Consider the following 57,671-nt stretch of genomic DNA (forward strand, 5'->3'; position numbering starts at 1 on the left):
GCGGTAATTCATTTGGAGTAAATACAGTAAAGGGATCATTAAAGTAAGGGCCAATAATGTTCCTCTAATCCGGTGTAAGGAACGCTCAATCATTAATCCTGGTTCAATGCCAGAGCTTATCACTAATACAGTTAATAAGATCCACCATTTATGGGGTATGGTTGTTAAGATATAGCTAAGTAGCCCTAACGTATAGATTAGTATCAAATGGATAAAGCGGGCATACCCTAATTCCTTGCGGAGAAAATCTATCTTTTGCATAACGTATTCCAATGACGCATCGCTGATAGAAGGTAATCTTGCACAAGATACTGCAAACGAGTAGATGGATTTATAATGATTTCTGATAAATCAATAGGGTTTTGCTTGTCCATATGTAATCGAAAATAATGCAGATGTTGTTTAATAGAACTCCAAAAAATTGGATTCAATTCCTGGTAATAGATATTGTTTAAGGCAAACTGAAGGTTGCGAATGTTGGAGAATATTCTTAAAGCTAACGAAAGGTATTTTTTGGGTAATAATGGTTGGAAGGAGCGAATAATATCAACATGACTTACTTCCTCATTGAAAGAGGGCAAAGGGACATTTGCAATAGTAGCGGCAATATCAGCTTCTATGCATTGAATATAATATTGTAGGGCTCGACGCCAAACTTCTAATGCTTTATTAGGAAAAAAATTAAGGCAAATAAAAAGACCAAGCATCGATAAGAGTGCTGAGCTTAAAAAACCAATACTTATTTGTAAACTAGCCATGGGGCTAATAGAAAGAGTGAGTGCTCCTGTACTAATAATTAGCATGGTAGCATTTTTAATTTTAGGAAATTTTGCCCAAATAATGTAAAACAAGGCGATAAAAAAAATAATGGCGTAAACAAGAAATAGCAATCTAAAAGGATAAATTAAATAAAATGAAATGCCGGTTATAATAACCATGGCAAAAATAAATAACAGGTTGCGGTTTTTCTCTTTCTTACTTGATAGAAACGGCATTTCATACCAGGAAACTACAATAAGCGGCGCAACAAACATTAGAAAACTTTCCGGCTTAAAAAACCAATAGATGAATGTTAGTACCGTTGCAGCAAACAGGGATTTTTGTAGAACTACTCGCTGGATAGCATAAGGGTCGACGCGATTTAACCAATGTCTAAGATCTGATATAAACATAAGCGCTGGCACCTACTCTTAGGGGAAATCGCGGATCGGGATCTGTAACTCGAATAATAACTGGTAATCTCTGGGGTAATAAAATCCATTGGTTTTCATTAGAAACATTTTGTAGTTGTGTTCTAGGGTCAATTTGTTGTCTATTTGCGGACCAAAAATTTGAATCAACGACCCCATGAAATATCTTTCGCCCTAAGTATGTTCTTGGAAAGATTAAAACTTTGGAGCCTACTCTTACATCGCGAAGGTCCGTTTCATTAAAATTCGCCTGGATGTATACTTCGTCCGTAGATACAAGAGAAAATAAGGGGGCATTAATATTTACTGGTGTACCTAAGGCCAAGAATAAATTCTGCACCACTCCTTTAGTTTCGGCAGTGACATCCGTTAATTGGAGGTTCACGTTCGCTAGATTAAGTTTCGCTAGAAGTGATTTAATATTACTTTTTTGTGCCATGATTTGATGCTTATCAATTTCTAACTGTTTTAATGAAGCTTCCCATTTATCTTTAGCACTGAGGGTTTCTTGCCGTGAGTTTTGTAGGGTTATAAGAGAGACGGATTTAATACGATAACCCTTTTGATATTTTTCATCATCCTGAGCTAATCTCTCATAAATCCTTCGTTGATGCTCACTAAGCTTTTGATGTTTTTCATAAGTCATTTCCCATACTTTAAGTTGCGCTTTTGCTGCTCCCAAATCTGCGCTCAAGCGAGCAACGGTATACTGGTATGGTTTTTTAAAAACAGTAAGTAATTTTTGTCCTCTCACAACCTCTTGGCCATTTTTTACGTAAATATTAGTAATGTATCCTTGAACCTGTGCTGCTACGGGTTGCACATTGCTTACAACAAATGCGTTATCAGTGAATGGAAACAAATAAGAAAATATATAGGCTAATAGGGTAAGAAAACCTACCAAGATAACGATATTAGGAAATGTAAAATATTTTTTGAAGGCTTTAGTTTTTACTCTAAATAAATATAATTTTTTTTTATACTTTTCTCTGAATTCCTGCGTCAACATAAGTAACCCCCTGCCAGATCTTGATAGAGTAGCACTAGAGATATAGCAAGTTGTAACTTTGCTTGGTTAGTCGATAATGCAAGATTATCAAGTAGGATCTTGTTTTCCAACCATTCTTTATAGGAGATTAACCCAGTCTTTAATAACCCTTCTTGTAACTTTAATTTATGCTGATAATCTTTTTCAGCTTTTAGCGTTTCTTGATAGAAAGCCTGGGAATGATGATTGGCAGATAAGTCATTATCAATGTCTCTGAAGATGCGTCGTAGAGTTTTAACGAGATTACTGACTTGGGCATTATAGGCTCCACGTGCAGCAGATAGTTTACCCCATGTATTCGGAGCAACTGTCCAAGTTAAATACGCATCAGTCATTTCGGCAAGTTTGCTTTCTGGCACATGAGCTTCTCCAAAATACTGATCAAGTTGTAGTAGGGGGAAAAGATTGGTAAGTGCTAAGGCTTTCCCGGCATTTGCACGTTGAACCGCTAAAGCCGCCATTTTAAAATCGGGCCTATTTCTTAATACGGTGACGGGCAGGCTACCGGGTTTAAAATGGTCAAAATTAAATTGCTCAAAATTATAATGGGTAATGATAGGTCCAGGATTTTGGTTGATTAAGTAGCGTAGCGCATTTTGACTAGCGGTAATATTGTGTTTGACCGTTTGTAGTTGAGCTGCAATTAAGGCTCGTTCAGATTGTATTTTGGCTAAATCAATATCATTACTTAAGCCAATTTTAACTTCGCCGGCTGTCTGATTAACAAGTTTTAAAACGTCACTATCTAACTTTTGTAATAATCGTAACTGTTCTTGTTGAGCTATTAATGTGAAATAGGCTGAAGCTATCTGGCCTATAATAGTTAACCGGATGCCATCAACGGCTGCTTGATAGTAAGCAAGGTTATAAGTGGCTTGTTTTTGTTTTTGGAATTGTTGAGCAATATTAATTGCATAGTATGGCCATACTCCATAAAATCCGCCTGGAGCGCCTAGTGCCGGATTTGTTGAATATCCTCCAAAAAAAATTAACGAGGGGATCCAGCTTAACTTAACTTCCTTTAACAATCCCCTTGCTTCTTCTAAATTTCCCAAAGCAATACCCATATCAGGATTTCTTTGTAGCCCCCTGTAAATGAGCTTGTTAAGTAAAGGGTCGTTAAATTGTTCCCACCACGCAAAATAGGGCAAATTTTTGATGGATTTAAATTCTTGACTCATGGAAGGGAATTGTTGTGGGGCTTTTATAACGGGAACGACAGAATTTCGGCTGCAATTTAGTAATCCGAGAATAGTAATAATCAGTACCAAGAGGTTTGTTCTGCGCATTAAATCTGCATCAAATTAAATGTAATCTTAAATAATTGGAATATTCTCAATACACTATCATTAGCCTTGTAAGGTATCAATATTTTAACAAACAAATTTTAATTAATATGATAATAATATCATGGCCTTATTTGCGCGAAATAGGTTAACAGGAAAAACAATAGCTGCTTTCTTTCTCCTCTGTTCGATTGGGTAAGCAGGCTCTTATTAAATGAACAACTGCTATAAAACGGCATCACATAAGTCTATGAATAATAAGTTAGGACTGTGACTGCTGATTATTTTGAGACGGCAGTAGATAAAGCGACAAATACGTAAGCAGTTGAAAGCCGCCTTGAACCATATGGTTTTCCTCCAGGTCAAATTTCATCACCAATTGATCGGCAATGAAAAATGCCATCCAAAAGCTAAGTGAAACGATAAAGGCTAGATCCGCACGCGGCAGCCAGTAATGTTCTTCACGGTGTAGTCCAGCGCTTGCCCAACAAAAAGCCAAGGTGGAGAGGAAGGACAAAGAAAGAATCCCTATAAATGCAACCTGGGTTACCCATTCTGGAGCCTTGTACATTTCTAAAGAAGCAAGCAGGAAGGGATAGTTTATATCAGGAGCCCAACTTTTGTTGAGCAGACCATAATGAGCCATCAGGCCGACAACATCTGTCCATAAGGCAATCAACCACCACAACGTCCAAAATAGGATAATTAACTTTTTAAATCTTAATTTGGTAATCATTGATTGGGGCATGGTTATTCCGCTAATGAATAGTTGGTTATATTATCAAAAATTATAATTAATGATCCAATTTCAAAATTAGTCACTGAGCTATACGTACTTCAGTAGATTAGTCACCTCAACGGGTTGAGTCGTTGCTGAGACAGAGGAATTAAGTGAATACTTCATATTAATTAAATTAGCGAGCAAATAGTGCATCAATAACATACTTATGCAGGTTATAATGGCCAGGGACAATGGTGTTGTGAGCAGTAAAAAAAGTCCTATGGGTAAGAAAAAGTTGTTAAAAGTTATTTGATTTAAATCCTTTAGACGAGCATTCGTCATCGCCAACTCTTCGCGCATGATTTGTTGTGGACTATTCTTATTAAGTTTGAGTTGATGTATTAATTGCCGGTCTTTCTCTGTAGCGATTAAAACTCGTAAAAGTGAGCTGAGTAGCACAATAGCGGATACGATAGGTGAAAGTGGTACTGCGACTACAGAAAAGGAGAATAACCCAAAAACTATTCCTATCGATAAGCCAGTGAGTAAGGAGCGAAGAAAATTTAGCTCTTTATTCTGCCATTCGATTGCTAAACGTGCTCGCTCTATACTCGTCGATTGATTATATTTTAAATCATGCTCCTTCTTGTCTTGTTGGTAGCGAATAATTATCACTAACATGTCAATAAACTGTGCTAGTGTCTCTAATTGCATTCCATGAAGACCTGCAGAATTTGAGTTTCTGTAAGATAACCAAAAAAATTGAGTCAGATTAACAACGCACCATAAGCTGTCATTGACAAGACTGTAGCATAAATCTCTTCGTATTTTATGATCAGTTCTTTCTTGGGATTCGGCCAAAATGAGCTGAATTAATAAACCAATGTTGGCTGAAAATCGAAGCATATAAAGAGAAAAACTCAGAATTCCTAATGACGTATCTAAAGGGGCAAAATCTCTTCTATTTTTTTGCGATTTTGCTAAATATTTTGCTAGGCCTTTACTACGATTAAGCTGCAGTCTTTTATCATTTAAGTCAGTCAGCTTGCTATTAAAAAACCTTAATGTGGATTCTAGTTTTGATGCACCAGAGTTGTCTTTACTCATCTTAATTTCATTAAGTAATAAATGATTTCATGATAAGCAATTGAATCTGTCAGAAGAGTGACAGCAAGATTACAAAATTGTAATCTAATTCATTAGGCTTGGTAGGCTTTTTTATGGTATAATTGGGCAAAATTTATGCAAAAAAGACTCTATGCGACTATTAATTGTTGAAGATCAAAAAAGAACGGCTGATTTTATCTGTAAAGGATTTAATGAGTATCAATTTCAAGCAGATGCGGTATATGATGGCGCAGAAGCAATCTATCAATTATCCGAAATTAACTACGATGTTGTCGTTTTGGATGTTATGTTGCCAATTATGGATGGCTGGACTGTACTTGAAAAGATTCGTGAACTAAAACCAGACTTACCTGTTTTGATGCTTTCTGCTTGTGACGATGTGGATAGTCGTGTCAGAGGACTTGAAATGGGAGCATATGATTACCTTATTAAACCCTTCTCATTCAATGAACTTCTCGCCCGTGTAAAATCCCTGTTGCGAAGAAAACCTCATGATAATCCTATATTATTAAGCATAGATGATCTTACCTTAGATTTACAAAAGCATACTGCAAAACGGGGTGAAAGGAAGTTAACTTTAACAGCAAAAGAATTTAAGTTACTGACGCTAATGTTGCGACGAAGTGGCGAGGTACTGTCAAGGACGAGTATTGCCGAGCAAGTTTGGGATATTCATTTTGACTCTAATACAAACATCATTGATGTGGCTATTAAACGTTTAAGGGAAAAAGTAGATACGGCAGACTCAACGAAATTGATCCATACAGTCAGGGGGGTAGGCTATGTATTGGAAGTCCGCTAAGTCAATGTCTATCACCAACCGCTTATTGTTGATATTTATCTGCTCCACCGTGCTGATATTGTCTGTAATTACTGGGTTAGTGTATCCCCCAATGAGAGAATTGCTCCAGCAGTCACATTTGAATCATGAGCATTATAGTTATTTATTAACTCAAGTCTGTATTAAAAAGTTCTTCGCAGGGCTTTGGTTTTCTACTTTGATCATCATTATAGCCAGTTATCTGCTTGCAAAAAAAAGTATGAAACCTATCAAAAAATTTACTGATGAGCTTGCATCTATTAGCGCATCATCCCTGGATAAACGATTACCTTATGAAGGAAATCCCAAAGAGCTGCAGGAATTAGCAGCGACTTGTAATAACATGTTGTTTCGAATCGAAAGTGCATTTAGCCATATCAAGCAGTTTTCAGCGAGTATGGCTCATGAATTAAGAAACCCGATTCACTATTTGCAAACCGCCACTGAAATAACCCTGGCAAAACCACAAACAGTTGAAACCTACCAAAATGTCTTACAAACTCATCTTGAAGAGTATCAAAATTTAAACCAACTTATAGAAAATCTACTTTTTTTAACTCGCTGTGAACATGGTCAGCTACCATTAAATTTAAAAAAATTATCGGCAAACCAATTAATCAGTTCGATTATTGAGTATTACCATCCCATCGCTCATGAAAATAGTATAGAAATTCAGGTTAATGGTGATGCTCAAATTGAAGTCGATGAACATTTATTTAAGCGCGTTATTTCAAATTTAATAGATAATAGCCTAGCTTATACCAACAAGGGTGGATGGGTACTAATAAGCATAGAAAAAACCAGCGATAACATTCAAATTTGTATAAGGGACAATGGGATTGGTATATCGAAAGAGCATTTACCTCTCTTATGTCAAGGATTTTATCGCGTAGATTATAGAACAACTCAGGAAAATGCAGGCCTTGGATTAGGTTTGACTATCGCTAAATCCATCATGGAACATCATAATGGCCGGCTTGCAATAGACAGCCAGCTAGGTTTAGGTACTCATGTTATCTTAACCTTAAATAAGTAAGTCTCTTCTTACATAACCAATCGTTACCCTTATGAACGAGTTGTTAGGTTTCATTGGCCATAAATTATCTCAACTGCATTAACGCTGCTGAGTTATGCGGGAGTTATGATATCTTAATCTCGGATTACGATGACATCTAATCTAAGTAGCAGTATGGATTTACCCCCGATCTTTTAAAAGGACATTGATTATGAAAAGTGGTACGCAATTAGTATCCGGATTTGCGCGTTCATTTATATCTGGACAAGCAATTTCAGATGCAACGGTTACTGTACTTGAAAATGAAAAATTAAAATTTCAGACCGACTCCGCCGGGAGATTTGGGCCATTTGAATGGCCTGTTGGGGAGCCCATTACTTTAGTTTTTGAGAAGCCAGGATCTTTTTGGTCTGGATATAAGACGACACAAACTGCAACCTTGATAGTTCCACCGGAAGGAATAAATGATGCGAATTTTCTAAAAAACATTTCATTCCAAGTCCCGTCAAACATTGCTTATAAATTTCTTTCTTTTGCTATGGGTTTGACTGAAGATCCACAAGCATGCCAGATTGCGGCGACAGTGACTCCTCCGAATACTACTATGGCTGATATTCCACAAGGTGTTGCAGATGTTAAAGTAACCCTATCACCCGGTGTAAATTCAAGAACATTTTATTTTGGTATTTTCCCAATTATCCACAAAACAAATCCTTTTATCAGAAAATTAGAGGCTACTTCACTGGATGGCGGTGTTGCATTTATCAATGTCCCGCCAGGTGATTATGTCATGGAAGCAAAAAAAGATAACATGCTATTTTCTAAAGTAGCAATTAAAGCCCGTAAAGGTGTTGTTGTGAACGCAAGTCCGCCACATGGGCCCACTCTGTTACAAGAACCTAAATCAAATGAAGTAGGAAAAAAAGCAAATCATTTTAATTTTTTTAAACCTGCATTAGCAATAGGATTAGTGACTGGTGCTTGCATAGCTGGAGCCGTGTTAAGTAGATCTTATTGAAAATATCCGCCCGGATTAGACAAGTTGTAATCCGGGTTTCTTACGGCTTTATTCTTGATATCCACTACAAAGTAATTCACCATGGTAAAAAATTCCCATAGGTGTGTTATTCGTGCAAATCAAAAATAGCAATAAAAATTTAGGTGTTTTGTTGTACCCGCGGGTTCAACCTATGGATGTAATAGGCCCTTGGGAAGTATTTGCTACCTGGAAGAATATCTTAGGTGGGGCATTAGAAATGTATTTAGTCGCAGAGACAGCAGAATTATTGCAGGGAGAGAATAATATTATGTTAAAACCTCACTGCGACTTCTCTAATTCGCCGCAATTTGATTTTTTGCTTATTCCCGGAGGTCCTGGTCGTCGGGAACAGGTATTCAACAAAGCGGTGATTGATTTTATTAGCCAACAAGCAGTGCACTGTGAATATATTTTATCAGTATGTACTGGCACTTTTCTGCTGAGGGCTGCCAATTTATTGCAAGATAAACAAGCTACTACTTATTGGCGAGCTATCAATGAGTTAAAAGCGGCCGGTGATGTCGAGGTAATTGAAAAAAGAATAGTTGTTTCCGGAAACATTTGGACCGCTGGTGGTGTTTCAAGTGGCGTAGATTTGGCTTTAGCGCTCATTGCTGAAATTGCAGGTACCGATACAGCGGGGAAAGTTCAACTATTATTTGAGTATTTTCCAAGTAACAAGGTTTATTGTCGAGAAGATATGATTAAAGGCTTGCCTCCTTACATGCCCCACATTCAAGAGAGCCCTGAAGTGTTGCCAGATTATGTCAAAAAGATAATTGTGGATGAGATATAAACTGTTTTGGCGGTTAAATAAGCTACCCTTTTCATGGGGGGCTATTATTAGAGAAATCTTTGATTTAGCAGGAAGGAGTCATATCTTACTTGGGTACAAGGGTGTGATCATGAGTATTGTCTTCCTTCAATTTGATTACTTCTTGCTTAAATAATGTGGATGCTTTTTTCGACTTCTCCACTTTTTCTGCCTCATCCTCCTTCTGGGAAACAGAATCCTCTGTCAATGATTCGGAGGCTTCTGTGATCAGCCCCTCTTTAGACAGTTTTTTAGATGCAACCGTATTCTCAGTCAGACTATGGCTCTCTCTTTTTAGTATTCCAATGTTATCTCTTGTCATTGTAGTGGTTATTGCAGTGGTGTTATCAAGGGTTTGTTGGCTTTCTATTTCATCAATGCTGTACACATGTTCGAATTCATGCATGACATGACATTCTCTTAGTCGGATCGCCTCAGCGTCATTTCTTATTATAACTGTAGCTATGTCAAGAGATTGTTTGGCTTTGCTCTCTGCTTCATCAAGGCCATGCATATGTAGCTGTTGCTTCTGCATATCTAGCTCTATCTCGTAAAATTCAGGAGGCATAAACGTTAGAGTTGCAGAAGTTGAAACATCATCGCGAATGATGCGTTCTAGATCAAAGTGGCTCTCAAGAAATGCTATTGGCTCATTTTTTTCAAGAGCAACTTGATGTCTGGCAAAAACCTGCCATAGATTTTTGATGCCGGAGAGTAATTTATTCACAGCCGATTTTTCTGCCTTCAATTCAGCAAGGGTATTTTCTTCAAGTTGTTTTAGTTGTTCCCGGAGTTGGGCCTTTTTTTCCTGTATTGTCGCAAGATCTCCTTTTCTTAGACCTTTCGCCTCATCAATTTGTCGTTGAATGTCTAAAACCTCCGCATCCAATTTTGCCAAAGCCTTATAGGTGGAAGGAAACATCTGTGCTTCTTGGCCATCAACGGGATCAAGCTTGGAAGAGCGGTTTTCCACAGGCTGATAATTGTCCAGAATATTCTCAACGGCTTTACGTCCTACTAGAAATGAGGCCGATTCTCTGCATAGAGAAATAAATTCGCTGTCAATCGTACGAATGCTTTGACCCACTAATACTTGTTTAACAGCTTTCATAATCGCCATGGGGGAAATAGGGACTTTTTCATGGTCTAAAAGGACATCAGGCAATTTGTAATCAAGGTTATTAATTTTCCCTTTTACATGGCTATGGAGGCTTGCAAAGAACGCTGATTGCTCTTGCGATGGAGTAGTCGTTGCTAAAAGAAATCCCTTTTTAATGAAGTTGTTAATGTCTTCTTTAACGGCAACAATACTACTATCTAGAGGGAGATCAACTACAGGAAATCCTACCTTCGGTGGAGCATGGATATTTTCCGCTGAGCTTAAGGAATAGCAAAGCCGGGGCATAATTACACTGATTAGTTTATTCGCATCCATTTTATTATCGGCTGCGAATTTGGTAAGTCCATCAATTACTTTTTGATGAAATTGATCAATGGGTAAGCCTTTACTTGAATTGGTAGCTTCTTCAATAGTACTAACAAATTGGTTCCATTTTTTGTGTCTCTTGTCATCGGTTTTTTCCTTACTATCCGTCCACTGCCGTTTTATGTCTTGCAATTCCTTTCTTAGCGCTAATTCTAATTTATTCTTTGGCCAAGGTGGTGAAGATTGAGCCGCTGCATATAAAGATTCAATTGGGGTAAAAATTTTGCTTTTATACTGTGCTACTTTTTGATACCGTTCCTCTGTTGCTTTCGCAATAGCCTGAATATAGGCATTTAATTTTTTATCTAACTCCGTAGGTGACAAGGCCTGCTTTTTGTTCTCCTCATAGAGTTCATTACAACAATGGGTGATTGCTTTGTCTATACCAGCAAACGTTTTCCCGAAGACTTCTATACCAAACTCTTTATTGTCTCCTATTTTTAGGCGGCACATTGCGCCTACATTTTTAGCTAGAAAATCTTCATGCATTTTTCTACGATTTAGATGGTCTTTCATTGATTCGCCAAAGCTTTTGTCTATACTGGCTTTAGCTCGGCCAATGGCTGCATTCTTCTTGGTTTCTAATTCGGCTATTTTTTTGTCGTAATCCTCTAATACTTTTTTCTTTTTTGCCTTAAGTGACGCTAATTCCTTTTTAAACTCTGTTCGTTTACTCATTGCCGCATCATATTCTTGATTAATCTGCTCTTTAATTTGCTTAAGTTTGGGAGTCTTCTCTGATATCTCAGACTCAGTATCCATAGGCATTTCAGCCAAAATGCGTTTGTTTAACTTTGCAGAGATAAATACTTCTGTGCGGTCGGCTCCTTCCCCAATGGAAATGGTCACGCCTTTCTTTTCATATTTGTCTTTGATGGAGAGGTTAGTTCGGCCGATGTGAAGTCCAATGTCTTGTTTTTTGTTGCCATAAAAGCCCCATGCAGGGAGTTTAAAAGGAACACCAGCTTGAGGGGCATGGGATTTAAACTCGATAGTCAACGAGGGTTGTAATTGCTCAGGGGTATATATCCCTTCAAGCGATTGGGCGGGGTTGCTACTCTTTAGTTTGACGTCATACCTATAGGATGAAAAATACAGTTTTTTCAAGAGGGAACCTTTCAACGAGGTAATTGCAGGTCCTGTAATGGGGGCAAGCGTCTCTTCCTTTTTCAATCGGATATCATACAGGCTCCAAGGAGGAGAAACCGGTGCTGCTTTAAACCGATTGGCCTCATCTTGGTTAATCAAAATTACTTTGGGATTTCCTTCTTCTCGAGCGAGGAAATATTGCAGTGGAGGGGTTAGGTTTCCATGCTCTAAGTCTAATTGCTCATCCAGCAGATAAGTAGGGCTGCACCGAACCGGATCGTTTTCATTGAATAAATGGGACATATGAGCAATGCTACTTGCTCGTGGTAACTGCTCCATGTTTTCACTGCTAGATAAATAAGACATGGAGACTGGCTCAAAGGGAAAGTCATATTTTTTGAGTTGGGCGTCAACCACCACTTCTTCATTGGCGACTTCCGAAAAGGAGTGGGTTTGTGTCTGATTTTGACTTTCGGATTGACTCTCAGATTGGTTTTCCGTTTCTGAATGAGATTCATTCATTGTGCTTGCGGAAGGAATAATAAATTCATCACTGAGTTGTGCCTCACGTTTTTGGATAATGCGCTGTTCCATCTCAAGATAGGGCTGTTGATTCGTCGCCAGAGGTAGGTTCATTTTCTGTCTGGCGAGATTGACTTCGCTAAAGACAGTGGTCAATTGCTTCTCAAAGGAGGTCTTTAAATCCCTGATAAAATCCTCTTTCTTCACATGGCCATAGGCTTTACCGTATTTGGCATATAAATCAGTGCTGCTGCCAGAAATAAAGGGGGAGATGTTGTTTAAGGCTTTGATGCATTCACGGAAGGCTTCAACTTGCGTTTCAGTCAGGGTTGGCGACATTAACTTCGTAAGCTCTGCTTGCTGCTGCAAAATGGCATTTTTTATGACGGCGTCTAACTCCATCGTGAGCAAAGAAACGTTGCTTAAATTGCTCTCAAGTTCTCTCTGCCTTAGCCAGAAGGCAATATCATTGCCTGTCAGCGTGTGTTCTTTCTTAAGTCCTAAATAGCTAATTATTTTTTCTCGAACAGTATCAGGCACTGCGGTAGAGAAGGATTGGCCTGATGTTTTATCGACAATCTTTCTCATCCGCATAATGGCTTGTTTGTAGTCATTGTTCGTGACCGTGAAATTCAAAGTGAGTAGGGCATGAGCACCATCCATCTGTTTGATGTCCGCACCACGTGAGTGGCTTTGGTCATAATAGGTAAAATAACTGCCTTCTCGATCGGATTCACTGACCATCTCTGGGGTTAAATCAACAATCTTTTCCTTATTGGCAGAATCCAAGACCAATAATTTTTTCATATTGGTCAGATCATCATAGAAGATCACCCCTTTCAGTGGGCTTGCCTGACTTTTCAGTTGCATCGCTATTTCTTTGGCAACGGCACGATTGGAAGATTTGCACAAGCCGCCGACATCAATCAGTGTTCTTGTATTGGGTGAAAAGGAACTTGCTAATTGCTTAATTAATGCCGTGGTATAGTCTTCTCCTGTTTGGGTAAAGCTGGTTGTATTCAATGGAGTGGTGGCCTGGCAATTTTTCCTGCCCATAATGCCTAAGGTCATGTTGCCATCTGCCGCAGGGTCAAGCATGTTGACTTTAAAATGAGAGGAGGTATCCCCTGCTGTGCCTGAAAAACCAATCACAGCATCATTAGCAGTACCTTGCTCGTAGCGATTGCTGTTGGCTTTTCCCGCATCAAATTTAACTTGCTCTTGAATGACGGTACGAGCCAACATTTTGCGAAATGCGGTGGGTGGAATTTGTCCCTCTTTCATGCGCGGTTCAAGCGTTGCGAAATACTGTTTTCGCGCTTCATTGCGAATGAGTGGATCTTCAATTTCTGCTAATGCTTTAATTTCCTGAACGAGTGTTTTAAATTCCGGATCGAGTTGTCCACTTGATGGGTTTAAGAACGGGGTTTCACCAATGCCTTTTCTAAAGGCGTCAATTAAAAACTCTAAATGCGGTTGTTCGTTGAGTTCTGTTCTTGGGTCAAGGTAATACAGCAAGCTAGTAATGGCAGTCACCTCGGGGTTGTCAAATCGTGAGCCTTGAGGTTTGGGCGTGTTGGCTGCGGAATAAGGGATGGCTATCAATAAAGGGGTTCTGGATGAAGCGTCTTTTCCTGTTCGAAGGGCTTCATAATCATACAATTTTGAACCGTCTTTGGCGTTTTCAAACCAAACACCAAAGTCAGTTCCTGGTTCTTTTTCCGTAAAAATACTGAGCATCACTGGATTGGTCAGGATAGCGCGGATTAAATAAATTTCCGTGCTGTTTGCTGCTGTGACGGAAGCCGGTTGTTTGACTTCCAATGAGGTGATGTAGTTAAACAGACTGTGGTCGTCATCGTTGATGCCAAACTGTTGGAGCAGGGTGGTTGCCAAATGCGTAACGGATTTATCCTCTGAAGCTTTGATGGTTTGGGTAATCACTTCTAACGGATAAATTTCAGTGCTATCCAGTGCGATTTTCTCACCTGCCGTATAATTGACTTCGGTGGTGGCTGGGTCTTGTGTTGCATCCAACTCGTCAAACACAGAAATGGTTTCTAATGAACGAATTTCATTCAGCAAAGAGATGCATTCCATCAGCTCTTTTTGTTGTAAAGGCTCGTTACTGGCTCGCAGCAGCAGGTCTAAGAAAATCTTGGCTTGGCACTCTAAAGAATTGCGGACACTAGGCGCTTGTACTAGAACCTCTCGGTTTTCCCTCACCCGTTGATAGAGCATCAATCTCTTTTTCAAATCAGCCTTGGCATCTTGCAGTGATTTTAAGCGCGGGCTCTTTTCACCCATGTTGGATTCGGGATCGGTTGCGATGCGATAACGCTGGAAGTCATCTTTGACCGCGCGGCGGCCGAGAATGTTTGTCAGCGTGAGAGACATATCGGCGGTATTGGTTTCAAGTGCTGATTTGGGCACAATAAAGCGAACCAGTTTTTCTCCGGTTTTATACAGTGCCACTAACGGCAACAAAGAGGTTTTGCCAAATCCCATTCGAGCTTGTGCGGCATCAATTTTATCGGGATCTGTCTTGTCATCGAGCAATAATCCATGGAAAATACTGACCTGACGCGCATTACAGCGATGACCAAATTCGGATTCAAACAGCAAGAAAGCGCGCTGCATTTTTTGCTCTTGTTCAACCTTTAAAACCTCTTCTTTCGTGGACTTCTCATCCAAAGGCAGCTCAGATTCAAGAAGTTTATCAAGTTGGTAGTTTCTTCGGGTATGCAACATGGCAAGGGCCTTGGAATCTTGCCCCATGTTGAAAGTCTCTTGGATATCATTTAAATGATCCAATTCAGTTTTGTGATACAACAGTCGGGTGGTACCGTTTTTAAGGACAATCTCAATTTGGCTCCGTTCTTTTTCAGGGAAATAAGCCAGAATGCTGCTGTAGTCATTTAAGAGATAAGCTGAATTCAAATCGGCAAAAGTAATTTCTGAAGAAGCTTTTTCTAAGGTGGATGTCAGTTTATCGAGTGCTAACAAATACGCCATGTTGCATTTTCTTTGAGCCTCCGCGACTCGTTGCACCAACTCTTTCCGGTTGCTCTTATCGATGGAATAGCGGCCGCCATTGACAGCCGTTTGATACAAGAAGACTTGCAGTCTGTCAGAGATGGTACGGATCTGATTTCGCTCAAATCCCAGCTCAGCCAGGTATCCTGCGATTTTCGCAGGCGAATAAAATTCACTGGGATGGCGGTCTAATTGGTATTTGTTCGCCATGCCGTCGGCTGGGTGGATCCATTTTGCGTCTTGCATTTGCTTAAAGAGGGTTGCGACATGCGCTTTCGTTAATCCGCCAAGCCCAGTATGTTCAGGCGTGATACTAAACAACTTTTCAAGCGTATTGGTATTAAACAAGCCATAGTTTTCGTAATAATACCCCTCTTCCTGGGCATCCACGGAGGCTTTAAATTGCCCTAAACTGCGTAAACGTTCTTCAAGTTCAATCTGCTCTTTGTCAATAAGCGCGTGTGGGTTTTTATACCCGGCAAATTGGACTAAGGGGCGACCTCCGATGGACTCAATGGGCATTTCGGAAGTCTTGGCATTGATATTAATAGGTTTTTGCTCACCCGTTAGCACCGGCGTGATTGTTTTGGAAAACACGCGTTGTAATTCATTATCAGCGGCAAATTCAGATTGTATGGCGCGCCATAGTTCACTGAATTGATTGAATGGAATGACACCGGATAGCGCTTGGATTTGTTGGACTTCTTTGGTGAATTCAGCGACTAAATGAGGGTAGGCACTTCTATCCCAGTCACTTAATTTACCGCTTAAAGACGCTTCTCGTTCTAATAGATGATGTTGCAGTTCTGTCCCAATCAACATGAGCTTGGCAAAGCGCTCCTCCATTGTGGGCGATTCTTTTTCTTGATAGTGTTCTTTGAGGTTTCTTAATGCCTCAAGCTCGCTGGGTTTTAAAGGGGATTTGGGGACATTGGCCCCTAAGGATTGGTTTAATACCGTGGTTTTACCGGGTATTAATCCTACATGAAGAATACTTTGAAAATCTTTGGCGTGAACGGTGTCTTCTCGCACATCAAAGGTTCGCAAATGGTTGGCTGTGGCATAAGCCTTATGCAAGGTGTTCTTGCTTTGTAAATACGCTTTTTTGGCCTCTTCATAATGCGTCGTAAGTTGCTCTCTGTCCTTGCCTCCTTCTTTATAGGCAACATAAGCTTCTTGCATTGCGTCTCGTAATTTTAAATGCTCTTTCTCAAGGGCTTTAACGTGTTCTGAATCGGGAACAAACACAAAGTATTCAGGATTCTTAATTTCTTTAATTCGAGACTCACTCTGTTTAATTTGCTTCTCGATTCTATTTTTGGCTTGTTGGCTTAATAAATCGGAGTGGGTAATTAAAGAAAGGTCTTTTTGCAAACCTTGGATTTTCTGAGTCAGTAAGCGGACTTCATTAACCTCCGAGTCGGTCAATTCTTTTTCCGTGAACGCGCTACCTTGTTCCGTGACTTTAAGATGTTTTCTAGAGGCCTTGTCGGTGAGGTTATCCGCAACAAAGTAATCTCCTTTTTTTTCCTGAATGACATATTTGGCAATGGCAGGGACATACACACTGTTTTCATCGATTCGGATGAGTTCATCTTGTGGGAAAGCTCGGGACAAATCCTCAATCATCGAGAAGTCGCCCGTAATATCGATGTTGATAGTGGTTTGCAGGCCATGGTGGTCTAATAAAACGCCAGTCCATCGTCCATTTTGCTGGGAAAGCTGTAGAATGGGTTTAAAGTCAGACGTGTAAGCGTGTATGTTTCCTTTTGAATCAATGAAGAAATGTTCAGCATTCAGCCTGCTTTTTAGGGCCAGGGGGACTGAGTCCATCTTTTCTGGAGAAATGTACTGAAGCATTTCCGCCTGACCGTTTAATGTTCGTAACTCCCTCTGAACAATAAGATTGCCATCAAGTTGGATGACTGAGGCTTTGACTTCGTTGTCTTCCACATAAACAAAGCCGCCGCTTTGAGGCTTGAAGGGAAGATTGTTAAGTCCTAATTCCTGCAAAGCGACATGCGATTGCAGGTAAGTAGGCATTACCCCTAATTTACTATTGCCCACATAAATAACACCGTGTAGCACATCTAAGCTTTTGTTGCCGCCTAAGGTAATAAAGCCTGGAATGTCTGAAGAGGAGGGTGAGGAAATGTTGACTTTAGGGCCATCAAATTTTTGGTCACGGGCATATTGACTAAAAACGCTATTAAAGAGTTCAGCCCGATTATTAACCGCTAACTGGCTTGAAAATTCAAGCAGTTGCTCGTGTAGCTGATTGATATTAGTCTGAGCTAAGGACATTTCTCGGGTGTATTCAAAATTGGTTTGAAGATTATCAAGAACATCTTCAGACGCTTGGTCAAGAATTAATTGATACGCTAAATTAGCACAGATCAATTGGGCATAGAGCGTATCCAGAACCTCAGTATTGATGGGCTCTTGCAGAAGCTCATGTTTAATTTTTAACGACAGTAAATTAACTTCTTTTGCAAATCCTAGTAATCGGTCTGACCCTTCTGTATTTGAGGCATCTGTGAACGTAGTAATTAACTCCATTGTCTTGGGTGTATCATAGATATCTTGATACTTGGTATTGTTTTGAAAGAGTTTGGGTGAAAGATTGGCGCACCGAAGTAAAAGCTCCTCGATGAAGGCTTGATGGGGGGTATAAAGGTTACACCACTCACTGTCATTAAAACGTGGCTCATTAAATTGAAGTGCCTTTAAGAAATTGAGCAGTTCATGTTTTTCTACCTCTGTGGCCTGTTGAAAGGCATCTAGCAACGCTCTAGAAAAAAGTTCGCGGCCTTGCGTGCTGTTAATGCCGTCAGTAGACAGCAGTAAGTCTGGATTGGAGTAGTAGGCAAGAAATTGATGGGCGAGTAAAGCATCCCCATTACGCATGCCTAAGCGATCGGCTAATTTGCGTAGCCTGGGATCACTCCCTGTACCTGATTTTTCTTGACCATAGGATGTTAACGCGATTTGTAATCCTTTTTGCCCCTCATAGAGCCCTTCTAAACTCACAGGGGATTCATGTAATGCAATATCTATTTCTTTGAATAGAGTAATATCCTTCGGTTCTGTTCCCCCGGGCGCTAGCATGGCAATTTTTCTTGACATGGCGCCATCAGGAGGCACAATCAGCCGTTCCCATTGTTTAATGGTTGAATAGAATTTTGAGTTAACTGTGGCCTTTCCAGACTCATCTCCCGGAATTTGTGATAGGCTCAATTTGATTAAAGCCGTTAAGACTTGCACGCGCTCATTATTTTCTAATTTTAGAAAAGAATCTTTAATGGAATTTCCATCGTCTCTGTAGTGATCAATCAGGGTGTTGGCTATCTCCAATACCAATTCTTGCGGTGGGGGGTAGGGTAAATTAAAAATTTTGGCCGCAGAAAGGTGACAGAATTCGTTAATACGCTGTGCTTTATTCTCTAAGGAGCTATGTCTTTTTAATTGATGCAGATAATTTTTTACCTCATGGAAATAGCGTTCGCATTCTGCTTTTGACTCCCCTTCATGATGAGGCATTGGGTGCTCTCGTAAAAAGGTTAAGGTGCTCCCATCCATTGCTTCCTTGGCTGTCTGTGATAAGAAAACTTCATTGGGCAGTACAAATGCGTTGGTCTTTGTAAAACTTTCATGTTGCGCTAATAAGTCCCTTTGGTTTAGCTGAACCGGCGCTAGTGCTGGTGTTTTTTCTTTAGGTTTAGAGACAGTGCTTCCCATCACTTTTTTAAATCGCCTTAAGATGAGGCTTGCCATTTTCTTACGTTCCTGGTGAAACGTGTCGATTTCTTGTTCGCTAATCGGTTTCCACCCCAGGTTTTTCATTTGTTCTGTCGTCAATTCTATGGGATAGCCTGCCTCCTTAAGGGCTGCATATTTAATGTTTGCCTTTTGCTCTATAAAATGATGAAACGCATGATTAATGCCCTCACGGAGAGCAGATTCGGATTGATTTGGCTTTTGAATTCTGTATAAAAGGTCGGGGCTTGTGTGTTGTAACCAAATTTTAAACATCTCACGAACCCAGACCTCTTTAATTTCTTCTGGAATCGGTTGTTGACTGATTTCTTGTGCCTGCTTATCCATCCTAATGAATTCTTGCTTGGCACTTGCAAGTGAGGTCAGATTGCTTGCGTCAGCAAAGTCGGTGTCTAATATGACTTTTCGTTCGACAATTTCACCCACTTGCGTTTTAAGCTTTTGATTTAAATGCTGGATTTTGTAAAATACGGAGTCAGGTTTGAACGTATTTTTTCCTTGTTTAAAAAACTCGGCACGCTTTGATGCGGATTGTTGATACATTTCTGGATTGCGATCTTTCTCAGTTCCCATTTTTCCCGCGGAAAGGTCATCAAGTATTCGGTACTCGGCATTCGTTTGTAGATGATTATTGATAATTTTCTGGCGAGACTGATTTAGGAGCAGATCTCGATTCGCTATCCCATTTTCAATGTCTACTTGAAACTCTTTTAACTTACTATCTAAGGTTTCTTCAGCACTGGCAAGCTCACCTTGGGCTTGGACAAAAGCATGGCTTACCGCATTAATGGTCTGTAAATCCTTATGGTTCCCTTGTAACCTGTCAACCAAATCCCTTGCCTTGGCAATTTTATTCGCCGGTGAACCTTTAACATTAGCAAGTTGTTGGAGGTATTGAATTTTAGTAGAAACAGACGTATGCAACTTTTCATACTCTTGTTGTTCGCTTTTCAAGAGGTCACGACGTAGCTCTAAATTTCTTAACCTTACAGAACTTCTGTCTGGATTATCGAGCTTTTCTTCTGCAATTTGTTTCTCAATGAACCTTATATTTGTGCGAGCTTGCTTAAGCATGAGAAATACTCGGTTTTGGCTTACAGCAAGCTTTTTAATAGCACTTTGCAGTGATTGTTCTGTTTTATCCGCACTGTCTTTAAGTTTTTCCTCAAAGGTTTTGCGTTGCGTTGGGTAGACTTCTTTGACGTACCGTGCTTCAATTTCTGGTGAAGCATTGCGTAAATAATCTAACAGACCAATCACTTTGGGATTGGTTAATGATTCTTTATTTTTGACAACCAATTTAAAGAAGGTCGCCTTGTCAATTTCCCTTTGTTTCCCGCCAATATTAATTTCAATTTTAATGTTGTCTTTTCTGGCAAAACCTTCAGTAAAGCTGACAATATTGGCATTTTCTAAATCATGGAGTGTCACTTTCTTGGAAGCCTGGCGATAACTGGCATGGGGTAATCGTTCATTTTCTGATTGGATATGGCGCTCATTGACGCTAAGCTTTTTAATCTGATGGTTGAGTAATTGGATCGTTGCTTTCCAGGCTTGAGCCGCAGCATGCTCACTTAACTTCTCCAGGGCATGGGGTTCTATCTTACCACTCGAATCCGTTTTTAAAGGCATTACTGCGGAATCCCAGTTGAATGAGGAATTTTTGGCGGATACGGCAGGCGAAAAAATTGCTTCAATTTCTTGTTGTCGCTTGCCTTGCTTTAAGAATAAATAATAAGATTTTGCATGGCTTGCAATTTTGGCATCAATACGCTGTATTGCTAATTGATTGTTACTATTCTTAACTTGAGCCAGTTTTTCTCTGGCATCCAGCAAGGCTTTAAAATATTTCTGATAATATTCCTTAGATGGCGGTTCTTTGACCTCACATAATCGCCTGGATACCTCTTGCAATTCGGATGGAGATAAATATTCGGGCTCAATGCCTTGAAGCATGGGGACATATTCATCATTAATAAAACGGCCTTTTCCCCGTTCAATGTCTTTCAGTAATCCATCTCGTTGTTCAAGTAAGGTAGCGAGCCTAAATTTTTTATAAGTGGATTTACCGAGCTCGTAGAGTTCGCAGGATTGTGCTTTTTTGGCAAAACAGTTTTGGGTATTTTGGGGGCGCTGTAGTAAGTCGCCAAATTTAGGAGGTGCATCAGGAGAGGCGATAGAGCCAAAGTGCTCCATGTAGTAGGCGTATTTGAAGGACTGTTGCCTCAGCGCTAACACCCGCCTTAACCATCCCATATGGCTTCGCTCTTCCATTGAAGAACTCTTAAGATTATGCTCTATGTGCGTTTGTGCGTGGCCTGCTGGCGATTTGGTGCGTATTAAATAACTTAAATAATCCAGGCCTTTTGCTGAAATTAAACGTTCCTGTGGAATAGAAAAGGACAGTTCATTTTTTCTCATTGCCCCACTGCTTCGAAGACGTGATAGTTTTATTAAACCGATAAAACTCTGGCTAAGCGATGTATTTTCCAAAGCGCCCGAGGAGTCGTAAGTCGATAATTTAAATTCATTACCTACTTTTTTGATGACCAGTTGCATTGCATGCTTTTCTAATCCTGTTTCCAAATATAAGGATTGGCCATCTTCTAGCTCAGCGCAGGCTTGCTGTAATGCTTTACTGGCGGTTTTAAGTCGCTTTTCAAATGCTTGTTGTTTTTTATCAAATTCTTCAGATTTTTTGTAACCCTGTCCATCTTTTTCGTATCCTCCCCAAGAGGTACATACCGCATATAGAGCATTACTTAAGTCGCGTGAGCGCTCCATGTTTTGTTGGTAAAGCTCTATCTGAGCTCTTTCGCTTTCTGATAGATGTAACCCATATTGACTAAAGTATTCAGGGGAGTGGACTATTTTGTCGACCACCTCTGACTCGAGTGCGGTAACAAAAAAAGGAACTCCTCCGATGGCACAAGCATGCTCTCCTTGTAAGGGATTATCTTCTTTAGGGATTACCCGTTTAATTGCTCTATTTATTTGGTTAACCTTGTCATCACTATCTTCTGGTTCTGTTAAAGATCCGATCACATTCAGCAAATCACCATGATTGTTACTTTTGGTACCAGCAACCATTTGTGATGCCAGGACCATTCCGAATCGAGACATGATCTTTTTTGTTTGGTTTTCGACTGTAGTTTCCTGAGCCTCTTGTAGTTCACCTACCCTTGATACTTCAGTTATATTGGCGATGCGTTGTGCGCCATGGACGCGCATTTCCTCTATAGATTTTTGCTCTTCTGCTGAGATTTCGACCTTATAGGGATTTTTATTTTTTGGTTTAACATCAAAAAAACCGAAAAATACAAACGCATTGAATAAAAAGTTTTTGGCATCAGACCAGGCTTTAGATAACCAGGATGGTTGCGATTTTTTAGGCTCTTCAACCGGTGGGGGATCTGGCTTTTTATTGCGAAGCTCTAAATTAACCTCATCAATCTTTGCAATTACTTTTTTCCATTCATCTAACTCCCAGTGAGGATTTCCCTGCTGTTCTTGCCAAATCTTATTATCAGACTCTTGCCAAGTGTTTTCTTGCTTCCGTCGGTCTATTTCAGCGCTTAATGCAAGATGGAATGCTTTCTCATGTTCAAGGTGGTATGTGCTCAGTTTATATTCAAGAAAAAACAACTCCTCATTCTTTGCTAATTCAAGGAATGTTTTCTTTGCCTCATCATGAGTCAGGTTGGACAGGGTTTTTGTGATGAACTTTTTGGCTAAATCTTCCAGTTGGGCATTTACACCGATATTTTGTTGAGTCGCTTCAGAAAGAGCATCCGCTTTTTCAGGATCTTCGCGAATTTGCTGTTCGCGCTTGGTTAAGAATTGTTGTAGGACTCTTCGACGATCGTTGTCCGTTATTTTTTGCAGAACGACTGAGCGCAATATCTTAACGTCATCGATATTAAGATTTTCTATGAACGAACCAATTTGTTGTAACTCTACAAAGGAAAATAGATTAACAAATTCTTCAGTGTATCTAGCCATGTATAACCCTTCAGGATTTTATAAGTTGTATAAAACAATTAATCAAGTGGATCAATAATTGATTTATATGTTTATATTATTATCGTACATTTGGCAGTTTTTAGCGTGTTTGGGGCGGCAAAAGACTAAAAACTTACTCTGACGATAGAAATGATTTAGCTACCCTTCCAAAGTAAGATTGCTCTTATCTAAATTATATGTTTAAAAAATTAACAAAATATGAGTAGGCCTAAGTTAGCCAGTGATTTACATTGTCATTTGGAGTGACTTCGAATTATTTCGAGACGATTTAGAAATATTGATATGATAGACCTGGGCGGCTTTATTATGTGGATTGCAGGCGAGAGTCTTTCCTCTGAGTCTATATCTATCGACTCTTCTTAATTTATCAGTCATGAAATATATTAATAATTAGTAATTTTAAAAGTTCGCTTAAAATTCAGCTTAATAGGGTAAGGGAAAATTTTTGATGAAATTAAGATCGTATAATCTTTTAACTTGGATACCGCATCTTTTCTTATTTTATAAAGAAAAAGTATTTCGCAAGTTGCTGCCGATAACGTTAATTATTACTGCTTATGCTGTAATAATTGCCTCTTTTTTTGAAAATACCCAAGGTTATAACTTAGGGCAATTCCACTTGATATTTAGCTTTATTTTAACCGTGATCATTGGTTTTAGAGTCAATAGTAGTTATGGGCGGTGGTGGGAAGGTCGTACTTTGTGGGGTTCCATTGTGAATAATTGCCGTAATCTTGGGTTAAAATTTGATGCTTTTGTAGGTTTAAAGCAGCATCCTGAATTTTATGAGCTTTTGAGAAAATTGCCAGTGATTATCAAAGATCATCTGCGAAAGAATACCAAGCAACTAGAGAGACAGCTCCTTTCTCTTTGCATCCATGATTTGAATTCACAGAATCCAGTATTATTGGTAACAAAACGTATGTATGTCATGATCAATAGATTACGCCAAGATAATCTATTGCAGCTAGAACAATATTTAGCTTTGGATTCTCATCTAGTGAATTTAATTGATGCAGTAGGTGGGTGCGAGCGAATTGCTAATACGCCTGTTCCGCCAGTATTTTCTTATTTTGTTAAACAAGCGTTGCTTTTTTATGTACTCATTTTTCCTTTTGGCTGGTCTGACACATTTGGTTATCTAGTTGTTCCTGTGATGGTAATGATTGTCTATGTTTGGTTGGGTTTAGAAATTTTATCGGAAGAGTTGGAAGAACCTTTTGGCAAAGGAGAAAATAACTTGCCTTTGAACCTTATTGCCAAAAATATTGTCAGAAATATTGAGCAAATTTCTGAACCACTTTAAGGTAGGATGCAAAAATAAAAAGAGATGCAAATCGGATCACTGATGCGATTGAGCAGTCAAAATTGGAGTTTAAGTGAGTTCGTGTAGAAACTGTGTTGATGTTTAGATTTACTTGAGCAAGCATTTCTAAGCGATTACACTAATATGGACTAGAGGTGCTAGTTCAAATGCGGGTGTAGTTCAATGGTAGAACTTCAGCTTCCCAAGCTGATAGCGTGGGTTCGATTCCCATCACCCGCTCAATGATGTAGAAAATAAAAGCCAACTACCAATTTGGCATAACTTATTGCCTCGATTTTAAAGGGAAATCCATGCCTTTTAATAAAATGAACAAATGGCTTAACGAGGAAAAGGAGTTAGGAGTTGCGGTGAATAGTGCTGTTTTAGCAACCGTTTCGCCACAAGGTATTCCTCATAGTCGTGTTGTTGCTATTCGGGAAATTAAAGAGGATTCTTTAATTTTCTTTACACAAAGAAAAACTCGAAAAGTTACCGATTTGCTAAATAATCCTGCTGCTTCAATGAATTTTTTCTTAGCCTTGCAACAACGACAGATTGTTATGGATGGCATTACTGAACTACTGACACAGGAGGAAAATAGTCTGTATTGGAATGGTTTGCCGCGAGAGAGGCAATTGCGGTTTTCAACTTATGCGCCTATTTCCGGGCAGCCTATACAAAGTTTAAATGAATTAGATAAAAGAAAACGAGAGCTGGAAGAATTATTCAGGAATAAAGATATCCCCATGAGCGATTTTTATTGTGGATTTCGCTTCATACCGAAGATGTTCCTTTTTTACTCGGTTGGTTCTATCACTTTTTCAGAGGTCACAAAATTTACCAGGGAGAAAGATTTTTGGTCTGAGCAACTTTATTCTCCTTGATATTTCGTCAAATATTTGTGCGTCTGAAGCTTCTGAACAGGGTGGGTTTTCCTACTTAATCTCAAAATCTGTTTATTTCGGTTTTATTAAAAATTCGATTAAGAATCAAACCCTATTCTCGCCTCAGGTAATGCATAAGGGGCTATGTTTGTATAGCTGATGTGATTTTTTATTTATCATAAAGTATTTAAAATATTCTTTTTTTTTATTATGCTGCTATCACAGTTTTCTGGATAGTGATCAATGTCTGCTTGGATTCCTATTATTTTGGTCAAATTGATTCAAATTTATGCGTTACGATGCTCACATACTCCTTGTATGCTGCGCTTGTGTATCGCGAAAACCAAGTCAGTTTGGTTGAAGCTAGTAAAATGCAAACAGACACTAATAGTCAAATAGCATGAGGTTGTTTGATGGCTTCCTTAACATGAGGAGTATCCTGTGCCAGCTGGTTCTGAAAATAAATATCTTCAGTCTTTACTTGATGATTTAGTCACTTCGCATGAAACGGAGATAAATTATTCTCCGTTCGAAGTTGAGCTTGACCCGCAGTACATCAAAGAAAATGATCTCCCTTTCCTTTTAGAGTTTGTCCAGGAAAAACGCAAAAGACTGTTTATTTTTAAACTAGCGAACGATGCATTTAACAGTAGTATTCTTGCTTTTACCGCACGTCGCGCCATACTCAATCAAACCGCAGAAATCCTGTTAAAAAGTACGTCCACCGAACCTAAAATAAATTCCTTGAAGGAGGCTTTAAATAATCCTGCAACACCAGTACGCGCGAGTATTCAAATCCAAAAAAGTATCCCTTTGCCCAAACCTAAAGCGGCGGTTCTAAATCGCCCTCTTAGCGAACAAATTGAACAAACACCTATACCTGATCTTGTACTCGTTCCCATTGATTTACCTGAGTTTCCTGTCTTGAGCAAGCAGCTAGCTGCTTTAGGTATCCGTATATTACAAGATACCGCGTTACTAAAGATCAAAGAACATGCTGATGCCTTTACAGATGGTATTATTCCTGGGAATTTGCCCAAGGGATTTTACATTGACTATAAGAAGTATGCCCTGTGCTATACAAATAACCCACACAGACTTCCCTCAGCATTGGCCCCAATACTTGAAAAGCCCACGCAGTTGGCAATGCCTACTCTGGAGCAATCCGAAGTATTATTACCAAAATTATCGAAAACTATCCTTGCGCAATTGTTGAACTCTGCGGATACAGTAACTCAAAAAAATGCGCTGATTGGTGTACTGCCAACGTATGCAAAAGAACTCAGCGGTCTTGTTAGCATACTTAAACCTGATGAGTTGGATTTTATTGTACCGCTTCTTGCAAAGCTTTTTATTTTTGGTGGTGAAGCACATACCAAGCTATTTATAAAATTTCTTCGTAATTGTTTGAATAAAAAAATAAATATTGAATTCCTCAAAGACCCAGTTGCACAGAATTCTTTTTTAAGCCCTCGTGGCATCAAAAATCTTCAAAAACTTCTCGAACTGTCTGCCGAGCAAAAAGAATGGTGGAATACGCTTGCTAATGCTCATCTTAAAAATCAACAACACCATTTTGATTTTAATAATTTTTTTGAGACTTATAGTCAAATTTTTCTGCCTCGGATTGCGGAAAAAAATCTTACTCTCCCCAACCCATGTCCGATTGAGCATAATGGCCATTTTCTAATTACTTTAAATCGCGTACTCGATGTCTTGGAGTTAGCGCAAAATCCACAAGAACAATGTTTATCATTAGCAGGTCTTAATTGGGGGCCTACAGGTGCCCATTATGCAATGGCGCAAGCACCTAAACCGCAGCGTTTCAAGCAAGTTACTCCCTGCATGAATCTTGAAAGTCCTGGGGATACAGAACTCAACCCCCTGATAATCTATACCCATATTCACGATAATGTAGCTAATTTAAAAATTTGGTTATTTCGATATCTAGGACAACACTGGAAAGCTGGCATTAGATTAACAGATATTCAAGCCCAGTTCGAAGAAATCCAAGGCTTACAAACCTGGAGCGTTGTTGAGAAAAATCAATTAATGTTTATTTTAACGTCCACGTTCCCCCAGTCGACCCTGACTGCTGAAAGTTGGCAGAAGACATTAAAAAATTGCATTAATTTACTTCAAGCTATCGGGCCAACTGAAAGAACTGATTTACTGCACGCAATTTCTCACTGTTTTCAGTTCAAGCCAAATCCCACCCTTATACAAATACAGGGACTCCTTGTACAGGCGACTGAACTTAAAACAGCTTTTCCTAGTAAGAATTTTAAAAATGAGCTTCTTACGCCTCTTTTTTCTTGTTTAGAAAATGAAGGTTTTGAACTTATTAATACCTTACAAGAGCGTGTGCAAAAGGTGCATGAGAATTCCAATGGAAATGAAGCACTGCTATCTACAATCATCTCCTTCACAACCTTACTGCAAAAAAATCGCCAAAATTTGCATTCTGATGCTATCCGTATATTAGCAACACTTGATGAATCCGATTTAACGCAATCTAAAATTGATGACTTAATGTTATCGATTAAAACCTTAAAAGAAAAACGGAGTGCAGTCGATAGTAATGCTTTCTTAAGTCTCTTAGGTAAAATTAATATTTCAAAATCGCAGCCATTACCGAATGCTCAGCAAATTCAAGAGTTAATTAATGCCATTGCGGATTCGTCTCACTCCATCCCAGACGGTCATGACAATCTAGAAAAAAAAGAAAAATGGTTTAAGGATTTTATCCTTGAAAAAAATTTATTACCTGGATGCGTTTTTGGCAATGGTGATATATCAAAACTTGATGATCTCATTGTGGATGCACTTGTTGATGCGGTGAAAAAACGAAGTAGTGTACTTAAAGTAGATAAACTTAAAGCGTCTCTTACAAAAAACCTGCAAAGTAAGCTGGTTCCAGAACAACTAAAAGAGCAACTAAACGAAGACTTGTTGCCTCTTTTTGATGCCTTAAATGAGCTCGTTATTCTTCTGCAAACTCCCAACCCTAAATTCGAGGATATACTTGAAAAGCTAAGATTTTTTGAAGAGAAAAAACCCCGATTACTTGATGCAACCTATAGTGTTGGCCTCTTGGGAAAATCCAAAGGAGATTTTCTCTTAAGTTATATTCTTACCGGGAAAAGGAAAGCAACTGACAATGAAACAGGAGCGGTATTTGGCACTCTTTTAACGAAGCTTCACGGTGTCATTAATGATGAAATTAACGGCTATTTTAATGATGAGCAAAATAAAAATGCCGTGACAGATTTGGATGCTAAAACCTGTCTCGAGTGGCTGGTTGCTTTCAACCAAACCCATTCCCTTACTTTTTTATTTAAAGAGGAGTTAGTGCAGAAAAAGGTTATACCTGCACTCACTAAAACACTCCAACAGCTAAATACCCAAGACTCAAATTTTGAAAATAGCATCCTTGAAGCAGCTGCAAATCTTGCTGAAGATCAGTCTGCTGATAAATCCCTGCAAAACTATAAAAATACAATAGAAGCTATTGTCAGTTATCTTAATTTTCTCATTGATATTAAGGATAAGGCTTCGGCACAATTTCATGTTATCTACAAACAGCTTCATACAGGCCCTTTAGGGCGGTTAAACTACACACAAAAACAAACTCTTATTAATAACCTTTTCCGAGCTAACCCCCAGTCGTTTGAGCGATATTTAAAGCTCACTATTCAGGCATTGGAAGAAAATCCTATAGCAGATGCCACCGCCATCAACCGTGCTATTTCTGGCTTAGTACCTCTATTTGAGTTATCTGATCTTGAGTCAGAAACGCAGACCATGTTTTTTAATATGAGCATGGCTCATAACTTAAGAAGCACAAGTCCTTTTCCTCTAGCTGTTTTAAATGAGTTAAAAAAATCCAATCTTGAAGAACAAGCAAAGTCTGTAATTCTCAAGCAAATTATTCAGATTTTAAGTCGCATGACAGAGGGGGACTCTCAGGATCTCATACAAGACTTAGTCCAACAAACGCAATCTTTTTTAACTCAAAACTCGGAGCAGGCGGCACTTTGTATCTCGTTACTGAAGCGTGTTTCTTTAGATAACCTTAGTCGGGATTTAAGTACTTACTCAAGTATTCTTAGTCAATTAGCCCCCCTTAAGCCAGAGAATAGAGGACAACTTACTACGATATTGACTGGTCTTGCTAGTAGTAAAAAGGATGATACTGTCAATTTACCGACCTTGCTTGATATTGCCAAGGGGTTGGGGCGTCGTTCTGCTGTCGATTTAGGCCAGGTCATGCAATTATTTGCAACGCCGCCTTATCCAATTGCACACACACTGAATACTGCTTTATTGGCTCATGGTTCGGAAAAACTTCAAGCTTATTGTTTAAGTTTCGATACAAATCCCTTTGCAAAAACTGGTGAAACACGTCCTCTGGCAGAGCATTTTGCAACAAACAGAATTAAAGATGCCTTGTTAAGTTTAAAAGATCTGTTGAATGGAGTTGAACTGCCGCATGCCTTGCAGCTTAAACTTGCGAGGCAGCTTACTTATATAGAAACCTTAGGCTATACGGATCCTTTAAATCCAAACGATTACACTGAGCTTAAAAAGTTAACCGCAATTTCTCGACAGGAGCTACAAGAGCGAGCATGTACATTGCTTCATCAGTTACGTTCAAACCATGTCCCTGCTGAGCAAATTGAATTAACGCATATGGAACTATTAGCTTATTTGCGGGAAATCTACTTTCGTACTACAGGCTTGTTTCCAAATACCACGCAAATGCTCATGTTACAGCTTTCTTTGCAGGAGCCCTATACAAATTTGCTCATGCGTATCAATACGGGAGAGGGTAAAAGTTTAATTACTCCAATCCTTGCTGTTTTACAGTGGACACAAGGCGGTACGGTTGATGTGTGTACTGCAAATCGAACATTATTAGGTAGAGATTATGAGAACAGTTGTGAACCGTTTTTTAAATTTTTAGGTATTAAATCAGCGCTTATCCAAGATAATAGTAATCCCAAAGATTACCAATTAGGTGGAATTAACTGCTCGACGCTAGAAGACATGGCACTTTTCCGTCTGGCAGCAAAAGAAACCAAGCAAGAGGCTTTGATTCAAAATGATGAGCCCATTCACCTCGTATTAGATGAGAGTGATGATGCTCTACTTGATCAAACGACGCTTTACAAATTGGTTGCAGAAACCTCACAAGCCGAAGCAGAGGATATCCATGCGCAATGGATTTATCCACTTGCATACCAGTTTATTAACCTTCCAATGTTTCGTAATACAGACCCTACCAAAGGAAAAGTTTGGGATGAAGATGAAGATCTGGAGCAGTTCCGACTCTATATCAATAAAGAAATTAACGAAAAATTTAATGGAGATGCTGATAAACAGAACTTTATGCTTGCAACCAGTAATACGCAACTAAAACAATGGATCAATGCCAGTTGCAAAGCAGCAAAACTTGTTGAAAATAAACATTTTATTGTACGTCCGATTAAAGAAAAAGATGAAACGGGGAATGAAGTAACCAAGAAGATTGTCTGTATCCCATTGGTTCGCAGCACCCTCAAAACTGGTTGTATTTTTACTGATGGTGTACAACAAGCCCTTCAAGCGCGATTGAATGCTGAATGCCAAAAGCGTTCACATCATTTTGCTATTGATGCTGACCCACCAGTACTTGCAAGTCAATCTGCTCGTGGTTTGGTAGGATTTTATCAAGATACTGGAGGACGACTTGTTGGTATTTCAGGAACACCAGGGGATTGGATTGAATTGCAGTATTTAACAACTCAACTCGGTACACAAGCAATTGGTGTAGCGCCTTATGCTGGAGATCACCGAAAGATACACCCACCTGTTTTTACTTTTTCCCGTGATGACACTATATACGCTATACATAATGCCATTGAAGCTGTTAAACGTCCTGTAACTAATCCGAGGTTGGAGTTTGATTCCGATATTCCTATTCAGACACTTGAAGAGCGAGAAAGTTTTATTCTGCAGACTAAAGATGCGCTTGAAAAGTGGAGTCAAACTCAAACTCAGCCGATCCTTATTGTTAGTGAGGATTTTGATGATGCACAAGCAATTGGACGAAGTTTTAAGGCCTATAAAAAAGCTGGATTCAAAATCCAAATCGTCACCGGCAAGGAAAGTCCTGAAGAGTTAGAGAAGATTATTAAACAAGCCGGCCGAGCCAACACAATTACAATTGGTACAGCGATGCTTGCAAGAGGTATAGATATTAATCCTGGCAATCACCCGGAAGGTTTATTCGTTATTCAAACCTATCCTGATAGTGAGCGAATGACTACACAAATTGCAGGGCGTGCAGCCCGAAACGGAAAGCCTGGGCAATGGCTTCCTATATATCAACTGCCATCACCTAAAAGTTGGTTTACTAAGTTAATGTATTTTCTTTTCCCTAATTATCGTCAACATCAATCTGAGAAAGCTATTGCAACATTACAAAGCGACATCAAATTACAAGCCACACTCGACAGACTTTACACACAGGCTATTGATCAAGCTCAACAAACATTGATGCAACAAGTATATGCTTGGGAGAGCTTATTGTTGGATCTTTATCCATCGGATGTCAATCTACGCCATGAGCTGTACCAATGGCGTGAAATGCTTTTAAGTGAGCTTGCTCATGCTCAAGAAACAAGTATCACACAAAATACTCTTGAATCGAGTGTTACCCAGTTCCAAAACACACTATGCAAAATATGGGAAAAAGTAAGAGAGGAGAAATGGGTCGCTAAAGCAAGAAAAGCAAGTGTCGTCACACAAGAACAAAACTTACGAGTTAACTACCTCAGTCAATTAGATCTTGCGAAAGAATTGAATATTCAAGCGGCATTACAAGAAAAAGCTTTGCCATTTAAAGCATCAGTGACAACTTTAATGCATCAAAATGTGGAAACAATAATTCTAGACAAGGCTGGGGCAGTCCTAGAGTATACCACGCCTGAAGAGAAAGAAAGGAAAGACTTGGAATTGGCTCAAAACAGGCAACTGTTGCCTTACTTCATTGGCGAGTTTTGCGCTGTGCATCCTGAAGCTGTCGAAAAGCTTAACTCGGCAGAGCAAACTCAATCTTCCTCTTTTTTATCGGGGATACTTAAGTCGTTAGCTGATAAAATTATAAAACAAAAAAATAAAGTATTAAGAACTGAGGATACACAACAAATTACGAAATCAATTATTGAATTTTATCAAAAAAAATTGAATACAGCCGAGATGCCAGCAATTCAAGAGTTGCTTGAAAAAATTAAGCCCCTAATCCTTAACCATAGCCAAGCTTTGGCAAAGACACCATTGACTGATAGATTCAAAATACAAGGTTTAGTACTCACGTTTATTAAACTTTACCAACAATCGGGTCTTGCTCCTGATGAGCAATTAAACGAACTAAAAACTCGTTACGATGATGAAATTATGAAAATGCTGGCTGAGTATCTTCTTAATGAGTTTTCTTGGGTTAACAAATCTCCGCAGCCTATACATGCTTTTTTAGAGCGTACTATAGCTAAAGAGGCCGCACAAGCCATTTATTTATTGGCGGATGAAGTACGTCAATCGCCAAGTGATGAGGCAAAAATCCAAGCGCTTTATACGGGTCTGCAAGAGCATCGTGTGAAATTGCTCGATAAACGTCTATTTTCAATAAGACACAATTGTCCTCGTGATGTCATTAATATGGCATTAACTGCTATTGACGCGTTAGAGTTTGCCCCTCATTGCGATCGTGCATTTCAAGAAAGCTGTCATGATACGGTACTTTCCAAATACCATATAGCACAATTTCGCGTATGTTTAGAAAACACGTCACGGCAGTTTCATGAGGATATTGTTTGGGAACATCTTAAAGCAACGTTGGCAAATTTAAGTGAGAATAATAATCAAGTTCACCTCATTGAAGAATTATATGAGACGGTAGAGCGTTATGGTAGCTACCCAGTCTATCAACCTTATAAAAGTTCAATTAAAACCTTAAAGGCACAGTTGGCTGATTCAATTAAAGTTCTAAGAGAAGCCAACGGCTTGAAACAAGACACACAAGAAAGCTTGCTAACGGAAAAAGCATCGCAATTTGCCTCGTTATTCAATGTAGCTGCTGAGCAGGTTCGCATTCAAAAGGGATGCGATGGTATTCAATCTTATGTTGAAGTGCAAATCGAAAATGCCCCCTTACAAGAAGATTTTACAGGTTACCAGTCGTCTTTTTTAGCAGGTTTTGAGAAAGAACGATCAAGTATTTCTCAACAAAAAATGCTTTTGCATGATAATCGAGAGGCGCTTATAAATCTGTCAGACGTGGCTGCTACTAAGATATTTCCATCGGTTAAGCGAATGGCGCTAGAGAAGCTATTTAGATTAAAAACATTATTGAATTTGGATTGGAGTGAGGGTTTAGATAACTCCTTTATCAGTGAGCTTCCTCAAGAAAGCCTATCTATCTATCATCATATACAGCGGCTTAAACATTGGGATTGGGCCGAACTCCCTGAGTTTGGAGAAGTTGAAAAAATATTAGGTCAGGATCCTCGCCTACTTTTTGCTGATCTTCTCGACAAACATATTGAATTTAAAGGGAAGCTTAAGGAAATCCAAGCCAGGAAACTGATTGCAAAACAAATAGTAGAGGATAAACGAAAACAGATAGCCGCTGAAGAAGAAAAGATAGTAAAAATTAATGAACGTTTAAGAGCACCTGAATGCAGTTTTGGGGATACAATTCTTTTAAATGGGCAAATACTGACGATTAAAACATCGATTGCTATTCAGGAAAAAAAACTTTCCGATCCCCTAAAAAATCTAGCTTTCGTCACTGAAGAAGAGAGAGTATGTCAGGAAAGCTTAAACCAGGTTGTGCAAGATTGTATTTCAAAAACTGTTGAAGTTATTTCTAGTTTGGAAAAACAAGCTAAAAATCTCTTTAATCAGCATCTAATCGGGGCAAGTAAAGCCATCGTTGACACTTACCAACAAGAACTTGAAGCAATGGATTCTACAGTGGAGCAATTAAATCAAGTAGAAATACAAAAATCACGTTATCAAACACGCCGTTTTTTCAACTCGAGGGAACTGCTAAAGTATGAAGCGAGCTTAAGACATGAAGAAGCACTCATACCCAGAGAAATTGTGTCAGCAAATGTTCATCCTGCTGGTTTCGCAAGGTTTTTTAGGCAACCTATAGAGAGAATCACAACGCAACTGGAGGCGTTAGGTCTTTGGTTGCGTTAATTCCAAGGTAGAGAGTTTGCAGCTTACTTAGATACTAAAGAGAATGCTCTCATTAGCTTCTTCATGGATTGATAAGCCGTTACTAATTGTTTTACAAATGTTATCAACTTCTCTTACTTTGATTTGCAACTGTTCAAGATGAATGTCATTGATAGTTTTCCCGGACCAAATAGTTCGAAATGAATCCCCCATGCTGCATTTGTTTGCAATAATCGGATTAAAATAAAGATTTCTGGTTAAAAACATACAGCATAATTTTAATAACAGGGAAATTGGTTGGATAAAACCCAGTGTGCTGTGGTCTTTAAGTGATTCTATATTGCTATCCGTGATTTTATCGCCCATCTGCTTAGAGATAGTGAGCTTAAATCTTAATTGTTCGTCTATTGTACTTCCTTGAAATTTTTGTACGAGAATAGCGTGTAATTCCAATAGAAATTGTTGCCGCAGAGTTACTTTAGTATCATCTTTAATTGGCGCATCATTATGGTCTAGCCAGTTAATCTGACGCTGCAATTGCTCTGAAAGTCCGCTTAAATTGAATGATAAAATGCTATTAAATAGCAATTTATCATTCAAAATCTCTTTCAATTCAGTCTCTGAAATTTCACTATAGGCGTGAATATTACGTTGATTTAATATTGAGCGGATAACAACATACAATAGCTCGTTATCAAAGTCATGGGGGTATTTGGAAAGAACCCTTTTCGCCTGAGGAATAAGGCCTTTGATTTTCTTATCAAAATCTCTATTAGCTTCTGCGTATATTTGCCACAAAGACATGGTAAAGCTCCTTACCACTGCAAGTCTTAGATTAACTCACTCGTTGTTTGAAGAGGCTGTATTGTAGCAAAATGTAATCCTTGTTGGGGAATATTTTGCACAAAAAGATGAAGTTTTGCATTTTTGCCAAATTAACAATGAGGATAGTTACTAGTTTGCAAACAATAATTCAATAATTTATTAAAAATAATATAGAAAATATAGAGACAATGGCAAAAATCTGCCACTGGGATTATTTATTTTAAGGACAAAGTAAATTAATTCTAAAAACATATTCTATCAGCCGCGGCAGCAGAGTAATATATCTGTAAATGTGACTAACTATTTACTTGAAGTATCAATAAATAAAGAAGGGATTGAAATAATTTATGAAAATAAAATTATTCTCGCAATATGCCAGTATTTTAAGGATAAAAAAGAAATTACAGTGTGCCTTCTTTTGTTTGTTATTTTCAGTGAATTGTTTTGCGACCAATAGTGATGTTGAGCTTGCTAAAAAAATTAATAGAATTGAAGAAAAATTGAATACCGTTATGGGCATTACAGCTATTCATATCGAGAAAAATAAAATAGTTGCACATAATGGTCATAAGCGTTTTTTCATGGCAAGTACAATTAAATTGCCAATCGCATTAGCTTTTCTGCATCGTGTTGATGAAAAAAAAGATTCATTGAATCGTGTTATTAAACTGGATTCGAACAATTCTGTTCCTGGCTCAGGTGCCTTGTATCATTTATTTGAGAAAAAAAGAATCAACATGTCATTGCGACAAATCCTCATCCATATGCTAAGCAACAGTGATAACAGTGCAAGTGATACAATATTGCAAGTGGTGAATGGACCAGGGTATGTCACAAAGCGCATGTATGCACTGGGATTCAAAAATATTTTAATTAACCGCTCTATTCTTGAAATACTTTTAGATACTAATCATGTGGACCATTCATTGCTGCAAAAGCGTCGCCCTGTATTTTCCTGGATAAGAATATTTAACAGCATTCCTCTTGAGCAAAAAATGTTGGCTTGGCAGCATTTTCAAAATGATATACGTGACACAACGACTCCTGATGATATGGCAAAATTGCTAGTGAAACTGTACAAAAGGGAAGCGCTTTCCGAGTCCAATACGAAGGTATTGATGGATATTATGGAGAAATGTAGAACAGGGAGAAGTCGAATAAAAGGATTGCTGCCTCCAGGAGTGAAGGTCGCTCACAAGACAGGGACATGGGCGATATATGAGCAAAAATATTTAAGATATCCTGGTTCAAAAAAACTTTATCGTTTTGCCAGTGATGTTGGAATTATAACTTTGCCTAATAATAAAGGACATATTGCAATTGCCGTCTATGTAAAATCTCAAGCTGCCAGTGATTATGGCCGTAGCCGCGCTATAGCTTTGGCAAGTCGGGCAATTTATGATCATTTTATGAGCCCATAGGAGATAGTAAAGATTAGAAGCTCTATTGGGTGATACGGTGCATTATAGGTGTTATGTTTTTCAATAAAGTTTAAAGATAGTTCATGATAGCAGTTGTGAGATGTAATTTGCTGGGAAACAAATCTAGTGGCTTGGGGTTGATAAAGTTCATCATAAACTGCTCCGATCTTAGGCGCGTTATTTTTCCCCACATACCCCATGTCAGCAGGAGTTATCATCCCGTGAACATGAAACCCTCTCTTCTCCATTCGTTGCACTATTTCTGCCCGGGTTAATGGTATGGACCCTCTCGCCACCTAACAAATGCTGATGCTCACTATCCATCGTTTTAAAGTCCATATTCGTAAACCCATAAATATCTCTTATTCCTAATTCGCGATACGCATTGAGTAAGGCACGTTTTAAAGTAAAGTGTTTATCATTGGGTAGCATATTCAATTCGGTAAAGTCGATATCAACAAGACCAACGGGGCGTACTGTTGTCGCTGAGGTGCTTATCTTGAATATAGCTGCGGTATTCATATTTATGCGATGGCTAAATTACTGCTTAGACCATATTGCTTAGGTAAATACTTTATAACAATGAATAATGAAACCAGTGCACAAAACATTACATAATAAGCAATTATCATCGTATTAAAACGATGAATTAACCAGGTATTGATGGCTGGAGAAAAACCACCTACTAGTGCCATACAAATATTGTAAGCAATGGAGATCCCAGTGTAACGTCCTTTCCCTGAAAACATTTCTGCTATCACCACAGGGGTAACTGCTTGTTCAGCACTATAAAAAATTACTAATGGTAATAATACCCACCATGCTGGGGTATGTTGCAGAAACCAAAAACTGGGTAGGGAAAAAATTAAATAACCAACCGTTGAGAAAAGTAAGATTTTCTTACGACCTACTCTATCTGAAATATGAGCGAATAACGGCACAAAAAATAACGAAAATACAATGAATAAAGTTTGCATTGCATAAGCTTGATTGAGTGGTAAGCCTAAAAATTCATGCAGATAGGTGGATAAATACCCCATTAATGTATAACTACCACAAGCGCTAATAAATAACAGCAAAATAATGTGAATTATGCGCTGAAGCTGTTGAGTGATGACATATTTTATAGGGAAGTATTTTTCTTTAATATTCTGCTGCAATTGCAGAAAAATCTCCGATTCAGAAAGATCACGTCTTAACCACAAACCTAGAATCCCTAAAAAACCGCCAGAGATAAAAAGAAGTCGCCATCCGTATGCGGATAAGGCATCACTACCCAGCAAATTGCTAGACATTGTGCAAGCTAATATGGCAGTTAATACACCAATGTTGGAGCCATTATTAGTCATACTACTTACTAAGGCACGATGTTTAGCGTGTGCCGATTCGGATAAGTATATTATTGAGCCTGCAAATTCACCTCCTATACAGAATCCTTGAAGTAGGCGACAAAGAATCAGCAGGACAGGGGCTAATATTCCAACTTGCTGGTAAGTGGGTAAGAGTCCAGTTAACACGGAAGAAATTGACATGAGCAGAATGGTAAATTTGAGTGTTTTTGCGCGACCAAATCGATCGCCTGAATGCCCTAAAACTATGGAGCCTAACGGGCGCACAACGAATCCAGCTGCAAACACAAGCAGAGTAGCTAATAAGCTTGTAATTGCATTTTCACTTGGAAAAAACAAGTTGGCTATAACAGGCGATAGGTAGGCAAATAAACTAAACTCATACCATTCCAAAGCATTACCTATAATACAAGCGATGATATTAGGCATTACTAGCTATCTGAATCAGTGTGAAAATGCAATCAAGTATACATTTCTATGATGGAAGCACAAGCGGCGTGGGTACCATGCCAGTGAGATGGGATTAGAATAGTATTTTTCGTCGTTTAATCTGGGAGCCAAGGGTATTGATTTGGCACGGTTGCTTAACAGGGGTTATATTCCTGGTGTGTGCGCATTAAATTTATCAAACTTAATGCGCAGGCAATTTACAAAACAATTAATAGCTATTTCTTTTGTCTTCTTGACCTACCTCTGGGGCAATGGGTAATTTAGCTCTGGCTTCGGTTAATCGTCCTTCACGGCTGAACTGAAATTTTGCATAAGTTGCTGTAGGATTTAATGTCGGCTTTTTCCTAAATAAGGTATCTACTGTCAACCCTTGGATATCATGGGCAATATCAATCTGAGCGCTAGATATGAGAGCCTTTTTTCCAAGTGGTACTATGTTATAAGAGAACTCATAAAGTTCATCGTTACTTGGCAGGTTTTCTTCTTTCCATGGAAAGTTATTAATTTCGGGAAAAGGTTTTTTGCTTTGCACGGCTTGTGCATATTTTATTTTCTCTATTATTTTTGTGATGTGCTGATTATAATTCTGAACTTCGATACCACCCTTTGTAATATCTCTAGTACTTGCAAGAAATTCTAAATCTTTCTTTAGCATACCCCTTAGCGGAATAGCGCCCATACCCTGACTAGTATTTAGCTTTTTGCGAAATGCTGTAAAATTTTTTGCTTCGGCATCAATTCCGAGTAAATTATTTAATGCTGCCAAACTGTTGTCAGCTTTTTCTGACAATAATGAGGCTAAATTTAATCTTACTACCTGCGGACTTTGTAAAGCATCTATAATTAAGCGAGCCGATTCGTAATTATTCTGCTCAACGCATTTGTTCATGATGGCTATCCAGCGCTCTACTGCTAAAGCACAGGATTCTATAGAACCAGCATTTAAAATACTTGCTTGTATATAGGGTACACTGTCATTAAGGTATTTATTATAGGCAAAATAAGCAGGAAATTGTTCTTGGTGTTTGCCGAATTGATATAATGTTTTTAGTTCATTCTCAGGAATTGCAGTAAAAAGAATACGCGTTTTTTCCATACAACTTGTAGCCGCAACATGAATTGCCTGCCCATAAAGTTTCTTAAATCGTAGAGAGAGTTCTTCGTTATTTTTTATTTCAGCCCTAGCCTTGTCATTAAGCAGCATTTTCTCTAATTTTTCACAAACACCAAGGGGGTTAGCTTCTACTTCTTTTCCCCACGTGTTCAATTCAAGGGCTAGTTTTTTGGCTATCGTGGCTCTCTTTTGTAATTGTTCTAACTCTTCAAGACTCATACCAAACTCTTTAGGATTTTAAATTTAAAGGGTAATCAGTATGGATTAGAGGGGGTAAAAAGTAAACAGTTAGGTTAATTGTTTCAACAAGTGCTTTAACTGGTTTCTATGTGCCAGGCCGCATGGGCAAATTGCAATAAACCGTCGTTAGCTCAATCTAAACAATATAATTAGCAGTATCAGCTTGAGTTAATTCAACATTTTCTAGGGTAACTACAACAGAAAATCCAGTAGGTCCGGCTGAGCCATCGGGGTCTACGGAAACAAAAGTATCACCCAAAAACAGAAAACTTAGATAGCCGTCTGTAAATGCATTCGTACCGTCATAACCAGAAAAAGTATTTAATAAGTCTTGGAGATCTAATATATCTCCTCCAGGTCCTACGGTAAAATCATTAATCTCTTCTGCAGCGTTAAGCTCTGCCAAAGTATTGTAATCGAAGGTATCAGAACCTGCGCCGCCGTGCAATTCATCATTACCAGCTCCACCAGTAATAAAATCATCACCATCGCCACCGTCGATAGTGTTATCACCACTATCACCTGTTAACGTGTCATTGTGGAGGGAGCCTGTTAAATTTTCAAAACCAGCGATGATGTCACTTCCTGCTCCTTGAGTATCTTGGGTGGTAGTAATTGCTAAGTTGACGGTTACTGCAGCAGTTGCCGTATCATAACTGAGGGTATCTACGCCAGCCTCACCAAGAAGCGTATCATTACCATCACCCCCATCAATAGTATCGTTACCGTCACCACCCATAATAATATTAGCATTGGCATCACCAGTCAGGAAATCGTTATAAATAGAACCAATAACATTTTCAAAACCACTTAGTGTGTCTATATAAGAGCCTAAACCACCTGGACCCGTTTGTGCTGTGATGAAATTTAAAGTAACAAAATCCACAGCTGAAGAATAATCTAGCGTATCGTTTCCGTTTCCACCATTGAGCGTATTATTGCCTATACCACCGCTAATGGTGTCGTCACCATTCCCACCATTGATGACATTATCAAGTGTATTACCGGTCAGCGTATCATTAAAAGCCGAGCCTACAATATTTTCAAAGCCACTGACCGTGTCAGTCCCTGCTCCTAGGGTATCTTGGGCGGTGGTGATTGCTAAATTGAAAGTTATTCCAGCGGTTGCCAAAGCATAACTGACGGTGTCGGTGTCAGCGCCACCAATCAGAATATCATTGCCATCTCCGCCTTCAATGGTGTCATTACCCGCGTTACCATTTAAAACATTATTCCCAGAAGTACCGGTTAGTATGTCAGCAAAAGCAGAACCACTGATTTGTTCAAAACCGCTCACGGTATCAATGCCGGCACCTATAGTATCCTGTGCTGATGTAATTGCTAGATCCAAGGTTATCCCAGAAGTCGCTAATTGGTAACTGATTGTATCAACACCTAAGCCTCCGATTAGAATGTCATCACCGTCACCACCTTGGATAAGGTCGTTGCCTGAGCCGCCATTGATGATATTGTTTGCACTGTCTCCTGTGAGGGTATCCCCAAATGCAGAACCGATAATATTTTCAAAGCCACTGACAGTGTCTGTACCAGCCCCAATGGTATTTTGTGCAGTAGTGGTGGCTAAACTAAAGGTAACAGCAGCCGCGGCTGCAGCATAACTGATGGTATCATTGCCAAGGCCACCTATGAGGGTGTTATCATTACCATCTCCACTTAGGGTATCATCAAAGCTTGAGCCGATGACATTTTCAAAGCCACTGACAGTGTCTGTACCAGCCCCAATGGTATTTTGTGCAGTAGTGGTGGCTAAACTAAAGGTAACAGCAGCCGCGGCTGCAGCATAGCTGATGGTATCTGTGCCTAAGCCCCCCATTAAGTTATTATCGCTGCTGTCACCGCTTATCGTATCATCAAAGCTTGAGCCTATGACATTGACAAAGCCATTGACCGTATCTGTACCAGCGCCTACGGTATTTTGGGCAGATGTGTTTGCCAAATCAAAGCTAATGCCGGCCATTGCTGATGCATAACTGACTGTATCCATGCCCCCGCCACCAATAAGCGTATCGTTGCCTGCACCACCGTCAATAGTATCATTGCCAAGATAACCATTGATGGTATTGGCATTGGCATCACCAGTCAGGGTATCTCCATAAATAGAGCCCATAATATTCTCAAAGCCACTGATAGTGTCTATTCCAGCACCCATGGTATTTTGTGCCATGGTATTCCCTAAATTAAGAGTAATTCCCATGGTAGCAGTTTCAGTGAAATTGAGGGCATCGATACCGGTACCACCAATGAGAATATCATTGCCTAAACCGCCTTCAACAAGATCATTACCTGCGCCAGCATTAATAACATTAGCCGCGCTGTTGCCCATAAGCATATCATTGAATGCAGAGCCCATAATGTTTTCAAAACCAGTTACTAGGTCCGTGCCTGCGCCCATAGTATTTTGTGCTGTAGTGCTTAATAGATTAAAAATAACTCCAGCCGTTGCCGAAGCATAGCTGACGGTGTCCACGCCAGCTCCACCAATAAGTGTATCGTTGCCAGCACCTCCATCAATGGTGTCGTTACCTGCACCACCATTAATAACATTGGCCTTGGCATCACCAGTCAGAGTATCGTTATAAATAGAACCCATGATATTTTCAAAGCCACTTACCTTGTCTGTACCGGCACCCAGGGTATTTTGAGCCGCAGTAGTTGCTAAATTAAAGGTTACTCGCGTGGTTGCAGAAGCGTAACTGACCGTATCAATACCAGTACCACCAATGAGAACGTCATTGCCGGCGCCGCCTTGAACGATATCATTGCCAGCGCCAGCGTTGATAGTATTGGCAGCCGAATTACCGGTAAGAGTGTCGTTGTAATTAGAACCGATGATAACTTCAAAGCCACTGAGGGTGTCTGTACCCGCGCCTCCAGTGTTTTGGGCTGAGGTAAGCGCTAAATTGACTTTTACACTGCTGGTTGCTAAGGAGTAATTGACTGTATCTATTCCTGCGCCACCGATTAGAATGTCATTGCCAGCAGCGCCATTAATGATATCATTACCGGCTCCACCATTAATGGTATTGGCAGCCGCATTACCGGTAAGCGTATCGTTAAAATTAGAACCTGTGAGACTCTCAACGCCATTAAGGGTATCTGTACCGGCTCCCACAGTATTTTGGGCTGAGGTAAGCGCTAAATTGACTTTTACACCACTGGCTGCCAGGGAGTAGTTGGCTGTATCTGTTCCCGCACCACCGATCAATAGATCATTACCCGCTCCTCCTTGGATGACATCATTACCGGCTCCACCGTTAATCGTATTAGCTGCGTTATTGCCTATAAGCGTGTCATTGAAGGCAGAACCTATAATATTTTCAAAACCGCTAACGGTATCGAAGCCTGCGCCCACAGTATTTTGTGCTGTGGTGAGATTGAGATTGATTTTTACACCACTGGCTGCGGATGAATAATTAAGTGTATCAATACCAGTCCCACCAATTAGCCTGTCATTACCTAGGCCTCCGGTGATGACATCATTGCCGTCACCTCCATTAATAGTATCATTGCCTGCTTCTCCACTGATGGCATTGGCAGCACTATTACCCGTCAAGGTGTCGTTAAAATTAGAACCGATGATATTTTCAAAACCACTAATAAAGTCAATGCCAGCTCCCCCGGTGTTTTGAGCCGTAGCAATTGCTAAGCTGATAGTGATGCCACTGGTCGCTGACTTATAACTGACTGTATCAATCCCTGCTTCACCAGCGAGAATATCACGGCCTGAACCACCGTCGATGATATCATTACCTGCATTTCCCTTAATGTGATCATCACCTGCCAAGCCGCTAATAGTGTCTGCAGAACTGGTGCCGTTAAGAAAGTCATTCAGCTGTGTTCCTTTAATCGTTGCCATAATCAAACCCTCACCAATAGCTGCTTCATTAATAATGTAACAGCATCATCTGCAGTATGTGGTAAGGTAATGACAACCAGGATATTGTTACTCTATCTAATCCTTTTAGATTATAGCTAATATCCTTACTTTATAAATCAAGCAACAGTACACAAGATAATTAAGATGCCTATTCTTGTGTCAAGCCTTAGCTCATTTCCAGTACTGCTTATTAAAAGCAACAACTATACTGCAACCAACAACTTATAAAATTAAATACTACTATAGTAGTTTTTCTCAAAATTACCATACAGTCATTGTATTAAAAGTATAGTCAATATATGGGCTTAAAGGAGGGTATTAGAAGTAAATTATTTGTAATTAATCTATGGTGCTTAATTTTTATTTTTGCAAAAAAATTATGTCAAAAATGGTTGCAACTTTATGAGGAAATAGCATTATAAGAATCAAGCCATTATTGAGAAAAATTGACTGAAAATTCAAATGGGTTTCTGTGAGTTTAGTCAAAATCTAGTTTAGTTGGCGATGTTTTGTTGCAACCAATTTACCATGTATTCTCGTACTTCTGGAGACGCTTGATCAATGCTTTGCATGCAGATGAAGGTAACATGCTCACTTTTCTTCGCAAGATTTAAACGTGATTTAATTTTCTTGAATGAATGGCTAGCCCCGTTAACCATAATTGCTTGATGATTTGAATCATAGAGTGCGCGATTGTTTTTTATATCCAGGTGAACCATAAGCGGGATGCTTGATACTTGATCGGGATGGCGAAATGGGAAGCGAATATTTTCTGTAAACAATTCTGGTCTATCTATAACATAGTCATTGAAAGTTTCTTTTATCAAGGGAAATGGTGCATGGGGTAAAAGGTAAAATTTCTTATTTAATCCAGCTAATGAGGCACTATTTTCTTGCCAAGAGCGGTGGGGGTTGTTTTGTGGCTTTTCAGCTTTACGCCCTATTAGGCCAAGAAGATTTTTTTTGATTTTATGACGCCATTTTTGTTCGGTTTGAACTTTCCACTCGCCACGTAGAACCATGCGATTATTTCTAAAAAAATCATCAGGGGTAACGTTGCGTATTATAAAGAAATCATCATTTAAATAAAGAAATTGATTGGATAAACCTTTAATTTTCCAAATTAACCATTCAATACTGAGGCTATTAAATACGGGAGTTGTTGAATTAAATTCTAGCAATAGTTCGTTTTGATCAATAATTTTAATTTTATTGCCGAAAGTTGTGCCCTGTAAGGCAGTAACAGCAGGTGGTGTTTGCTGATTAGTAATAATGTAGATGGTTCGAATCCAGGGTGCAAAACGGTGTAAAGCCTGAAGACAAAAATGGATTTCATTGCACTGTTGAATACGAGTTGGTTCTACCGCAATATTTTGCTCGATGCCTAGCTGCAGACAATAAGATTTCAATTTTTGTTGATAATCAGGATCATAGCCATCAACCCAGGAAATAACAGCATCAATAGGATCCATTTTATTCCGATTTAAGCCAAAATATTAGGAAAAATAAGCTCGCTATAGTATCTTTAAACCCTTTAAAATTAAAGTAGGGGATTTTCCTAAAGCAACCATATAAGAAAAGCGTGAATTTTATTTGTCCTCACCATTCAAGTTATTTCTGGTGCTTGAGTATCGTATATTTATGCCAACCAGGAATGTGATGTAGAGATTCTTTCGTTATACAAAGATGACATCATGATAGCCATGTGTTTCGTTAAAATTCAAAACATATTGTCATTTATTTGTATTTTTCAGAAGGAACCAATAGTTAGAGTTATCAAATCATATAACCTAAAACGAAGAGAGTTAAGTATTATGTTTATGATAAAAAAGAAGCCTGTTATACCTGTTATTGATTTTATTTTAAAAGCATTAAATAGCTATGCTTCATTACCTGGAGTTGCCGCCTGTGATGTTTATTTATTTTTAACTGAGGATGAAAAAAGGAAGTTACAGGAAAACAGTTCTTTCAAACACATTAAATTTAACTTTATTAACAAAAGAGATGAGCAAAACGGCAATAAACTCGCTATTATTTTGAAAAGTATTGAGACGGACGACTCTTATGGCTTAGAGCTTTCTGTCTTTCGGAATGGAAGTGTTGAACAACGTCTCATTATCCCCAAATCACTTGAAACAAAGATTATCAATACAGAGGGAAATGAGTTTAATTTACCTTTATTTTGTGATGCTCAAGATTTGTTTATTTGCATAGATAAGAAGTTATGCCCTCAAAAACGGAATGAAATTGAAACATACATAAAATTGCACACGAAAAGCGCTATAACTCTCTATGAAGTTGATACGACGATAAAAGATGAGGATGCATGGAAACAAATGGTAGCAGTGTCAACCGCAGCCAAAAAACTAAATTTTAATCGACGAGGCATATTTGTTGCGGTAGGTGGTGTTGAAATCCAAAATATAGTTGGTGTCACCGCGAGAACATTCAGGCGGGGAGCTAGCAGCTTATATTACCCTCTTTCAATTGCTGATTTAGAGCAGGCTCTAAAGCTTAATCCAAGAATTACTACAAGTGCTACAGAAAGAGTATTACCTTTTTATCCAGCTAGTACTATCGTTGTAGAGCAAAGTATTAACCAATCACGTTTGGAAAATGTAACGCTTGCTGAAAAATTAGCTGATTGTTTTACAGTAAAAGAAATTAGCGATGCTTTAAATCCGGATAATAGTGTTCTGGTAGAGGCTTGTACGGAAAAGAAACTACTAATCGTCATCGATCGAAAATTTTATGAGGCCCATAAAGAGAAGGTTGATATTTACCTCGCTAAAAATAGGCAATTACAACAAAAGTCCTACCGCATTTTATTACTTGATGGTGGTGATGAAAATAAAAACCAGGAAGCACTTAAAAAAATTATTAGTATAGCTCATGAAGCAGGCATACATAATCAGCAAGGTGTTTTGCTGGCATTTGGGGGCGGGGTTATTTTGGATACTGTAGGGGCCGCTGCTGCATTATTAGATGTGGAATATGTGCGTGTGCCTACTACCTTATTAGGTGTCATTGATGCAGCAATAGGAATTAAAACAGGGATTAATTTAAATGCAAAAAATGATTTTGGCGCCTTTTATAAGCCACGCGCTGTTTTTTATGATTTAGAGTTTATCAAGACGGAGGATATACGTAATATACAAAGCGGTCTTGCTGAAATGATAAAGATTTTTATCGTAACAGACCCGGTATCTTTTTATCTCCTCAATGAATATTATCGAGATTTTTTAAATAAAAAATTTAATAAGACGACTTCGAAGCTTATTGTTGCTGCTATTTATTGCATGCTCCATCAATTACAACCCAACATCTATGAAGATAAGACCCTAGAAAGACTTGCTGATTTTGGCCATGAAATTGGGCACATTTTTGAATATAAAAGTGCATTCAGACTTTTGCACGGTGAGGCGGTATCTCTGGGAATGGCTGTAGCTTCTACTGTAGCTTACCAACGAGGATTATTACCTCAGAAAGAATTAGATAAAATCTTAACATTATTGGATGCTATCGGCTTGCCCATCATGGATGAACTGTATGGTGCTGATCAAGGTGTTTATATTGAAGAAAAAATGAAAGATTCTAAGGCCAATAAAGGTGGGGATTCCGCTGTTGTTGCGCCAATAAAAGTCGGCCAAGGTACCTTCCTAAGAGACATCGGGTTAGAGGAGTTACAACAGGCATTTTCTTATTTAATCAAGCAGAAAGAACAATTTGAGCTTTGCAAACTACATAATCCAAAAGTACAAGTTATATTTGATGAATATAACAATACACAAGCTCAACCTTCTATTGTCTTTGATATCGGCGGCACAAATCTACGCGCTGGTGTTTACCTTTCGAACGGCACTCTTGTATACGAAGACCGCTCTCCTACACCGTCGATTAAATCAATGCCACATGCCTCGCTAATGGAGATTCAGCATGCCCTTATTAAAGGAATAAAAGATTATATTGATCGCGCGAAAAAGCAATTTCCTTATGAACCTCTAGAACAAGTTATTATTTCCTTTGCTGGAACTTTAGACAATGGTGTGGTGTTGAAGTCTGCCTCACTTTGGGGAGAAATTACTAATGTACCTCTGCAAAAAATGCTAACTGATAATATCCCAAATATGCGTTTTACACTTATTAATGATGTTATTGCTGCTGCCTGGCGATATGGTACTGATCCTCATTATAGCCAGCTTAGTAATATTTGTATTTTTACGTTGAGTACAGGAATTGGGGCTGCCTATTTCGATATTGGTGAGCAAAACCAAGATAAAGACGTTATTTCTATTGGTCATAAGAAAAAATTTCACCATCGACATAGCTTGCAATGTGATTGTGGCGAGTATGGACACTTGGAACCTTATGTTTCCGGCCGAGGTTCTTTACATCAAATGATAAGAACAGCAATTGAGGCAGTCAAGTTTGATGTTGATAGAGAGCTCTTTCAAGAGTCATTACTTTATAAAAGTGCTTTAGAAAAATTAAATTCTTTGTCCTTTGAGGAAAAAGAAAAAATTATTCATGACACTTATATTAATAAAATCCTTCGTGAAAAAAATATCGATGAACAAAGAATTGCAGATGTGAAAGCTTATATTTTAGGGGAACTTCATAGTATTGACTCCGTGCAATTAGAGGGTTTAAAAGCACTGGCATGTGCTTTATTCATTGATAATAAATTACTTTGCGCGGCCATTAATCAAAAAGACCCTTTTGTTGAGCCATTATTTAGGGAAATTGTGCAATATATTGGTGCTGAAATCTGCGAAATTGCGTTAACCAATACCGATAGGATCATTTTAATGGGAGGATTTGCCAGAGCAATTAAAGAGCGGCTGGAGGTGGAGCTTAACCAGTTTTGCCTTAAGAAGAATATTCCTCAAAAACGGGTTGATACCCTTTTTAATTGGGCAGAAGATGATGACAACGATGGGATTTTAGGAGCCGCTTATTATGGTGATCAGCCACGACGGTTGTGGAGTCTTTTCAATCGCATAATATCTGAAAAAGCCAAGCTTCAAATTGATCTTAACCAATCTCTGGAAGAAAAAAAACTGCGCAAAGCATTTGAGTATGCTTATTATCTGCATGTGAATCGTCCAAAGCATACTCAATATAAATTTCGCTCAGAAGAGCCTGCGCGCTACTTTGTTTGGCACCCAGTAGAGCTCGCTAGAGATGTGGTGAGAAAGCTACTTTCTACTGATACTGAACTAATATCCGCTGCTTTCCTTCATGATTCGCTTGAATATACAGAGGTAAGTGCGGAAGTCTTGGAGCAAGAATTTGGAGAGTGTGTCGTCAATATTGCTCGCGATCTATCCCAGCATGCCAATTTGTTATCGATGTCATTATTTGATTTAGAGCAACTTGGATTTAGTACAATGCTCATCGGCCAACACCTGGGTTTTGAGCAGAGCTCTCCCTTAGATGTTGAGCAGGTCAAAATGATAGCTAATATAGCGACCAAAATAGAGCATTATTCTCGTTTATTGGATGGGCCGTTAGATAGTCGCAGCCAGTTATTAAAAATTCTTGATAACATTAATAACTACTCCTCCATTGATAGATTACCGAAAGGGGTAGTTAAACCAAGAACCGATGTTGAGTTGCTATTATTTAAATTGTATGTCGATAAGCTTCAGGTACCTCAAGCAATAGCAACTGAAGCCTATCAATATATAGATAAACTATTAATCACATTCGGCTATCCTGGAATTGAGTCCATGGAGAGTAAAAAACGTGAAATGAGTATTGCACAACAATTATTTCAGCCTTGGTGTGAAAGGAATAAAAAGGCGATTAAATTAGTAGGAAAAAGTCTTTACTATGGTGATAGTTTAAGTGATGCTTGTGAACGCTTATCTTCCTTAAAAAATAAAAATTTCTTACAGGCGATGGCTCGGTTAAAACACCCAAATACCCTACCTATTAGTAGGAATCAATTCTTAAAGCAGTTGAGACAAGGTTTGGAAAATTTAAAGGGTTCTGATTTTGAATTGGCGCTAAATCTTTGTGCACAAACTACATTTGATGAAATTAAATCAAAATTTATGTTGCCAGGCCACTACGGACGATTTTCTTCTAATCTTACCTCCGCGCAATTGCTCTCTGGTAAGGAAACCATTGTTTATTTCCCTAATGATAAAAAGGCGACCGTAACTCCTGAAAAAAAATATGTTGATCCTGTCTCCGGACAAATTAATCCGTTAATTACGGCAATGGATGGTAGTGAGGAGCTCTGGCAAGCGTATCTCGAGGGGAAAGAGTTAGACGAAGAAACGTTATTATTTTACCACCATAACAAATCAATTCTTGATCAATTCATGCAGGATAAAACATTTATTGATTATCACGATTCGTTTTATGCACCAGAACGTTTAGTTCCTTTCACGCTACAATTGCCAAACGGCAAGGTACAAGACCTGTGTCTATTCGAGAGTAACGCTTCTCAAATTGTAGGGGGACAATTTATGTTTGTTTCGCCTAGCAATATCTCGATGGGTGAAACAGAAAATGTTATTAATCAAGTGAGCTCAATTAGTAAGATGCTTGATTTCCGCTTACTAACAGGAAGATTTCCTTCGGAGTTTTCAAAATTAGATGTAGGGATACAAGATGTTGTTGAGAAAATGAATCCTGTACTCTCCACCTGGAAGAGAGCCTCCACTTCATCAATAGAGGAAAAACCATTTTTCTTTCATTATCCGCAGAAAAAGGGGTTTTCACCACAAGTAAACATAAAAAAGAGACTATTGCCTCTCGATAATCACTCTAGGTATCTTGTAAAAACTTTGTCTTCTTCATTCTCAACTTTTCCCATGGATGTAAATAGCCATGCTGAGTATATGTTTTTGATAGCAGCTTCTCTAAAATCATCTTATGCGGTTTTTCAAAACTCTTCGGATACTGCTTCTGTACCGGGCCATTATCATTGTTATGCTCTAGACAAAACGAAATTCTTAAACAATGGGCAAGCGGTTTATACAATTCCTTTATTCGCAGCAAAAGCGAATAGTGTGCTTGTTGAAATGCCCGAATTGCGATTAGAGAAAATGCAATGGGAGGGGGCATGTTATCGACTCACTGTCCCTTTGCACCGCAATGTTAAAAATTATGCTGAAGCAGTAACATGTATTCGACTTATGCAAGGCCTCGCCAACAAATTGATTCCTATGAATGATGCGCACTGCTGTGAGTTAACTTTTGTAGCTAATCGAAAAGATGATTGTGTTGAATTATACATCGGCATACGTAAGCATTTTAAAAACTACCCGCTCGAAAATTCATTGGCAAAACATTACGGGCTTCAACCTCCTTTTAACGGTGCTTTAGAGTTTGCAGGTGTTAACACAATGAAAAATCAAGAGGAATTTGACAAATATAATGAGTTATATAAGAAACTGAGTCATGAATGTGGTAAAGAGAAGGCGGATGAAATGCTTGTGGCGATCCAAAATGAATCGCTGCTGCTTGCCAAACCTGATGAGACATTGCTCATGGAGTTTGAAAACGGAATAATGACGCATTTTACCGCTAAACCTCATCTTGGGGAGGGACTACGTTTCTCGGCTTAATACTTGAAGATTAAGGGTGAGCAATTTTGTTGGAGGGTTTCTTTCGTTGCTATCAAAACTGGAAACTCTCGCGTTACCTGTAGCAAATTTTTTACTGCTCTGTAGAGGGCTTAAGGACGATGTTTAACCTCAAGTTCTCGTTGTCGTTCAAAGACTCTGGCAACATTTCCCAACATTTCAGCTAGCAGGTCAGTAATATCATCAAGGGTAATAATACCGATTAAGGCGCTATCAGCGTCGACAACAGGCAGACGACGGATACCTTTTTCACGCATAAGATCAAGAGCGTCGAAAAGACTATCCTCTTCGTGTGCCATGAGTAAAGACCTGGTAACAATATCTCTAGCTGCAAGTGTCTCTGGTGCCAATCCTGGAACCATGACTTCAACAACTAGATCGCGATCAGAGATAATCCCAACGGGAAATGGCTTTCCTTGTTTTTTTTCAACCAAAACGACGTCGCCAACGTGATGTGAACGCATGAGTTCTGCGGCAACTTTTACTGATTCATCAGCATAAATCATCACCACGCCACGATTACAGAATTCACCCACGCGCATAATTCCCTCCTATCATTGCAGCAGTCGAGTCATCAGCGTTTGCAGTTAACTCGTACCAAGTTAACGTTGCGTTATATTCTCAACATAAACGGTACTGGCAACAGGTTCCTCGGCATTCCTACTTATCTCGGCAAAGCGAACCCTGTCTCCTATTTCAAGTTTATCAAAGTTATAGTCAACAACACTTTCACTGTTAAAACGAATTTGGCGGCCATCAGGGGTCTCAATATAACCATAGTTAGCTGATGGACACACTTCAAGAATTTGTCCATAAAGAGGCATCTCGTGATGCTTTATTTGTCCGCGCCGTTGTTCAACATAGGCTTGCAGCTGTCTTTTAATGGCATTAAATGCGTCACGAATCGCGACATAAACGTCTTCATGAGCATGATGTTCTGCAGGTTCGCGACTAGCTACTAATTCTGCGTCAGGCACAGTTAAATCAATACGAACATGGTAGAGTTTTCCCTTATTATGATGTCGATGAGGTGATTCGATGACAACGCGACATCCCATTATTCTATCGAAATAGCGTTCAAGTTTTTCAGCAAGGGAGCGGGCTTTTTCTTCAGCGGTAGGTGAGTGGTCCATGTTACGAAATATCACTTGAATAGGAAGTTTCATTTCCTACCTCCTTGTGCATATGCTGAATTAAGCTTGTCTTTTTGATTTATAGTCAAAAAAATTTAGACTTTCAATGTATAAATTATAAAGATTGTATTTTTAATGGGCTAAGTAAAGGGATTTTCTATTAAATTATATTTTCTTTAATAAAAGTAAAGTTAGTATTTTTTATGTAATCTAAATTCTCTAAAGTTATGAATAGCTCTGGTAATCATTAGAAGGTAAGCGATGCAAAAACAAGTGTTAATATTAGGCGGCTATGGCAATTTTGGTAAACGCATTGCTCATTCCCTATGTAAGGCTAATGTAGCAGTCATTATTGCTGGTCGTAGTCTATGTAAAGCTGAGCAATTCAGAGATGAACTTTGCAAACAATATCCCGAAGTATTAATCAATGCGATAGCACTTGATGTTGCGCAAGAAATTAAAACGCAATTAGTTCACTGGCAACCTACGGTGGTAATTAATACTTGTGGCCCTTTTCAAATGGCCGATTATCATGTCGCATTAAATTGTATTGAATGTGGTGTGCATTATTTAGATTTAGCGGATGGTCGAGATTTTGTTGGGGGCATAGGCCTATTGGATAAAGCGGCGAAAGCGAACAATGTCCTTGTCGTAAGTGGAGCAAGCAGTGTTCCCGGTTTGTCCTCTGCGGTGCTTGAGCATTTTCGAGGAGAATTTCAGCGAATGAACTCACTCCAATTTGGCATAGCTACGGTACAAAAATTTTCGCGAGGCTATGCCACGGCTAAGGCAATCTTGACTTATTTAGGCAAACCTTGCCGACCTCCTTTTGGTGAGGAACAAAATTTTTATGGTTGGCAAGGGCTGCATAGTATAAATTATCCTGAGATGGGCAAACGCTGGATGAGTCTTTGCGACGTGCCTGATCTGGATCTCTTGCCGCCACGTTTTGGCCTTAAAAAAATCAGTTTTTCAGCGGGTATGGAGAGTAATTTGTTACATTGGGGGATGTGGTTAGTGTCGTGGCTGGTGAGACTTGGTTTACCACTGTCTCTGCCTAAGCATACTCGGTTTTTAACGAATATCGGCCACTGTTTTGATTGGCAAAGTAGTGATGACAGCGGCATGCATATGTTTATAAAGGGTTATGATTTACACGGTAACCCCTTGGAAATCAAATGGTTTCTTTTGGCCAAAGAGGCTGCCGGCCCTTATATCCCTACAGTGCCGGCCATTGTCTTGGCTAAACAATTGGTGCATGGCCAATTAGAATTAAGAGGTGCGTTGCCTTGTGTTTCCTTAGTTAGTTTGTCGGACTATTTAGCTGAGATAAGTGATTTACCAATAAAGATGCAAGTTTGGAGAAGTGATGGTTTATCTATGGCTTAAGTTGATTCATATTGTTAGTTCCACCTTGCTTTTTGGCACGGGCTTGGGGTCAGCATTCTATATGTTTATGGCAAACCAAAAGCAGGATGATTTAATCTACTTATTGCGCACGACAAGAAACGTGGTGATCGCTGATTTTATTTTTACAACACCTGCAGTTCTAATCCAGCCTATAACAGGTTTTGCGATGATCTATTTGGCGGGGTTCTCATTGATGAGTTTTTGGATAATCGCGTCGTTATTACTTTATATTTTGGTCGGTCTTTGTTGGCTCCCAGTTGTATTTATCCAGATAAAATTACAAAAATTGATAGCGTGGGCAATCGCTAATCAACAGCCTCTTCCTGCAGATTATTATCGTTTGTATAGGATATGGTTTATATTAGGATGGCCAGCATTCATCGGTGTGTTACTCATTTTTTATTTGATGGTGGTTAAGATATCATAAGGGGGCCAAAAAATGGCAATAACTAACATGCTCCATGGCTCAGTAATATCACCTTTTGTACGCAAAGTTGTAGTCGTTTTAAATAGAAAGGATATTGCATATCAAGTTGAGGAAGTAACACCTTTTATCCCTGCTCATCGCGAAAAATTGCTAAAATTAAATCCCTTGGGAAAAATTCCAATTTTTCAGGAAGACAATTTTGTGATTGCTGATTCTTCAGTGATTTGTGCATATCTTGAAAAGAAATATCCCGTTGCTCCAATTTATCCAGTAAGCCCGCAAGGTTTTGCCCAATGTTTATGGTACGAAGAGTATGCTGATACACAGTTAATTCCCGCAATAATTACCGTGTTTTTTCACCTGGTTCTTGCACCATTGCTAAGGCGCAAACCTAATTTAAATGCTGTGAAATTAGCTTTAGAACAGCAATTACCGCCGATTTTTGCATTTCTTGATCAGGAGGTTGCTGATAAAAATTACCTTATAGACGGATGTTTTTCCTTAGCGGACATCAGCATAGCAACCGCATTTCTCAATTTTGAATTCGCAGGACAGACTATTGATGCCAGTCGGTGGGGAAACCTTATTCGCTATTTAACTACCATTTATAAGGAAAAATCGGTTGAAGAAGCTTTTACACAAGCGAAAGCAAGATTTGCAAGTATAAAAAAGTAGCCTTTGAGGTAAGTCGTGAAAAACTTAACGTTAGTCTTCCTATTTAATGCCCTATTAGCGAATATAGTCATCGCACAGCCGCTGTCTTTAGAAACCTCAGCACAAATTCAGACAACTTTAAATGATTATTTGGTTGGTAAGGGAGCGGATGAACATATCACAGGTATTGCGGCTTCCATATTTATGCCTGATATGAAAGGCAGTGAAGAAGGCCAAATTACCAGCTATTTTGCTGGTGATAGAGGGTATGCCCCTTTTGATAAAAAAATAACGAAGGACACTTTATTTGAGATAGGCAGCATTACCAAATCATTTATAGCTGCTCTAATTTTGCAATTGGATGCTCAAGGTAAATTATCACTTGATGACCCTCTTGAAAAATGGTTACCTCAATACCCTCAGTGGGGTGCTGTCACGATTAAAGAATTACTCAATATGACCAGTGGTATTCCAAGCTATACAGACAGCGACGTTTTTTATGAAGCATATCTAAAAAATCCTCAAATGACATGGTCGTCTGAGGATCTCCTTAATTATGCGCAAGAAGTAAAACCAAAGGCCTCTGCAACAAATCGCTATAACTATTCAAATTCAAACTATATTCTCGCCGGTCTTATTATAGAGAAAGTATCGAATCAGTCGTTAACTCAGCAGCTAAAAGCAAATATCATTACCCCCAATCATCTGCAAAACATTTTCTATCCTGCTGGTGAAAACGGTGAAAGGCTTCATGCACAGTTACAGCCAAGAATGGCTCATGGATATTTCTTGGATGACAATCAAGAGTTTGTGGATATCACTGCCAATAGCTTATCTTGGGCAGGGGCTGCAGGGGCCATTATTGCAGATACTGTTGATGTGATAAATTGGGTACAGTTACTCTACCATGGGAAACTTTTTGAGCCTTCCTCTCGCCGTCAGGCGTTGGCGAAGCTTCAAAGCGTTGTCTCGATGAAAAATGGCAAACCTATCGCTACGGTAAGTCATGAGGAGCCAACAGCTTTTGGTTTGGGGGTGGGTTATTATTTTGATGAGGAGTTGCAAGACAGGTTTTGGGTCTATGAGGGTGGCACATTAGGTTTTCGTGTGATGTATATTTGGAGTGCTTGCAATAATATTACTACGGTGGTTGCATTAAATAGCAAGTCAGGAAATGCTAATCCTTCCCATTCTCAGGGAGATGGGATCTCAGCTTTGAACTTAAGCCTTTACAAAATCATTCTTAAGGAGAATCCGCAGTATCATTGCAAGAGCCCACCAATTCACAAAATATTGCATAAAGAATAGTTTCAACGAGCTGATTATGTCTTGTATAATCTGCGATATTTTTATGCAAGTCATGTGGCTCTGTGATAAAATAAAAAAAATTTCAGCCCAGCGTTGCCAAGGTAAGAGTATGACTTGTTTTTTCAAAACGGAGAAACTTCAATTTCGTAAGGCAATAACAATTCGAATCTTGATGAATGAAAAATTAGAACGTCGAGGACTTGCTGAAGATGCATTAGGTGCACAAAATGAATTTGAGCAAAGACTTGATCAAGAGTTAGTCAGCTCGATGCTTGGTTTAGAGGATGAATGGAGTGAAACAGCGAATACTTTATACGATGAACTCGTAGGTATTCTGGGTTGCTATTTTAATACAGAATACCTTGATCTTAAGACGATTTATCTTGCTAACGATGAGCTATTGTCTAATAATTTTGCTCATGCTACTCCGAAAGATTTAATACATATTAAAGAAACTTTAATTGTTTTATTAAGTTATTTTAATGGTGCTTTTGAAGCAAGTCCGTCAACTTCTTATCCATTTGGGAGTGTGGTTCTAGAGTCCCCCAGTAGAAAGGATGCTTATAAGGTTTTCCTTAACCATACCAAAACACTTATTAGTTCTGCTAAGACAGTTTCTGGTGTTATCGCGAGTCTAATGCTTGTCGCGGATTTAGCTAAGGATAAACCTCTTCTTGCCAAATTTGCGTTACATTGCATCAAAGAACTCTCCTTGACATTGCAAGAAAAAATAAGTCCTATCTTGTTACAAGATTTCTCAAAATCAGTGGGGGCGGCGTGTCAGCTTGAACAAGTAAGAGAATCGCTAATCTTAAGGTTAGAAGGATATTTAATCAGTCGTGCCGCATTAAAAACAACACAACGCTCATCAAATTATTTTATCTGTGTTTATGAACCCATAGACAGAGGCTTTTTCAATAACAACCGCTTGCAAGATGCACGCATTGAAGTTGCAAATAATTTGCTGACTCAATTACAGTTTATGAGTTTGGATGGTCAGGATATTGATAGTCCGCTAATATTTCTCAAAGCTCTCGACAAGGCAATAATGGAAAATGAACGAGTTTATCGTTTCTACGGCAGAATAGCGGATGGACAGGGAGTTCTAGCCGAGATTTTAGCAAATATGCGTCAAGAGCTGAAAGAAATCTATCCCGAAGAGTGCTTTGATGAGGAAGAGACTGCTTTTGCGGATATTCTCCCGGATTTAGATATTCCACGCGGATAACTTTTGTTTTCCAGTATATGGTTGTAGGTAGGAGTCTCCTTGTTAAATTTTTGTTCTAGAAAAGGGCAATATGGCTGCAATCATTTAATATATACCTCGTGCTGCTTTTTTAGTTACAATATTTCTTACAATTTTCTTGGCTAATGAGGATTTATGCCTTCTTTTGATATTGTTTCTGAAATTAATAAAGTTGAATTGCGT

30 protein-coding genes and 1 tRNA gene (2 of these 31 running past the window's edge) are annotated in these 57,671 nt (G+C 39.0%); 16 read left to right on the plus strand and 15 right to left on the minus strand.

The window, feature by feature from the left end:
* From Lbru_RS01370 to Lbru_RS01395, 6 genes are all read right to left on the minus strand, one after another.
* Positions 1 to 261, minus strand: the beginning of a protein-coding gene (locus tag Lbru_RS01370) for an FUSC family protein (protein WP_058440384.1). Its footprint begins 618 nt before the window's first position; only the first 261 of its 879 coding nucleotides appear in the window; its start codon is at positions 259 to 261; its stop codon lies beyond the left edge, outside the window.
* On the minus strand, positions 249 to 1,172 hold the full coding sequence (locus tag Lbru_RS01375) for a hypothetical protein (protein ID WP_058440385.1): 924 nt from the start codon (positions 1,170 to 1,172) through the stop codon (positions 249 to 251). Before Lbru_RS01375 ends, Lbru_RS01370 begins: the two co-directional genes overlap by 13 nt.
* A complete protein-coding gene (locus Lbru_RS01380) occupies positions 1,153 to 2,199 on the minus strand; it encodes an HlyD family secretion protein (protein ID WP_058440386.1) in 1,047 nt (348 codons plus the stop codon). The genes Lbru_RS01375 and Lbru_RS01380 overlap by 20 nt, the downstream gene beginning before the upstream one ends.
* Complete coding sequence (locus Lbru_RS01385) at positions 2,193 to 3,527, minus strand: TolC family protein (protein WP_058440387.1); 1,335 nt, start codon at positions 3,525 to 3,527, stop codon at positions 2,193 to 2,195. The genes Lbru_RS01380 and Lbru_RS01385 overlap by 7 nt, the downstream gene beginning before the upstream one ends.
* A gap of 259 nt (positions 3,528 to 3,786) precedes the next feature.
* Positions 3,787 to 4,272 (minus strand): hypothetical protein, encoded by a 486-nt coding sequence (locus Lbru_RS01390; RefSeq protein WP_058440388.1) that lies wholly within the window; start codon positions 4,270 to 4,272, stop codon positions 3,787 to 3,789.
* A gap of 78 nt (positions 4,273 to 4,350) precedes the next feature.
* Entirely contained in the window at positions 4,351 to 5,352 is a 1,002-nt protein-coding gene (locus tag Lbru_RS01395; RefSeq protein WP_058440389.1) for a hypothetical protein, read from the minus strand.
* A gap of 151 nt (positions 5,353 to 5,503) precedes the next feature.
* Here Lbru_RS01395 and lciR point away from each other — a divergent pair, with 151 nt between their 5' ends.
* The 4 genes from lciR (at position 5,504) to Lbru_RS01415 (ending at position 9,043) form a co-directional block, all read left to right on the plus strand.
* Complete coding sequence (gene lciR / locus Lbru_RS01400) at positions 5,504 to 6,175, plus strand: copper-responsive two-component system response regulator LciR (RefSeq protein ID WP_058440390.1); 672 nt, start codon at positions 5,504 to 5,506, stop codon at positions 6,173 to 6,175.
* Positions 6,156 to 7,229 carry an ATP-binding protein gene (locus Lbru_RS01405; RefSeq protein WP_058440391.1) on the plus strand — a complete coding sequence of 358 codons (1,074 nt, stop codon included), beginning with the start codon at positions 6,156 to 6,158 and terminating at the stop codon, positions 7,227 to 7,229. The genes lciR and Lbru_RS01405 overlap by 20 nt, the downstream gene beginning before the upstream one ends.
* 190 nt (positions 7,230 to 7,419) lie before the next feature.
* Positions 7,420 to 8,226, plus strand: coding sequence for a hypothetical protein (locus Lbru_RS01410; RefSeq protein ID WP_058440392.1), 807 nt, complete (start codon positions 7,420 to 7,422; stop codon positions 8,224 to 8,226).
* A gap of 112 nt (positions 8,227 to 8,338) precedes the next feature.
* Complete coding sequence (locus tag Lbru_RS01415; protein WP_238583801.1) at positions 8,339 to 9,043, plus strand: DJ-1/PfpI family protein; 705 nt, start codon at positions 8,339 to 8,341, stop codon at positions 9,041 to 9,043.
* An 85-nt stretch (positions 9,044 to 9,128) separates the two neighbouring features.
* Here the strand turns inward: Lbru_RS01415 and Lbru_RS01420 are convergent, their stop codons facing one another.
* Positions 9,129 to 22,973: a DUF3638 domain-containing protein gene (locus tag Lbru_RS01420; RefSeq protein WP_065235404.1), complete on the minus strand. Its 13,845-nt coding sequence runs from the start codon at positions 22,971 to 22,973 to the stop codon at positions 9,129 to 9,131.
* A 469-nt stretch (positions 22,974 to 23,442) separates the two neighbouring features.
* Here Lbru_RS01420 and Lbru_RS01425 point away from each other — a divergent pair, with 469 nt between their 5' ends.
* The 4 genes from Lbru_RS01425 to Lbru_RS01440 all read left to right on the plus strand — a co-directional run bounded on the left by Lbru_RS01425 (position 23,443) and on the right by Lbru_RS01440 (position 34,433).
* On the plus strand, positions 23,443 to 24,300 hold the full coding sequence (locus Lbru_RS01425) for a bestrophin family protein (RefSeq protein WP_058440394.1): 858 nt from the start codon (positions 23,443 to 23,445) through the stop codon (positions 24,298 to 24,300).
* A 169-nt stretch (positions 24,301 to 24,469) separates the two neighbouring features.
* A tRNA-Gly gene (locus Lbru_RS01430) sits at positions 24,470 to 24,540 on the plus strand.
* Positions 24,541 to 24,611: 71 nt separating this feature from the next.
* Entirely contained in the window at positions 24,612 to 25,184 is a 573-nt protein-coding gene (locus tag Lbru_RS01435) for a pyridoxamine 5'-phosphate oxidase family protein (RefSeq protein WP_058440395.1), read from the plus strand.
* Positions 25,185 to 25,625: 441 nt separating this feature from the next.
* A complete protein-coding gene (locus Lbru_RS01440; RefSeq protein WP_065235405.1) occupies positions 25,626 to 34,433 on the plus strand; it encodes a preprotein translocase subunit SecA in 8,808 nt (2,935 codons plus the stop codon).
* Positions 34,434 to 34,460: 27 nt separating this feature from the next.
* Here the strand turns inward: Lbru_RS01440 and Lbru_RS01445 are convergent, their stop codons facing one another.
* The gene (locus tag Lbru_RS01445; protein WP_058440396.1) at positions 34,461 to 35,216 is read right to left on the minus strand and encodes a hypothetical protein; all 756 of its coding nucleotides are present in this window, start codon (positions 35,214 to 35,216) and stop codon (positions 34,461 to 34,463) included.
* A 368-nt stretch (positions 35,217 to 35,584) separates the two neighbouring features.
* Here Lbru_RS01445 and bla point away from each other — a divergent pair, with 368 nt between their 5' ends.
* Complete coding sequence (gene bla, locus Lbru_RS01450; RefSeq protein ID WP_058440397.1) at positions 35,585 to 36,658, plus strand: class A beta-lactamase; 1,074 nt, start codon at positions 35,585 to 35,587, stop codon at positions 36,656 to 36,658.
* A 201-nt stretch (positions 36,659 to 36,859) separates the two neighbouring features.
* On the opposite strand, the gene Lbru_RS01460 is transcribed toward bla, so the two are convergent.
* The 5 genes from Lbru_RS01460 to Lbru_RS01480 form a co-directional block, all read right to left on the minus strand.
* Entirely contained in the window at positions 36,860 to 37,180 is a 321-nt protein-coding gene (locus tag Lbru_RS01460; protein WP_058440399.1) for a hypothetical protein, read from the minus strand.
* A 2-nt stretch (positions 37,181 to 37,182) separates the two neighbouring features.
* On the minus strand, positions 37,183 to 38,436 hold the full coding sequence (locus tag Lbru_RS01465) for an MFS transporter (RefSeq protein WP_058440400.1): 1,254 nt from the start codon (positions 38,434 to 38,436) through the stop codon (positions 37,183 to 37,185).
* Positions 38,437 to 38,665: 229 nt separating this feature from the next.
* Complete coding sequence (locus tag Lbru_RS01470) at positions 38,666 to 39,790, minus strand: RasGEF domain-containing protein (RefSeq protein ID WP_058440401.1); 1,125 nt, start codon at positions 39,788 to 39,790, stop codon at positions 38,666 to 38,668.
* A gap of 157 nt (positions 39,791 to 39,947) precedes the next feature.
* Complete coding sequence (locus tag Lbru_RS01475; RefSeq protein WP_058440402.1) at positions 39,948 to 43,688, minus strand: beta strand repeat-containing protein; 3,741 nt, start codon at positions 43,686 to 43,688, stop codon at positions 39,948 to 39,950.
* Positions 43,689 to 44,203: 515 nt separating this feature from the next.
* Entirely contained in the window at positions 44,204 to 45,181 is a 978-nt protein-coding gene (locus tag Lbru_RS01480) for a Stealth CR1 domain-containing protein (protein ID WP_058440403.1), read from the minus strand.
* Positions 45,182 to 45,529: 348 nt separating this feature from the next.
* Between Lbru_RS01480 and Lbru_RS01485 the strand changes: the two genes are divergently transcribed.
* Positions 45,530 to 51,292, plus strand: coding sequence for an ROK family protein (locus tag Lbru_RS01485; protein ID WP_162262377.1), 5,763 nt, complete (start codon positions 45,530 to 45,532; stop codon positions 51,290 to 51,292).
* 110 nt (positions 51,293 to 51,402) lie between these two features.
* Here Lbru_RS01485 and Lbru_RS01490 read toward each other — a convergent pair whose 3' ends face one another.
* Positions 51,403 to 51,852, minus strand: a complete 450-nt coding sequence (locus tag Lbru_RS01490; RefSeq protein ID WP_058440405.1) for a CBS domain-containing protein — start codon at positions 51,850 to 51,852, stop codon at positions 51,403 to 51,405.
* Positions 51,853 to 51,912: 60 nt separating this feature from the next.
* Entirely contained in the window at positions 51,913 to 52,476 is a 564-nt protein-coding gene (locus Lbru_RS01495) for an HPF/RaiA family ribosome-associated protein (protein ID WP_058440406.1), read from the minus strand.
* A gap of 228 nt (positions 52,477 to 52,704) precedes the next feature.
* On the opposite strand from Lbru_RS01495, the gene Lbru_RS01500 reads away from it, so the two are divergent.
* The 6 genes from Lbru_RS01500 to Lbru_RS01525 form a co-directional block, all read left to right on the plus strand.
* On the plus strand, positions 52,705 to 53,832 hold the full coding sequence (locus Lbru_RS01500) for a saccharopine dehydrogenase family protein (RefSeq protein ID WP_058440407.1): 1,128 nt from the start codon (positions 52,705 to 52,707) through the stop codon (positions 53,830 to 53,832).
* Positions 53,813 to 54,280: a DUF2269 family protein gene (locus Lbru_RS01505; RefSeq protein ID WP_058440408.1), complete on the plus strand. Its 468-nt coding sequence runs from the start codon at positions 53,813 to 53,815 to the stop codon at positions 54,278 to 54,280. Before Lbru_RS01500 ends, Lbru_RS01505 begins: the two co-directional genes overlap by 20 nt.
* Before the next feature lie 12 nt (positions 54,281 to 54,292).
* On the plus strand, positions 54,293 to 54,955 hold the full coding sequence (locus Lbru_RS01510) for a glutathione S-transferase family protein (RefSeq protein WP_058440409.1): 663 nt from the start codon (positions 54,293 to 54,295) through the stop codon (positions 54,953 to 54,955).
* A 15-nt stretch (positions 54,956 to 54,970) separates the two neighbouring features.
* The gene (locus Lbru_RS01515) at positions 54,971 to 56,242 is read left to right on the plus strand and encodes a serine hydrolase domain-containing protein (RefSeq protein ID WP_058440410.1); all 1,272 of its coding nucleotides are present in this window, start codon (positions 54,971 to 54,973) and stop codon (positions 56,240 to 56,242) included.
* Positions 56,243 to 56,258: 16 nt separating this feature from the next.
* Positions 56,259 to 57,470, plus strand: coding sequence for a hypothetical protein (locus Lbru_RS01520; protein ID WP_131793417.1), 1,212 nt, complete (start codon positions 56,259 to 56,261; stop codon positions 57,468 to 57,470).
* 153 nt (positions 57,471 to 57,623) lie between these two features.
* Positions 57,624 to 57,671 carry the beginning of a YajQ family cyclic di-GMP-binding protein gene (locus Lbru_RS01525; RefSeq protein WP_058440412.1) on the plus strand. It continues 438 nt past the right edge of the window, so the window shows 48 of its 486 coding nt (coding positions 1–48); it begins with the start codon at positions 57,624 to 57,626; its stop codon lies off the right edge, out of view.

The organism is Legionella brunensis (assembly GCF_001467025.1).
GTDB lineage: Bacteria > Pseudomonadota > Gammaproteobacteria > Legionellales > Legionellaceae > Tatlockia > Tatlockia brunensis.

Bases quoted from the DNA above. Each gene is read 5' to 3' on its own strand.
- Lbru_RS01410 (WP_058440392.1), top strand. From the start codon at position 7,420: ATGAAAAGTGGTACGCAATTAGTATCCGGATTTGCGCGTTCATTTATA.
- Lbru_RS01520 (WP_131793417.1), top strand. From the start codon at position 56,259: ATGTCTTGTATAATCTGCGATATTTTTATGCAAGTCATGTGGCTCTGT.
- Lbru_RS01390 (WP_058440388.1), bottom strand. From the start codon at position 4,272: ATGCCCCAATCAATGATTACCAAATTAAGATTTAAAAAGTTAATTATC.
- bla (WP_058440397.1), top strand. From the start codon at position 35,585: ATGAAAATAAAATTATTCTCGCAATATGCCAGTATTTTAAGGATAAAA.
- Lbru_RS01380 (WP_058440386.1), bottom strand. From the start codon at position 2,199: ATGTTGACGCAGGAATTCAGAGAAAAGTATAAAAAAAAATTATATTTA.
- Lbru_RS01435 (WP_058440395.1), top strand. From the start codon at position 24,612: ATGCCTTTTAATAAAATGAACAAATGGCTTAACGAGGAAAAGGAGTTA.
- Lbru_RS01470 (WP_058440401.1), bottom strand. From the start codon at position 39,790: ATGAGTCTTGAAGAGTTAGAACAATTACAAAAGAGAGCCACGATAGCC.
- Lbru_RS01480 (WP_058440403.1), bottom strand. From the start codon at position 45,181: ATGGATCCTATTGATGCTGTTATTTCCTGGGTTGATGGCTATGATCCT.
- Lbru_RS01495 (WP_058440406.1), bottom strand. From the start codon at position 52,476: ATGAAACTTCCTATTCAAGTGATATTTCGTAACATGGACCACTCACCT.
- Lbru_RS01385 (WP_058440387.1), bottom strand. From the start codon at position 3,527: ATGCGCAGAACAAACCTCTTGGTACTGATTATTACTATTCTCGGATTA.
- Lbru_RS01510 (WP_058440409.1), top strand. From the start codon at position 54,293: ATGGCAATAACTAACATGCTCCATGGCTCAGTAATATCACCTTTTGTA.
- Lbru_RS01405 (WP_058440391.1), top strand. From the start codon at position 6,156: ATGTATTGGAAGTCCGCTAAGTCAATGTCTATCACCAACCGCTTATTG.
- Lbru_RS01395 (WP_058440389.1), bottom strand. From the start codon at position 5,352: ATGAGTAAAGACAACTCTGGTGCATCAAAACTAGAATCCACATTAAGG.
- Lbru_RS01445 (WP_058440396.1), bottom strand. From the start codon at position 35,216: ATGTCTTTGTGGCAAATATACGCAGAAGCTAATAGAGATTTTGATAAG.
- Lbru_RS01460 (WP_058440399.1), bottom strand. From the start codon at position 37,180: ATGAATACCGCAGCTATATTCAAGATAAGCACCTCAGCGACAACAGTA.
- Lbru_RS01465 (WP_058440400.1), bottom strand. From the start codon at position 38,436: ATGCCTAATATCATCGCTTGTATTATAGGTAATGCTTTGGAATGGTAT.
- Lbru_RS01420 (WP_065235404.1), bottom strand. From the start codon at position 22,973: ATGGCTAGATACACTGAAGAATTTGTTAATCTATTTTCCTTTGTAGAG.
- Lbru_RS01500 (WP_058440407.1), top strand. From the start codon at position 52,705: ATGCAAAAACAAGTGTTAATATTAGGCGGCTATGGCAATTTTGGTAAA.
- Lbru_RS01375 (WP_058440385.1), bottom strand. From the start codon at position 1,172: ATGTTTATATCAGATCTTAGACATTGGTTAAATCGCGTCGACCCTTAT.
- Lbru_RS01505 (WP_058440408.1), top strand. From the start codon at position 53,813: ATGGTTTATCTATGGCTTAAGTTGATTCATATTGTTAGTTCCACCTTG.
- lciR (WP_058440390.1), top strand. From the start codon at position 5,504: ATGCGACTATTAATTGTTGAAGATCAAAAAAGAACGGCTGATTTTATC.
- Lbru_RS01425 (WP_058440394.1), top strand. From the start codon at position 23,443: ATGAAATTAAGATCGTATAATCTTTTAACTTGGATACCGCATCTTTTC.
- Lbru_RS01475 (WP_058440402.1), bottom strand. From the start codon at position 43,688: ATGGCAACGATTAAAGGAACACAGCTGAATGACTTTCTTAACGGCACC.
- Lbru_RS01490 (WP_058440405.1), bottom strand. From the start codon at position 51,852: ATGCGCGTGGGTGAATTCTGTAATCGTGGCGTGGTGATGATTTATGCT.
- Lbru_RS01485 (WP_162262377.1), top strand. From the start codon at position 45,530: ATGATAAAAAAGAAGCCTGTTATACCTGTTATTGATTTTATTTTAAAA.